Origin of the sequence: Actinophytocola sp. NPDC049390 (genome assembly GCF_044466355.1) — a bacterium.
In the GTDB taxonomy this organism is placed as follows: Bacteria; Actinomycetota; Actinomycetes; order Mycobacteriales; family Pseudonocardiaceae; genus Actinophytocola.
On the sequence record NZ_JBITMQ010000024.1, the window covers coordinates 1 to 54,467 of the forward strand.

Here is a 54,467-nt window from a genome sequence, read left to right on the forward strand (position 1 = left end):
CCAGTCGCACCCGCGGACGAGCAGGACGGTGTCCTCGTCCTCGTCCAGCGCACTCGCTCGCCTCGATGTCTCATGAGACACCGCGTTCTGGGGAATGGCGGGTTCACCGAGCTCTCCCTGCATGGGGAATGGCGCATCGACGCAGCCACCTACGTTGGAGCGGTCCGCAGGTACGCCACCGAGATCGGCAACCTCGACTGCGCCGCACTCCGCGACCGCATGACCGAAGACCACGTTCTTGCCCGCACCGGCCTGAGCCTGCGCGCCCAGCAACACCTCACCGTCATCGACTACCTCCGCCTGCGCGACCTGGACCCGGAGTTGCCGTTCATACCGGTCCTGCAAGGACAGTCGATCACCGACTACCACCGATGCGCGGACATGTACGAAGAACGCGGCGTCGACCTTGCCGCTGTGCCGCTGGTGGGCGTGGGAAGTGTGTGCCGACTCCAGCACACCCTCGAAGTCGAGCAGATCGTCCGCTCCCTGGCCGCCTGCGGCTACATGCTGCACGCTTTCGGCGCGAAGGTGCTGGGGCTGGGACGCTATGCCGACTCGATCTCGTCGAGTGACTCGGCCGCCTGGAGTTACCGGGGCAGATTCGTCCCCGGCTGTAACACCACTCACCGCAGCGAGTCCAACTGCCTGCGCTTCGCGTTGGCGTGGCGCGCCAACCTACTCAATTCACCCCGCACCGAGATGCCCGACCACGATGCACCAGGAAAGATCTCCGGCTGGCCGTCCTCATGTCACAGCGAATTCCCGCCGCGTATCGCGAAGGACATCCAGTTCCACTACGGCTGGTCGACACCACGCCCGAAATCGCCAGCAGACGTCCACAGAACCGCGCGGCGGCTGTCCAGCAGGTCCAGAGCGACAAACGTACCAGGCACCTCCGGCCGCCGACCGGCGAAGCGAAGCGAATTCCTTTCTCTCAATGGAAGTAGAGGTTCACCCGTTCGGGTGCCGGACAGAACGGTGATCGCATGGCGACGTGACGTGTCCCGTGAACCATGACGCGGTGACGCCTATACCTGCTTCGGTCGTGTGCCCGAGATGCCGCATACCCAGCGCATGACGTGGTGTGCTGGGTCGGAGGCGGGTGGGTACATCAGCGGGCAGCCGCCGTCGATGACGGTGATGTTGTGGGTGCGGCCGTACTCGGTGGCGGCCGGCGACACGCTGCCGGGGCCGAAGGAGCGGTGTAGCCACACGTGCTGGATGCCGAGGGCGACGCATTCCTTGACGGCGTGCTCGGCCAGTTCGGCTCGGGTGGCGACGACGACCGCCTCCACGCCGTCGGGGATGGAGCTGATGTCCGGGTAGCACGGGTCGCCGTCGATCTCGGTGGCGTTGGGGTTGACCGCGAACACCTCGTAGCCGCGGTCCTTCAGTCTCTTGTGGACGACGTTGGCGCCGTGCCCGGACGGGTTTCTCGACACGCCGGTGACGGCGATACGTTTGCAGGCGAGGAACTCCGCCGCCGCGTCCGCGATCTTGCGCATGGTTGCTCCTCCGGTTTCCGTGCGTGTGTTGTCGAGGTCACTGTGCGCGTGGTCGGGCGACGGCACAGTGGCCGGTGGGCCCTGGTTGGGGGGACTTCCGTCCCTGTCGGGCGGCTGCGTGCGCCGGGAGGCTGGAGTCATGCTCGGTACCGACACCCAGGCGCTGACGACCCCGTACTGCCTGCCCGCCGCTGATGTCCTGGCTCGGCTCGACGTGGCCTCGGACACCGGTCTGACCGCGCAGGAGGTCGAGCGGCGGGTCCGTCGTTACGGGCCGAACGTCGTGCCCGTCCAGCGTGGCGCGGGTGTGCTGCGCATGCTGGCCGCCCAGTTCCACAACCCTTTGATCTACGTGCTGCTCGCGGCCGGGGTCATCACGCTGGCGTTCGGTGATCTCGTCGAGGCCGGGGTGATCGCGGGTGTCGTGGTGCTCAACGCGGTCATCGGGTTCGTGCAGGAGTCCCGGGCGCGGCAGGCGCTCGAGGCCCTGGCGCGGATGGTGCCCGCTGAGACGGTCGTCGTGCGCGATGGCGTGACGAGTCGGGTACCTGCCAGTGCGTTGGTGCCCGGCGACGTCGTGGTGCTCACCGCGGGGGACCGGGTGCCCGCGGATCTGCGGTTGATCGAGGTGCGGACCTTCGAGGTGGACGAGTCCGTGCTGACCGGGGAGTCGGTGCCGGTGGTCAAGGCTGCCGGCGTCCTGCCCGCCGATACCGGTGTCGCCGATCGGGTGAACATGGCGCACGCGGGGACGGTCGTGAGTCGGGGGTCCGCGCGGGCGGTGGTGGTCGCGACGGGTACCGGCACCGAGCTGGGTGCGATCCAGCGCATGGTCGCGGACACCGCGCCGGTCGCGACGCCGTTGACCCGCAAGCTCGCCGTGTTCGCGCGGAGGCTGAGCGTCGTGATCGTCGGAGTGGCCGTGGTGACGTTCGTGGTGGCACTCCTGCGTGGCATGCCGGTGGCCGACGCGTTCACCGCGGTGGTGGCCCTGGCTGTCGGCGCGATACCGGAGGGACTGCCCGCCGCGGTGTCGATCGTGCTGGCGATCGGTGTGGTGCGGATGGCTCGGCGCAAGGCCGTGGTGCGGCACCTGCCCGCCGTGGAGACCCTCGGCGGGACCACGGTGATCTGCACCGACAAGACCGGCACGCTCACGCAGAACCGGATGACCGTGACGACGGTGTGGCCTGCCGATGGCGCGGGTCGGATGGAGTGCCTGGTCGCCGGGGTCTTGTGCAACGACGCCACCCTTCGGCGCGGCGACGACGGGTGGACGGCGGACGGTGACCCGACCGAGACCGCGCTCGTCACCGCCGCGGTGTCGGCGGGGCTCGACCCCGGTGAACTGCACGAGCGGTTCCCGAGGACCGACGTGCTGCCGTTCGACCCGGCCCGGCGGCTCATGGCCACCACGCATCGGACACCAAACGGCGGCTGTGTCGGCTATCTGAAGGGCGCGGTCGAGGAGATCCTCGCGCGCTGTGCGGACGTCGACGCCGAGGCCGTTCTCGCCCGGCAGGCCGAGCTGGCCGCGCGTGGGCTGCGGGTGCTGGCGTTCGCCAGATTCCACCCGTCCGGCGCGGTCGCGTCGCAGGTGGACAGTCCACACGCGACCTTCATCGGTCTCCAGGCGATGCACGACCCGCCCCGCGAGCAGGCGGTGTGCGCGGTCGCCGCGTGCCGCGCCGCGGGAATCACGGTCAAGATGATCACCGGTGACCACGCGGACACCGCGCGGGCGATCGCCGAGGCGACCGGTCTGGTCGACTCCACCGCGGACGCGACCGTGGTGACCGGTGCGGAGCTCGCCGGCCTGGACCGGCTCGACGACGCCGCGGACGCGGACGTGTTCGCCCGGGTATCGCCGGAGCAGAAGCTCGACCTGGTGCGGGTGCTGCAGGCACGTGGGCACGTCGTGGCGATGACGGGGGACGGCGTGAACGACGCCCCGGCGTTGCGACGGGCGGACATCGGGATCGCGATGGGCGCGGGTGGGACGGATGCGGCACGAGGCGCGGCGGACATGGTGCTGCTGGACGACGACTTCGCCACGATCGAGGCGGCGGTGGAGGAGGGGCGCGGTGTCTTCGACAACCTGCGCCGGTTCATCGCGTGGACCGTTCCGACGAACATCGGCGAAGGGATGGTGATCCTCGCCGCGGTGCTGTTCGGCGCGACGCTGCCGATCGTGCCCGTCCAGATCCTGTGGATCAACATGACCACCGCGGTCTTCCTCGGCCTGACCATGGCGTTCGAGCCCAAGGCCGCCGGCATCATGACACGCGCACCGCGACCCCCGGAACGACCACTGCTCACCCGCACGCTCGTGCGGCAGATCATGCTCGTGAGTGCGGTGCTCGTGGTCGCCGCGTTCCTCGCGTTCCACTGGGAGATCAGCGCTGGCGGGACGGTCGAACAGGCCAGGACCACGGCCGTGAACGTGTTCGTCTGCGTGCAGATCGCCTACCTGTTCAGCTGCCGTGCGCTCGACCGGACGCTGTTCGGCGCCCGCCTCGGACGCAACCGGCTGCTCTGGGTCGGTATCGGCGTCACCCTCGTGCTGCAACTGGCCATCACGTACGTGCCGGTCATGAACACCTTGTTCGGCACCGCGCCCACCGGCCCGCTCGCCTGGTTGTGGGCGGTGGCCGCGGCCGCCGTCGCGTTCGTCGTCGTCGAAGCCGACAAGTTGCTGTGGCGACGGCGTTCGACCGTTCATTGAGTACCCGACGAAGGAAAGGAACAGTCATGCGCGCGCGTGACATCATGACGGCACCGGTGGTGTCGGTGCGGCCAGGAACGTCGGTCAAGGAGGCTGCGGCGCTCCTCGCGACCAACGGCTTCACGGCTCTACCCGTGGTGGCCGATGACGACCGGCTGGTCGGCATCGTCACCGAGGCCGACCTGATGCGGGACCGCGTCCCCCGAGACCCCAGGGCGTACTGCCACCCGCTCGAACAGCTCCCCACCACCACGACGACCACGGTCGCCGAGGTGATGACGACGGCGGTCACCGCGATGGGTCCTGGGACCGACGTCGCGGTGCTCACCAAGGCGCTCCTCGATGCCCACCAGCGCAGCATGCCGATCGTCGACGGGTCGAGGCTCGTCGGCATCGTCACCCGCCGCGACATCGTCGGGGTCATCGCCCGTGACGACCGCACCATCGCCGATGAGGTCCGGCACCGGCTGGAGATCTACGGCGGCGACCGGCGCTGGCGCGTCGAGGTGCACGACGGCATGGTCGACATCGGCGACGAGTTCGATGACTCGACCGACCGGCACGTCGCGACGGTGCTCGCGGAGTCGGTCCCCGGCGTGGTCCGGGCGACCGCCTTCGCCGCGCGGGACGAGGACGAGCGATGAGTGCGCCGGTCGTGGCCGGGGTCGACGGCTCCGAGGCCGCCCTGCTGGCGGTCGGCTGGGCAGCTGCCGCCGCACGCCGCCGTGGTGCCCGTCTGCGTCTCGTGCACGTCCAGGAGATCCCGGCCGGGTACCCGCCCGGGTTCGTCGACTCGCGCGTGCTGCGGGAGGCGCTGGCCGTACAGGGGAGGGATTGGCTCGCGCAGGCACGGGTGTCGGCCGAGACGGCCGCGCCCGGTCTGGAGGTCGAGACCGCGGAGGCCACGACGGGCGTGGTGCCTGCGCTGGTGAAGGAGTCCCGCGCCGCGGCTCTCGTAGTGCTCGGTACCCGAGGTCTTGGCGGTTTCACCGGCTTGTTGATCGGCTCGACGGCGGTCGAGGTAGCGGCGCGGGCGGGGTGTCCGGTGGTGGTCGTCCGCGGCGCCGAGCGGCAGGGACCGGTGGTGGTCGGGGTCGACGGGACACCCGCGAGCGCGGCGGCGATCGAGTTCGCGTTCGCCGAGGCGGACGCGCGCGGCACGGGCCTTGTCGCCATCCACACCTGGACCGACCTGCTGGTGGAGACCGCGTTCGCGGGCGGAGCGGCCGCACTGGACTTCAGCCCGCTCGCGCAGCGGGCGGAGGAGGTGCTCGGTGAACGGCTCGCCGGGTGGCGGGAGAAGTACCCCGACGTGCCGGTCACCAGGTACGTGGGCCGTGAGCGGGCGAGCCGTGCGCTCCTGCGGCACGCGAAGGACGCGGGCCTGGTCGTCGTCGGTAGCCGAGGTCGCGGCGGATTCCGCGGGCTCCTGCTCGGGTCGACCAGCCAGGCACTGCTGCGGCACGCACCGTGCCCGGTCGCTGTCGTGGGCGCCACACACCACACCGACTCGCGCTGAGATCGCATGTCGGGTTGGCTACGCTGAGTGCGTTGAGGTCAGTCCGTAGATGGAGGGCGTGAGAGCGGGGCCGCGATGGCGTACGACAGGAGGCAGCACTCGTCGCTTGGCGTGTCTCTCGCCGGGTTGCGGCTCGACGAGCTGCTGAACGAACTGCAGGACCGGCTGGCGGAGATCGGCAAGACCCGTGACCGCCTTCAGGGCCTTCTCGACGCGGTCGTCGCGGTGGGTGCGGGCCTGGAGCTGGCGGGCACGCTGCAGCGGATCATCGAGACCGCCGTCGAGCTCGTGGACGCCAGGTACGGCGCGCTGGGCGTGCTCGGTGACGAGGGCCTGTCGGAGTTCGTCTACGTCGGTATCGACCCGGAGACCCGCGCGGAGATGGGGCACCTGCCGGAGGGAAAGGGCCTGCTCGGGCACCTGATCGAGCACCCGGTCGCCATCCGGCTCCCCGATCTCGCTGAGCACCCCTCGTCGGTCGGTTTCCCGCCGAACCATCCGCCGATGCGCAGCTTTCTCGGCACCCCGGTCCGAGTGCGTGACGAGGTGTTCGGCAACCTGTACCTGACCGAGAAGAAGGGCGAGGCCGAGTTCAACGACGACGACGTCGTGGTGCTCGAGGCGCTCGCCGCCGCGGCCGGTGTCGCCGTGGAGAACGCACGTCTGTTCGAGCAGGCCCGGCTCCGCGAGCGGTGGCAGCAGGCCTCCGGCGAGGTGAACGCGCTGCTGCTGGGCGGCGGCACGGCCGAGGAGGCGCTGCGCCTGATCACCGGACGCACCCGGGAGCTGTCCGGGTCGGACAGCGCGCTGATCCTGCTCGCCGACGAAACCGGCGACCACCTCACCGTCGCCGCGGGCGCCGGTGCCCGGGGCGAGGAGATCGTCGCCAGGCGCATACCGGCCACGAACCCGGCGATCGCCACCGTCATCGACGACCGGGTGCCCACGGTCTACACGGACTTCGCCGAGGTCCTCGGCGCCGACACCGACATGTTCGGCGAGTTCGGCCCCGCCGACGCGGTGCCGTTCGTGTCGCCCGGCGGCATCACCGGCCTGCTGCTCGCGCTGCGCAACAAGGGCGGGCGGCAGTTCGGTGGTGAGCAGCTGCCGATGCTGGCCTCGTTCGCGGCGCAGGCCGCGCTCGCGCTCGAACTGGCCGACAAGCAGCGTCAGCAGCGGATGCTGGATCTGCTCGCCGACCGTGACCGGATCGCGGGTGACCTGCACGACCACGTGATCCAGCGGCTGTTCGCGGCGGGCATGAGCCTGCAGGCCATCGTCGGGCGCATCGGCGACACTGAGGCCCGTAACCGGGTCAGCCGCGTGGTGGGCGAGCTCGACGAGACGATGCGTGAGATCCGGACGTCGATCTTCGACCTGCACACGGCGGGAGAGCAGAGCCCGGCCAGTCTTCGGCGCAAGATGCTGGACCTGGTCGCCGAGGCGAGCGCGAACACCGACATGTCACCCGCCGTCCGGATTTCGGGGGCCGTCGACACGCTCGTCCCTCCGCTGGTGGCGGAGCACGCGCTCGCCGTGCTGCACGAGGGCGTCAGCAACGCGGTCCGCCACGCCCATGCGTCCGACATCGTCGTGACCGTGGAGGCAGGGGAGGACCTCGTCGTCGCGGTCGCCGACAACGGGGTGGGCATGCCGCCGGACGTCGCCCGCAGTGGGCTGCTCAACCTGGAGCGGCGGGCCAGGAAGTGCGGCGGAGGTATCACCGTGACCGGCGCCCCCGGGCGCGGCACACGGCTGGTGTGGCGCGTGCCGTTACCATCCGTATAATCTTCTGCTACTCGGAGTGCTTCTTCTTGCGGAGTTCCGTCGCGAGCACCGCCGCTTGGGTACGTCGTTGCATGCCGAGCTTGTTGAGTACGTGGGAGACGTAGTTCTTGATCGTCTTCTCCGCGAGGAACAGCTTCTCGCCGATCTGCCGGTTGGTCAGCCCTTCACCGATGAGGTCGAACACGGCCCGTTCCTGTTCGGTGAGCGCGTTGAGCGGGTTCTGTTCCTCGCGTTCGCGGCGGATGCGGTTCATCAGCGCGGCGGTGGTCCTGGGGTCGAGCAGTGATCCGCCCGCGCCGACCGTGCGGATGGCGTCCAGCAGGTCGAGGCCCAGGACCTGCTTGAGCACGAAACCGGACGCACCGGCCATGATCGCGTCGAACAAGGCGTCATCGTCGGCGTAGGAGGTGAGCATCAGGCAGTTCAGCTCTGGCAGCTGGGACTTGAGGTCACGGCACAGCTCGATGCCGTTGCCGTCGGGCATCCGCACGTCCAGCACGGCCACGTCCGGGTTGACCTGCGGGACCCGGGCCAGCGCCTCGGCGACTCCGGACGCCTCACCGACCACCTCCAGGTCGTCGGTGGTGCCGATGAGATCGGCGATCCCCCGCCGAACGATCTCGTGGTCGTCGACCAGCATCACCCTGACCACCGCTGCCTCCTCGCTCCTCGTGCCGGACATGCCAATCGTAGTGGCCGCTGCCTGTGGTGTTCACCAGCCGGACCCCGGACGGGTCCCGTTCTGAGTGTCGTGCAGCGGCGGGCCGCCAACCGGGGTCGAAGGTCCCGGATGCGGAACCGTTGGTCCCTGATTTCTCCGGCGTACCGCGAACTGGCACCGCGACGGGGCCGAACGGGACGAAAGTCCCGGCCGGTGAAGGAAACTCGCCGCTGGTCGCGGCCTGGCCGCTCGGTGATCCTCGACATGTCACCGGCAGTCATGCCGCGGGCAGGAGCCAGCCACTGAGGAGGTTCGGGCATGACCGGGTGGACCATGGCCGAGAAGAACATGCTTGCCGTCGCCGCGGCCGCCGCGCCCTCGGTGCACAACACCCGGCCATGGACGCTCGAACTCGGCGGTGAACGGCGGGTCGCCGAGATCTACGAGCTGCTCGACCGCGCGTTGCCACGGCACGACCCGCTCGGGCGGGACCGGTTGATCTCCTGCGGCGCCGCGCTCGAGCACGTGCGGGTGGCCGCCAACGTGCTCGGCAACATGACGACGACAGAACTGTTCCCGGACGTGACCCAATCCGGCCTCGCCGGCCGGGTCACCGCGACCGGGAAAGCCGAACCGTCCGATGCCGACCTGGCCGCGCACGGCGCCATGTCGCGCAGACGCAGTCACCGCGGCCCGTTCCGGCGCACCCGTGTCAGTACCGGGCTCACGGCGCGGATCCTCGCGGCGAACCGGACCGACGGCGTCGAGTTGCGCGTCGTGGGCGATGCGGACGCCGAGGCGGTCGCGAACGTGCTGGGGCACAGTGCGCTGGTGTTGCGGAATGACGGTGCCTACCAGCGCGAGCTGAACGCGTGGACGTCGTCGGTGCGCGACCCGTTGCCCGGGGACGGCGTTTCGGCCGCGACCCGCAGGACGGCGACTCTGCCGTGGGTAGGGCTGGTCCGTGCGACCACCGCCGTGCCGGACCTGCCGACCCTTGTCGAGCGGCTGCGTGCCGAACTCCTGGTGCTCGTCCAGACACCCGACGACGGCCCCGCCGACCACATGCGGGCTGGGATGGCGGTCGAGGCGGTGTGGCTCGCCGCCGTCGGCGCGGGTCTGGCCGGGGCCGTACTCACCCAGCCGTTCCAGGTTCGTGAGTCCCGCGCCGGGCTGATCGAGGCGTTGAACCTCAACGGATTCCCCCAGATCCTGCTTCGGCTGGGATTCCCGCGACATCACAGCGAGGAGAGATGACCATGACGAACGGTGACACGGGCGAGTTCGCGGTGGTGGCCGGTGTGGACGGATCGGAGTCCGCACTGCGCGCCGTGCGCTGGGCGGCTCACGAGGCGGTTCGTCGCGGTGTTCCACTGCGGCTCGTGCACGTGTGCTACCTGGTGCCGGTCCGTCATCCCAGGCAGGTCGCACCGCCGCCGGAGTACCGGGACGCGCTTCTCGAACAGGGCCGGCACTGGCTGACCGAGGCACAGGAGGCGGCACAGCACGCGGAGCCCGGCCTGGTCGTCAGCACCGACCTGCGCGAGGGCGTCACCTCGGAGGTGTTCATCGACGAGTCCCGCACCGCGCGGCTCGTGGTGCTGGGTTCTCGAGGTCTCGGTGGGTTCGGCGCCATGCTGCTCGGCTCCGTTACCGTCGCGGTCACCGCCCATGCCCACTGCCCGGTCGTGGTGGTGCGTTCCGAGCCCGACGGAGGGACCGGTCCAGTGCTCGTCGGTGTGGACGGGTCCGAGCTGAGCCAGGCCGCCGTCGCGTTCGCTTTCGAGGCCGCGGCGGCTCGCGGGGTGCCGCTGGTCGCGTTGCACACCTGGTTCGACGTGGACGTGTCCGGTGCGTGGGCGACGTTCCCGGACACCATCGACTGGGACTACCTGCGGAAGCAGGCCGAACAGGCGCTCACCGAAGCGATGGCGCCATGGCGGGCCAAGTTCCCGGACGTCGAGGTCCGCGAGGTCGTCGAACGCGAACGGCCGGCACGCGCGCTGCTGCGGCACGGAGCCGGGGCGGCGCTGATCGTCGTCGGCTCACGCGGCCGTGGCGCGGTCGCCGGCCTGGGCCTGGGCTCGGTGAGCCAGGCCGTGCTGCACCACGCCGTATGCCCCGTCGTGGTGGCCAGAACCGAGAAGGGATGACGTGACCTCATCCGTGACCCCGGCTCCCGCAGTGGGCCGGGGTCATTCGCGTGTCCGTTGGGACAGAAGGAAGACGACGGGCAGCGGCCCGGCGGCGACGTTCATGTCGTCACAGGTGTCGTCGCTCTGGGCGGCCGGATGCGCTGTCCGATGGCGGTCGTTCGTGGCGGGGAAGGTGGGCAGGTGCCTCACCCGAGGGCACAAGGCGGCGCTGGTCGGTGCAACGCTGTCGATAGTCGAGATCGCGCAGAACCTCGGTGCGGTTCGTCAGCGGGCCAGGTGTGCCGCTTCGTGGGTGATCGCCTCGATGTCAGCGACCGTCGCGTCCAGGAGTTTGTGCGACAGGTCCGCGAGCGCCCTGGCGACCGCGAGCTCGTCACCGATCTCGGGCACGTTCGCGTCGGCGGGGTTGAGCCGCGCGAGCCCGACGCCGACGAGGCTGGTCTCGTCGCGGTTGCGCAGCCGCGCCTTCGCGCGCGTCCGCTCCTCGTACTCGTCGATGTACACGTCGATCGTCCAGCGCTTGGCCTCGGTCATCGGGTCCTCCTCGCGGCGCCCCCGTTGGCCTCATCGTCGGCCGTGGGAAGGCGACGGCGGCACCGGCGAGGTGCCCGTTTCCGGGACGACGTTCGGCGCGGGCCGGTGGGTCCTTGGTCCTCACATCGAGGGCGGTGCGGCTCTGTCCCACCAGGCCGGCGCCGGGGTTACCTGGTTGCGATGCCCGAACGAGGAGGCCACCCGTGGACGAGATGACTGTCGCGTCGGTGATGACGAAGGACGTGGTGACCGCCGTGCCCGAGACGCCGTTCCGGGACCTGGTCGCCACCATGACGGAGAAGTCGGTCAGCGCCCTGCCTGTGGTCGACAAGCAAGGCCGGCCCATCGGCGTCGTGTCCGAGGCCGACGTCCTCGCCAAGCAGGAGTTCCACGGTGGTGGCGACGAACCTCCACGTCATGACCGCGCCGCTCGCGAACGGTGGTACCGCGCGCAGGGCGGCAACGCCGCCGAGGTGATGACCACCCCGGTGCGGGCCGTGCACGCGGACGAGCCGGTGAGCTTCGCGGCCCGGCTGCTCGCGAAGGCCGGAATCCGGCGGCTGTTCGTCGTCGACTGGAACGGCAGGCTCGTCGGCGTCGTCGCACGGCGCGACCTGCTGAAGGTGTACCTGAGCGACGACGGCGAACTCCGGGCCCGGCTCGTGGAGATGCTCACCGCCGCGGGCGTTTCACCCGAGTCCGTGCACGTCGGCGTCCACGCCGGACTCGTCACGCTGGACGGCGAGGTGTCCCGGCGAGGGCTCGCCGACGCCGTCGTCCGGATGGCGCGGGCCACGCCCGGTGTGGTCGGTGTCCGCAACAACCTCCGGTACCTGGTCGACGACGTCGTCGTCGGCGGGACGAGCCCCGGGGTGTGGACCGGCTTCAGTCCATGAGTACCGAATCGAGAACTGGGAGACAGTGATGAAGGAACTCACCGTCGACACCGTCATGACCACGGAGATCGTCACCGCACGGCCGGAGACGACGTTCAAGGACGTTGTCCGGCTGATGAGCGAGCACCGCGTGAGCGGGCTTCCCGTCGTGGACACGAAGGGCAGACCGCTGGGCGTGGTGTCGGAGGCCGACACCCTCGTGAAACAGGAACAGCACGGCGGTCCGGCGACACGGCCGTGGCTGGGCCGCGCACGTCGTGCGCGCTGGCAGAAGGCGACCGGTCGCGTCGCCGCCGACCTCATGACAGCACCGCCGGTCACGGTCGGCCCCGACGCGACCGTCACGGCCGCGGCCCGGACCATGGCGCGCAGAAACATCCGCAGGCTGTGCGTGGTGGACGAGGACGGCAAGCTCGTCGGCGTAGTGTCCCGGCGTGACGTGATCGGGACCTTCCTGCGTGACGACGACGCCATCCGCGCGGACATCGAAGAGCACGTGTTCAAGAGGGGCATGTGGCTCTTCCCCGGCAGCCTCGTCGTCGCCGTCGTCGAGGGCGTGGCCACTGTGGACGGTTCGGTGGAACGCCGGACCACGGCGCTGGTCGCCGGACAGCTGATCCAAGCCGTCCCGGGTGTCGTCGCCGTCCGCAACAACGTCCGCTACGAGCTGGACGACACGGTCACCAGTCCGCTGTAGGTCGTTGCTTGGACAGTGACGGAAGTCCCGGGACGGGAGGACCTGTCGCTCTGTGAGCCCTTCGCCTGCCGGCGTTCGCTGAAGGTGTGGAAACCGGCGGAAAGGAGAACGGAATGACGAGTCTGATGCCACGTTCCTTCGTGTTCCCGGAGTTCGTCCGGATGCTGGAGGGCGGTTGGCCGTTCGGTGACCACCATGCCCTCCGGATCGAGGACTTCTACGAGGACGGGAAGTACGTGCTGCGCGCGGAGCTGCCCGGCATGGACCCGGACAAGGACATCCGGATCGCGCTGCAGGGCAACGAGATGACCGTTACGGCTGAGCGGACCGTCGAGACCCACGACAAGCGGCACAGTGAGTTCACATACGGCCAGTTCGCCAGGACGGTCCGGCTGCCGGCCGGTGCGGTCCCCGACGAGATCGCGGCGACCTACGTGAACGGCATCCTCGAGGTGACCGTGCCGGTGAAGCCGGAGGACAAGGCGAAGCAGATCGAGGTGAAGATCGGCACGTGACCGTGGAACCGGGTGGCGGGGGCGAGACCCCGCCACCCGGCGGTCTTCCCGGGAGGTTGGCATGTCCACGACACAAGCACGCGGACAGGTGCGCGAGGTCATGACGCGGGATGTGCTCGGCATCGTGCCGTCCGCGCCACTCGACACGGCCCTGCGCATGATGGTCGAGACGGGGGTGCACCACCTTCCCGTCGTCGACCGGGGGCACTGCCTCGGGGTGGTGCACGAGTCGGACCTGTTGTGGCGACTGTGGTCCACGCCAGGCGGGCGTCCGCCGATGGTCAGTACCGTGGTCAGGAACCCGGCGCTCGCCGTGCAGGTCGACGATTCCGTACGCGTCGTCGCACGTCGGATGGTCGAAGCCGGGACGGATGCCGCGCTGGTGCTCCAGGGCGGCCGATTGGTCGGGATCGTGACCGGAACCGATCTCCTGCGGCTGGTGGCCGCGGGCTGACGGGACAGAGCTGCCCACTGTGTGGACGCCCGTCGCGGTCAGCCCCGCCGGGGGCGGTCGAACCCGCGGGCGCCTTTGTGTGCCGACTTCGCACCCGGTGGGGTTGGGACTTTCGACCCCGCGAAGCGGACCGTCGTACCGATGTGCGTAGGGCGCTGGGTCGCTGCGATGAAGGCAGGAACGAAGACGAAGAGGTGACTGCCATGTCCGGCGCAGAAGAGTTTCGCGCGGCCAAGGAGTCGCGTGCCGACCTCGCCCGGCGAGTGAATCGGCCGGGTCTCGGCGACTCGGTGACACGCATGGTGAACGCCGCGGTCTACCGGGCGACCCACCTGCCGGTCCGCGCCGAGAAAACCACGACGACTCACCCCACTCCCACAGCGGAGGGCACGGTGCCGACGCCCCTCGGACCGAGCCTCGGTAACGCGCTGCGAACCGCGGGCGCGCGGATCGTGGCGTTGAAGCAGAACGCGTTGCGGACACCGGACGGTGTCGTGCGCTACGTCGACACCGGTGCGGGCCCACCGGTGCTGCTGGTGCACGGGATCTTCGGCGGTGCGGACGCCGCGTTGCGCCAGCTCGCCCCGCTCGTTCCCGACGGGTACCGGATCCTCGCGCCGTCTCGCTTCGGGTACCTCGGGTCGACGCTGCCCGCGGGGGCGAGCCCGGCCAGCCAGGCCGACGCGTTCGCGGCTCTGCTCGACCGGCTGGACATCGAGAAGACGGCGGTCATCGCCGCCTCAGCGGGTTCGACCTCCGCCCTGCAGCTCGCGATCCGCTACCCCGAACGGGTGTCCGCCCTCGTGCTGGTCTCGCCGAACGGGCCGGGGTGCCAGCACGACCGTCCGCCGATGCCGCGCGTGCTCGCGAGCGCCCTGTGGGGCTCGGAACGGTTGATGTGGCTGGCCCGGCGGCGGTTCACCACTCGCGTTCCGCGCATGATGGGTGTGCCGGAGGACAAGCGGCTCAGCGAAGCCGACCGCGTCCGCGTCGACGCGGAGTTGGACGGGATCTTTCCCGTCACCGAACGCGTCCAGGGTGCGTTGTTCGACGCGTTCGTGTCCAACCCCGACATCAACGACGGCTACGAGTTCGGCCGTGTCAGCGCCCCCACCCTCGTCGTGCATGCCCGTGACGACGCCCTCGCGCCCTGCTGGGCCGCCATCGCACTCGCGCAGTCGATCCCCGGCGCGCGGCTGCACGTTCTGGAGGACGGCGGCGGTCATCTGATGCTGGGCGAACACCCCGAGGTCGCCGTCGAGATCGGCGCACTGCTGCGGTTCACCAGGTCCGCACAGGACTGAACCAGGAGGTGACGATGTCCAAGTACGTGTACGACTTCGCCGAAGGCAACCGGTTCATGGCGGACCTCCTCGGCGGCAAGGGGGCCAATCTCGCGGAGATGAGCGTGATGGGTCTCCCGGTGCCGCCGGGGTTCACGATCACGACCGAGGCCTGCCGCGCCTACCTCGCCACCGGTGCCGCACCCGATGGCCTGGCCGCCGAGGTGGGCGAGCACCTGCACCGGCTGGAGCTGAGCCTGGGTCGCAAGCTCGGCCAGGTCGACGAGCCGCTGCTGGTGGCCGTGCGTTCCGGTGCCCGGTTCTCCATGCCGGGCATGATGGACACGGTCCTGGACATCGGGCTCACCGACGACTCGGTGGCGGGTCTCGCGGCGTGGTCCGGTGACGAGCGGCTGGCGTGGGACTCCTACCGGCGGCTGGTGCAGATGTTCGGGACGACCGTGCTCGGTGTGGACGGCGCGTACTTTGCCGCCGCGTTGCGGGACGCGAAGCAGGCCAAGGGCGTGGACGGCGACCTCGGGCTCGACGCGGCCGACCTGCGCGCGCTGACCGCGACGTTCATGGACATCGTCCGTGAGCACGCGGGCCGGGACTTCCCCCAGGACCCGCGCGAGCAACTGGACCTCGCGATCGCGTCCGTGTTCTCCTCGTGGCACACCGACCGGGCGCGGATCTACCGGCGTGCCGAGCACATCCCCGACGACCTCGGCACCGCGGTCAACGTGTGCGCGATGGTGTTCGGCAACCTCGGTGACGACTCCGGGACCGGTGTCGCGTTCACCAGGGACCCGGCCACCGGTGCGCCCGGCGTGTACGGCGACTACCTGCCGAACGCCCAGGGCGAGGACGTGGTGGCCGGTATCCGCAACACGCTGCCCCTGCACCGGCTCGCCGACCTACAGCCCAGGGCGTACGAGCAGCTGATGGACATCATGCGGACCCTCGAGGGCCACTACCACGACCTGTGCGACATCGAGTTCACGATCGAGCGCCGCAAGCTGTGGATGCTGCAGACCCGCGTCGGCAAGCGGACCGCGGCCGCCGCCTTCCGCATCGCCGACGCGCTGCGCGAGGAAGGCCTGATCGACGCCGACGAGGCGCTGCGGCGGGTGACCGGCGCACAGCTCGCGCAGCTGATGTTCCCCCGCTTCGGCGACACCGAACGCGCGCCGATCGCGACCGGGGTCGCGGCGTCGCCGGGCGCCGCGGTCGGGGAGGTCGTGTTCGACTCGGCCACCGCGGTGCGGCGTGCCGAGCAGGGCGCGGCGGTGATCCTCGTGCGCCGCGAGACCAACCCCGACGACCTCGACGGGCTGATCCACGCCCGCGGCGTGCTCACCAGCCGCGGCGGCAAGACCTCGCACGCGGCCGTCGTCGCCCGCGGGCTCGGCCGCACGTGCGTGTGCGGCGCCGAATCCCTCACCATCGACACGCAGGCACGCCGGTTCACCACCGCCGACGGCACGATCGTCGCGGAAGGCGACGTCATCTCCGTCGACGGCACCGCCGGTGCGGTGTACCTCGGCGAGCTGGACGTCGTGCCGTCACCGGTCGTCGACTACTTCGAGGGCAGGCGCCCGGCCGACCGGGACGACCTGCTGCGGGCGGTGGACCGGATCGTCCGGCACGCCGACCGCCGCGGCCGTCTCGAGGTGCGGGCCAACGCCGACACCGCGGAGGACGCGCACCGGGCACGGCTCCTCGGCGCCAAGGGCATCGGTCTGTGCCGCACCGAGCACATGTTCCTCGGCGACCGCCGCGTGCTCGTCGAGCGGCTGATCCTCGCGGCCGACGACTCCGCCAGGAAGGCCGCGCTCGCCGCGCTGCTCCCGCTGCAACGCGCGGACTTCACCCGCATCCTCGAGGAGATGGACGGGCTGCCGGTCACCATCCGGTTGCTCGACCCGCCGCTGCACGAGTTCCTGCCCGACCGCACCGAGCTGACCGCGCGGGTCGCGGTCGCCAAGGCACTGGGACAGGGCGACACGCAGGAGGACCTGCTGCGGGCGGTGGAACGGCTGCACGAGCAGAACCCGATGCTGGGCGCCCGCGGGGTGCGGCTCGGGCTTGTCATCCCCGAGCTGTACGACCTGCAGGTCCGCGCGATCGCGGAGGCCGCCGTGGCCAGGGTGCGCGCGGGCGGGACACCACGCGCGGAGATCATGATCCCGCTCGTCAGTGACGCCAGGGAGTTGGAGATCGTCGCCGAACGGGCGCGTACGGTGCTGGCTTCGGTGGGTGCCGAGACCGGTGTGGACGTTCCGCACGAGATCGGGACCATGATCGAGCTGCCGAGGGCCGCGGTCACCGCGGGCCGCATCGCGAAGACGGCGCGGTTCTTCTCGTTCGGTACCAACGACCTGACGCAGACCGTGTGGGGCTTCTCGCGCGACGACGTCGAGGGTTCGTTCTTCCCGGCGTACCTGGCGGAGGGTGTGTTCACGGCGTCGCCGTTCGAGACCATCGACCGCGAGGGAGTGGGCACACTGATCGACATCGCGGCCTACGAGGGCCGCGCGACCCGGCCGGACCTCGAACTCGGGGTCTGCGGCGAGCACGGCGGTGACCCCAAGTCGATCAGGTTCTTCCACGAGGCTGGCCTCGACTACGTGTCCTGCTCGCCGTTCCGCGTGCCGGTCGCCCGGCTGGAGGCGGGCCGCGCCGCTGTCGGGGACACCGCGGTCGACAGTCGCTGAGGGGGACGACCGATGGCTGAACAGATCGTGGTCGGAGTCGACGGCTCGACGTCCGCGGTCCACGCGGCGCGCTGGGCCGCGCTCGAGGCGTTGCGCCGGAGCGCGGTCCTGCGGCTGGTGCACATCCGACAGATGCCGCTGCTGCTGCCCGCGGAGGACATGTACGCGGAGGAACTGTCCGCGAAGGGACGCGAATGGCTCGCGTCGGCACGGGCGTCGGCGCAGGAGGAGGCACCTGGCGTCCGTGTCGTCACGGAACTGGGCAGCGGTCAGCCGGCGCGGGAACTGGTCGAGGAGACCGAGCACGCCGCGCTCGTGGTGGTCGGTTCACGCGGCCTCGGCGGCTTCCGCAGCCTGCTCCTCGGATCCGTCGCCAACGTGCTCGCCGCGCACGCCCACTGCCCGGTCGTCGTGCTGCGCGCGTCCACCCGGGGCGGCCCACCGCCGTCCGACGGCCCGGTGGTGGTGGGCGTGGACGTCGGCGGCACCGCCACGGAGGCGCTCGACTTCGCTGTCGCCGCGGCGGCCGCGCGCGGGGTGCCGGTCGTGCTGGTGCACACGTGGACGTACGAAGGTCTGCTGGCGGCAGGCCGGTTGCCCGCGAACATCGACTGGGACGGCATCGCCGCAGCACGCAGGCGATCGTTCGACGAGGAACTGGCCGCGGTGCGGGCACGGTATGCCGGGGTCGAGGTGCGCGGCGCGCTCGTCCGCGGCCGCCCGGTGGACGGCATCCTCGAACAGGCGGAGAATGCCCAGCTGGTGGTGGTCGGGACACACGGCAGGCACGGGCTGGTACCGGGCGCCGTCGGCGCCACCACTCACGCGGTCCTCCACCACGCCACCTGCCCGGTCGCCGTCGTCGGCGAGAAGCGAAAGGCGTGATGTCGGGACCGGGGCATGAGGCCGTCGGCGAGATGGTCACCGGCAGCGACGACGCGGATGACGTGGTGATGGCCAGCAACGGCCGGGACCACCCGGGCTCCACGAAGAACTCGAGGCCCCCGACCCGGTGGATGAGCACCAGCGGCGGCGCCTGCCGCGGACCGTCGTGCACCACGTGTATCCCCTGCGCACGCTCAACCCCGTTCTCACTCATGCGAGGATGGTGCACGGTCGCCGACCACCAGTCTTGGACAAATATCGTCGTGCGACTGACGTCGCGGGACTGTCACCGCGTGTTTGGCAGCAAGGCTGTCCACTGACCTCGCCAGGTCGAGACTGGGGTGCGAAGCGGTCGGCGTGGCCCGCGGTCATCGCGTCGTCGCGCGCCGCAGCGCCGAACGGCGTGCCGTCAACTCGTCCGCGTCGATCTCACCGCGGGCGAACCGTTCGTCGAGGATCCGGTCGGCGGTGCGGTCGACCTCGTGGCCACCGCCGCGTCCGCGTCCGAGTCCGCGGAGCACGAGGTACGCGATCGTCCCGAGTCCGCCCCAGAAGACGACCAACGTCACGATCATCATCACGACACCGAACCATCCCCAGCCCCCAGCGTGGTCGTGGTCCCAGTACGGCATCTCGACACCTCCTTCGTGGTGTGGTTCAACCGTCCCGCTGATGTGAGCTCCCCGACAGGGACGCAGGTCGCGGAGCGCGGGGACGAACGACCCCGGTGTCCACGACGCGCACGAGCTCGGCCACCGTGCGCTCGATGGCGTCGGTGACCAACGGGGCGTCGGGCATCGTGGCGAAGTCGGCTGTCACGGCGAACACGGCCTCGTCGCAGTAGGTCATCACCGCTACGCCGAGCCGCAGGCGCACCGCGATCGGCACGTACGGCAGGAGTTCGAGCACCTTCCGGCCCAGCACGTGCAGCGGCGCCCGCGGCCCCGGCACGTTCGTCGTGACCGTGACGATGGCACGCTGCGGTAACCGCGCTGCGAACCGGATCGCGAGGGAGACCGGTGCGAACGGTTCTCGGGCGGCGAGCTCGGTGAACGCCCGGCCGGCCTCTGCCTCACCGGTCGCCTTCTCCCGCACCAACCTGCGGTGCACCTCGGCCAGGGCGTCGACCGGGTCGGCGATGTCGACCGGCAGGTAGGGGAGCAGCAACGAGATACGGTTGTCGAGCTCGTCCAGGTCACCGGTCGCCCGGACCGACACCGGCACGAGCGTGCGCACCGTGTGCGGGTCCGGTCGTTCGCCGCGGCTGAGGAGTATCGCCCGGAGTCCGGCGCTGATCGCGGTCAGCACCACGTCGTTCACGGTCGTGCCGTAGGCCTTGGCGACCCGCACGACGGCGGGCAGGGGAACCCGCGCGACGTGGTAGCGGCGGGCGGTGCCGATGGATCCGGACAGGGATGACGGTGTCGTGGGCCTGATCGCTGCCGCGAGTTCGGCGGCACCGCGGATCAGTCGCATCGGGGAGCGCACCATGTCGAGGAACACGCCGGCCTGGCCGACCGCCTTCCAGGCGAGATCTCCCACCGCGTCGAGAACGAGGCCCATGGGCCCGGGCGCCGGATCCATGGCCGCGGTCGGGGCGGCTGCGGGCGTGTCGGCGAAGATCGCGTGGTAGAGCCTGGTGCCGGACACGCCGTCGGCCATGCAGTGGTGGAGCTTGGTCAGCACCGCCCACCGGTCGCCGGCGAGCCCTTCGATCACCCAGCACTCCCACAGCGGCCGGTCGCGGTCCAGCCGCTGGGCCATGATGCGTGCGACGAGCCGGTGCAGTGCCTCGTCGTCGCCGGGTGCCGGTACCGCGGTGCGGCGGAAGTGGTAGCCGACGTCGAAGTCCGGGTCGTCGGCCCACACCGGGGCGCCGAGGTCGAACGGCACCCGCAGCACCCGTTGCCTGGCGCGCCGGATTGCGGCGAACCGCGGACCGATCGCCGCCACGTACTCCTCCTGTCCGGGCGCCGGACCGCTCAGGACGGCGACCGACGCGATCGCGAGCGATGCGTGCCGGTCGCTGTCCTCAAGGGCGAGGAACGCCGCGTCGAGCGGACCGAGCCGTTCCACGTTGGACTCACTGCTCGGCGTCGGGGCCGTCCTCGGCCCGCGGTTCCGGCTGGTGCTCGATCTCGATGTGCCATTCGTTGGCCAGCGCGGCGATCGCGCCGACCGCGGTCACGACCGGCGCCGCGACGGCCACGACCACGCCCGCCGTCAACGGGATCTCGATGACGGTGTGGCCGGTCTCGTTCTTGATGATGATCCGGCGGACGTTGCCCTGGTGCACCAGTTCCTTCACCTTGTCGACGAGGGCCTGCCCGCGGACGCGTACCCGCGTGCGCCGCGTCTCCTGCTCGACGGTCATTCTCCCGCTCCTTCCGTGTTCACCTGGCCATCGTGATCCTGGCCCGACCCGTCACACGAGGGACGTTCGGTCCCGCCGGCGCGGCGTTGGACCCCGCGACGCGGCACACAGCTGGTGCGTGCATACCTCCGGACAGACGGTGAGCACCGGGATGCTGCCCGCCAGTTCCAGTCCGGCGTGCGTGCGGAGCCGGGAAACGACACGTAGGTACCAGGCCAGGAACGGCGCCGAAGTCCGCGCAGTGCATCGTCGGCATGAGCAACATTTCGAAGTCTGCTGTGGGTGCGAACGGGACGAAGGCGGCGATGACGTCCTCCGCGATGCTCCTGCCTTGGTTGCGGGTGGACCGGCGACACCCCGGCAGCCGCGCCCTCGTCGCGGAACACGACCACCTCGGCGGCGCCGGCGCGCAACGCGCGGTGGCGTTGCCGCCATGCCGCCAACACGTCTGTCACCTCCGTCACCGTCGCGGTCGCCGGGTTCCAGCCGTGGCGAGAGCACGCGGCGGTTGCGCACCGTACGTGCGCGCCAGCAGGGTCCCCGCGGTGCGGGCGTCCGCCAACGTTCCGAAGCGGTGTCCTCGTGCGGTCCGGGGCAGAACGGGCACCGGGCGGTGCCCGTGGCTCCTTCCCTCGGGACACCAGGAAATCCACGTCACGTCGCCACCGGACGGGAAGGGGGGTTCTCATGGCAGGGACTATCGACGGCAGCTGACACCGAAGTGCGTTGGGCCCGCCGCCCCGGGGACCTCCGTCCCTGCCATGAGCACGCGGTCCGCTGGAACATGGCATGCGGAAGGGTCATCCGGGAGGACCGGGAGATGCCATGAACAGGACCGCGCGGCTGCTGCGGCTGCTGCTACCGGGTACGAACCCGTTGGCCCGAGGCAGTGACCGCCTGCAGGGCGCCCTCCTGACCGTCGTGTTCGTGCTGGCGACGGTGCTGGTGCCGGTCATGCTCACGTTCGGCTCGCTCACCTACAGCGGTCTCGTCGACGACGCCGAGCGGCGCTCCCGGGACTGGACGCGGGCCACGGCGGTGGTCACCGAGGACGTGCCACCCGCCGGGTACGCCGCACGAGGTGAACCGGGTTTCGCGACCACACACGCCGCGGTCGAGTGGCGGTTGCCCGACGGCACCTCCGGCACCGGCCGCGCGTCCGTCGAGCGGGGCACCCACGCCGGTGCGCGGGTCACGATCTGGCTCGACGAACAGGGAAAGCTCGTCGGTCCGCCCTCGGAGCCGGCCGACGCGGCCTTCGCCGGGGTCCTGGTCGCGGTAACCGGCTGGTTCGTCGCGGGCGGCCTGCTGGCCCTCCTCTACTACGGCGCGAAACGACTGCTCGACCGGAGCAGGGCCCGGTCGTGGGAGCAGGAGTGGACGCGTGTCGAGCCGGAGTGGCGCAACCAGCCGAGATGAAGGAGCGACCATGAGCAGGTCGGCACCGACCTGGACGTCGGGGGAGCGCGGGCTCGTCAGGCTGGTCGCGGAGCTGGCCCCCTCGGTGCACAACACGCTGCCGTGGCGGATCGTCTGCGCCGACGGCGCCCGCACCCTGTCGCTCCTGGCACGCGGCGACCGGGCGCTGCCTCAGCACGACCCCCACGGCCGGGATCGCCTGATCTCCTGTGGCGCCGCGCTGACCAACGTGCGCCTCGCGCTGTGCGCGCTCGGGTGGGTGCCGGAGATCGACCTCCTGCCCATGCCGGTGACTCCGGGTGAGGTCGCCAGGGTCGTGGTCGTCGAACGCGGCGAGCCCATCGACGAGGACGTCGTTCGCTACCTCGCCGTGTCGTACCGGCGGAGCCACCGCGCGCCGTTCCTGGAGACGCCCGTGGACGACGCGACCGTGCGCCGGCTCGCCGCGCACGGCGTGGACGGTGTCGAGATCCGCCGTCTGGGTGGCCGGTACGACGCCGCCGTGCTCGCGAAGCTGTTGTCCCACAGCGCGGCCGTGCTCCGCCTCGACACCGTCTACCAGCGTGAGCTGAACGCGTGGACTGCGAACGACGAGCATCCAGTCGCGGGTGCCGGCGTCGCGGTGCTGCCCCGGCGGGACGCCGCACTGCCGTGGGCTGGCCTGGTCCGGCGGTCCACCGCCATCCCCGATCGCGTGATCCTCACCGACCGCCTCGCGCGTGAGTGCCTGCTCCTGGTCGAGACACCGGACGACGGTCCGCTCGACCACCTCCGTGCGGGCATGGCTGTGGAGGAGATGTGGCTGACCGCGGTCGGTGCGGGTCTCGCATGCGCGGTGCTGACCCAGCCGCTCCAGGTGCCCGAGGTGCGCGCCGGTCTCGTCGAAGAGTTGTCCCTCAACGGTTTCCCCCAGGTGCTGTGCAGGCTCGGGTATCCGATCGCGTGAGCTACGTGGTGGTGGCGAGTTCGTGCTGTACGGCATCGGTGTGCCGCTGCCGCGGATGCGCGGACCGGCGGCGCGTGCCCGCGTGCCGGTGTTGGAAGAGTGAGCCCTGTCCAAGCAGCCGCCCTCCGGCCTCGCGACCGGAGGGTGGGGCCGTGAACGGCTACGGGCGGGTGATGTCGATCGTCATCGGGTCCGGGACGTGGTCGCGTGTGTCGTCGCGGCGGTAGTCCATCGACACGACGACGTCGACCACACCGTCGATGTGGCTCGTCATGTCCTCGACCAGGTCGACCTGGCTCTTCAGCTCCAGTTGACCGGTGAGAGTGGCCTCGCCGTCGTGGACGGCCACGGTGACGGTCGCCGGGTTGACCGGGATGCCCAGACCGTGTTCGAAGACGCGCTCGACGATGTCGTCTCGGATGTCCTCGTCCTTGCGCAGGAACACGGTGAGGACGTCCTTGCGGCTCACGATGCCGGCCAGCGCGCCGTCGGCGTCGACGACCGGAAGCCGTTTCACGTTGTGCTGGGTCATCAGCCGGGCGGCGCCCGCGACCGTGGCGTCGTCGGTCACCGTGATCGCCGGCGCGGTCATCAGCGTGCCGGCCGTCGTGGCGACCGCTCGCCGCATGTTCCGCCTCCTGCGCCACCAGCTCGCCAGCGAGCGCGTGAACTCGATCTCCTGCGTGCCCTGTTTGATCAGCAGGTCCGCCTCGGACACCACACCCAGCACACGACGGTCGCGGTCCACGACCGGTACCGCACTCACGTCCCGGCCTGACAACGCGCGGACGACGTCCTTGAACGGCGAGCCTTCCCGCACCGTGACGACATCGGTGCTCATCACGTTCCTGACCTTCTGGTGGCTCATCGCTACCTCCTCGACTGCCACCAGCGTGCGGCGGTGGGGCTTCCCGCGCTGCGGTCGGACGGCCCGGCGATCAGGGACTTCGGTCCTGAGCTCGCCGAGTCCGTCGCGGGACCTTCGTCGACGTTGTTGTTGCTTCCGGCCCTGATCGTGGCGGGTCCGCGCTGGAAAGCTGGTGTCAGAGATCCATGAGGGAGGCGTGATGACTGTTTCGGTGAGGACGGTCGGAAGTGTGATGACGCGGCGTCCTGTGTCCGTGCCCGCCGGCGCACCGTTCGCCACCGTGGCGGCGATCCTGGCGCGGAGGCGGATCGGTGCGGTGCCCGTGCTCGACCGGCACGGGCAGCTGATCGGAGTGGTGTCGGCGGCCGACCTGATGGGCGTCCGGGACGGCGTTGGCGTGACCGCTCGTGAGCTGATGACCGAGTCGGTGCGCACGGTGTCGGTCGACGCCACGGTGCCGGTCGCGACGCGGTTGCTGGCCGAGTCCGGTGTGCGGCGGTTGTTCGTGACCGAGCACGGCAGGCTGATGGGTGTGCTGTCGCGTCGGGATCTGCTGAGCGTGTACGTCCGTGACGACGACGATATTCGTATGGACGTCGAACACGTCGTCGCGGAGGTGCCTGGCGGGCGACCGGTGAGGGTGAGTGTCCGCGATGGGGTCGCGCTACTGCTCGGCCGTGTCGAGTGGCGCAGTACACGGGCCGCGATCGCCGAACGGGCGCGCGCGGTGCCGGGTGTGGTGGAGGTGCTGGACAGGCTGGGCTACGTCTTCGACGACGGCGCACGGCTGACCGGAGCGGCCCGATGAGCGCCGCGACCGGTGTGCGGTCGCTGCTCGCCGACGGCAGAGTCGTCGTCATCCGGACGATCGAGGTGACAGACGCGCCCGATGTGCTCGCACTCCACACGCGACTGTCCGAACACGATCGCTACCTCCGGTTCTTCGGCAGCGGCACGAGCGTCCTCGACGCCGTCACCCGCCGGATCGCGCGCGCTCCTGACGACTCGCACGCGGCGGTCGGCTCGTGGCTCGGCGGCAAGCTCGTCGGCGTGGCGCACTACGAGCGGATGCTGGGTACCGCGACCGCCGAGGTCGCACTGGTGGTGGACGGTGCGGTACAGGCACGCGGGCTCGGCACCCTGCTGCTGGAGCACCTCGGGTCCATGGCCCGGCGTCTCGGCATCACGCGGTTCGTGGCCGAGGTCCTCGCGGAGAACCAGCGGATGATCAAGGTGTTCGCCGACACCGGCCTGCCGTACCGGATTTCCTCGCTCGGGCCGGAACGAAACGTGGAGATCGGGCTCACCGAGAACGAGACCTTCGCCGCCGCGGTCGACGAGCGCGACCGGGTCGCCGACGTCGCCAGCCTCGCGAACGTGCTGCGCCCGTCCTCGATCGTGGTGGTCGGCGCCGGCAGACGACCGGGCTCGGTCGGGCACGCCGTACTGCGGAACCTGCTCGACGGCGGGTTCGCCGGCACGCTGACCGCGGTCAACCCCCACGCCGACGAGATCGCGGGTGTGCCGTGCCGGCCGTCGGTCGCCGAACTGACCGAGGTACCCGACCTGGCTGTGGTGTGCGTGCCCGCGGCGTCGGTGCCCGACGCCGTCGAGGAGTGCGGCCGGGAGGGCGTTCCCGCCGTGGTCGTGATCTCCGCCGGGTTGTCCGGCACCGATCTCGCCGCCCGCGTCGTGGCGTCGGTGCGCCGCCACGGCATGCGCTTGGTCGGGCCGAACTGCGTCGGCGTGGCCAACACGGCGGCCGACATGAACGCGACCTTCACCCGCGGCGGCGTTCCCCGGGGCGACGTCGGGATCGTGACCCAGTCCGGGGGAGTCGGCATCGCGGTCGTGGAGCTGCTGCGCCAACTCGGGCTCGGCGTCTCGACCATGGTGTCGACCGGCGACAAGTACGACATCAGCGGCAACGACATGCTGTTGTGGTGGCGGCACGACCCGCGCACCGCGGCCGCCGTGCTGTACCTGGAGTCGTTCGGCAACCCGCGCAAGTTCAGCCGCCTGGCACGCGGGCTGGCGCGGACCAAGCCGATCATCGCCGTGCGGTCCGCAGAGAGCGACGTCGCCCAGCGGGCCGCCGCCTCACACACCGCGGCCGCGGCGACCCCGGCCGTCACCAGGGACGCGCTGTTCGAGCAGGCGGGCGTGATCGCGGTCGACACGGTAAGCGAGGTCACCGACGTGCTCGCCGCACTGGCGTGGCAACCGCTGCCGGCAGGCAACCGGGTCGCGATCCTGTCCAACGCGGGCGGCGCCGGTGTGCTCGCCGCCGACGCGTGCGTCCACAACGGACTCCTCGTGCCGCGACTCGCCGAGTCCACCCGCGCCGTGCTCGCCGAGTTGCTGCCGGCACAGGCGAGTCTCGACAACCCCATCGACACGACGGCCGCGGTGGACGACACCACTTTCGCCGCGTGTCTCGAGGTGCTGCTCGCCGACGGGAGCATCGACGCGGTGCTCGCCGCGGGCGTACCGACGGCCATCGCGGACCCGGTCACGGCGGCACCCGGCATCGCGCGGGACCGCCGCAAGACGCTCCTGGTTGCCCGGCCCGGGCAGCTGGCGTCGGTGACCGGGCTCGGCGACGAGCGCGACCCGGAACCCGCCACAGCGAGCTACGCCGATCCCGCTGCGGCCGCTGCGGCACTGGGCCGGATCGCCACCTATGCCCGGTGGCGCAGGCGGGACGGCGGCCAAGTAGATGCCCCGGACGGGATCCGACTCGACGACGCGCGAGCGCTGGTGCGGGAGTTCCTCCACGCCGAGCCCCACGGCGGCTGGCTCGCGCCCGCTGCCACCATGCGGCTGCTCGCCCTGTTCGGCATCCCGGCGGTGCCGTCGATCCAGGCCGGTGACGTCGACAAGGCCGTCGCGGCGTTCGAAGAGCTGGGTGGCCCGGTGGCGGTGAAGGCGATCGCGGCCGGGGTGCTGCACAAGGCCAGAGCAGGTGGTGTGGCCCTGAACGTGGCGACCGAGGCGGACCTTCGGGCGGTGTGGACCGGTTTCCGTGACCGCTTCGGCGACGCCATGCTGGGCGTGCTGCTCCAGCCGATGGCGGAACCGGGCCGTGAACTGATCGTCGGCGTGGACTCCGACGACACGTTCGGGCCGCTGGTGGTGTTCGGACTGGGCGGCACCGACACCGACCTCATCGCGGACCGCGCCGCCCGGCTGACCCCGTTGTCCGAAGTGGATGCCGAGGAGATGGTGCACGGCCTGCGGTCCTCGGCCCTGCTGTTCGGCGGCGACCGCCCGTTGCCCACCGAGGGAGTGGTCGACGTGCTGGTCCGGACCAGCAGGCTGGCCGATGCGATTCCGGAGGTCACCGAACTGGACCTCAACCCGGTGGTCGTCCGTGCGGACGGCTGTCAGGTGCTCGACGCCCGCGTGCGGATCGCACCCCGTGAGCCCGCCGACCCGTTCCTGCGCAAGCTCCGTGCCTGATTCACTCCGCCTGGCGTGCGGTGTAACAGGTTGCCGTGACGGACAAAGAGAAGTATGCGCCTGGCGGGTGGGGCGAGAAGCCCGCGTGGTCGAACAGTTGGCGGCACGCGGTCGGTAGCGAGCGTTCGAGGCTCAGGTCGCGCGCCTGCTGGCTACAGGAAACGGCGTCTCCCCGTGCCAGAGCTGCTCGCGCCGCCTGAAGTCCAGGTGGACCGTCCTCGGTCAGTGACAAGAATTCGCCCGGGATGGACCGGTGTCCACCCCGGGCGAAGCTCCGGTGCCGGGTCAGCGCAGCCATGGGTTCTTCTCGACGGTGTCGAGTTTCGCCCACTGCTTTCCGAAGCCCCAGGTGTTGCCCGCGGCCACGATGGCCAGCCAGATCATCACGAGGGCGTAGATGACGTGGTAGTCGAGGATGGGGTTGGTGGACATGGTGGGTTCGCCGGCGTCGGTGAACCGGTCGAGCGGCCACTCCGCTGCCCACATCAGCAGCATCATGACCGTGCCCGCCACGGCGGCGATGCGCAGTCCGATGCCGAGCACCAGGGCGATGCCGATGCCGGCGAGGCCGAGCATGAACAGCCAGTCTGCCCACGCCGCGCCCGCCCAGCCGCGGAACATGGCCGCGAACGGTCCGTGGTCGATGTTGCCGAGGAAGCCCTGGGTCGGCGAGCCACCGTTGATCCAGGCGCGTTCGCTGGGCGTGGCGTAGCCGAACCCGAACAGCTTGTCGAGGAAGGCCCACAGGAACACCAGCCCCGTGGCGATCCGCACGACGGCCACGAAGGCCGCCCTGGTGCCCCGCTCGGGTGCGTTGTCGACCGGGGTCGTGGCGCGCTGCGTCGGGATGTCCTTGTGTTGGTGCGGTTGATCCTTGAGGGACATTGTCGACCTCTCTTTCGTGGAGTTCGGTATCAGTCTCAACCGGTTGGCGCGGCACGGTCTGGAGTCCAAGGTCCTTCCCGTGGCGAGCGTTGGTCCCTGGTTGCCGAACCGGGCTGTTGAGACGCTGACCAGGTGACGCAGAAGAGTCCGTTCGTCGCTGTGCGGGAGACCCACATCGGAGTGGTGTTCCTGGTCGGCGAACGCGTGTACAAGCTGAAGAAGCCGGTGGATCTGGGGTTCCTGGACTTCGGGACGCGTGCGCGCAGGCTGGCCGCCTGCCAGCGGGAGGTCGTGCTGAACCGACGGCTGGCGCCGGACGTTTACCTTGGCATCGCCACGGTGTCCGATGTGGATGAAGGGCCTGGTGAGCCATTGGTGGTGATGCGGCGGATGCCGGAGGATCGCAGACTCAGCACGCTGGCCCGCGCGGGCGTCCCGCTGACCGGGGAGATCAGCCGGCTGGCGCGCGTGCTCGCGGCGTTCCACGCGGCCGCCGAACGTGGGCGGCATGTCGACGCGGAAGGCACCGTCGCGGCCCTGTCCGCACGATGGGAGGCGAGCTTCGCGCAGGTCGACGAGGTGGGTGCCGAGGTCGTCCCGGCCGATGCACGCGCCGAGATCGTCCAGCGGGCACGGGACTTCCTCGCCGGGCGTGCCGAACTGTTCGCGTCGCGGCTGGCCCAGGGGCGGATAGTGGACGGGCACGGGGATCTGCTCGCCGACGACATCTTCGTGCTCGACGACGGACCGAGAGTGCTGGACTGCCTGGAGTTCGACGACCGCCTGCGCAGGCTCGACGGCCTCGATGACATCGCTTTCCTGGCAATGGACCTGGAACGGCTCGACAGGGCGGAACTCGGCGCACTGCTGCTGGACCGGTACGCCGAGTACAGCGGAGATCCAGCCCCGGCGTCATTGCGCGCCCACTACGTCGCCTACCGGGCGTTCGTGCGGGTGAAGGTCGCGTGCCTGCGGCACGCACAGGGGGATGTGCGGGCCGCAGGTGAAGCACGTGAGTACGCGGACATCGCACTGCGGCACCTCCGGCGCGGTGCGGTGCGGCTCGTGCTGGTCGGTGGCCTGCCTGGATCGGGCAAGACCACGATCGCCGGCCGTCTCGCCGACGAGTTGGGCGCGGTGCTGCTGTCCAGTGACCGCGTGCGCAAGGAACTCGCCGGTATCGACCCCGCGTGGCACGCGCCCGCACCCTACCGGTCCGGGATCTATTCGCCGGAGCACACAGAACGGACCTATGCCGAGCTGCTGCGGAGAGCCGGAGAGCTGCTGGCGCGTGGCGAGCAGGTGGTGCTGGACGCGTCCTGGTCGGCTGCCGCCGCACGGGACCTGGCCCGAGAACTGGCGGAGCGGACGCGCAGCACGTTCGTGCCTCTGCGCTGTATCGCTCCTGTCACTGTCACAGACGACAGGCTGCGGACACGCACCGGTTCAATGTCCGACGCGGACCCCGAGATCGCGCATGCCATGGCTGCCGACGAGGAACTCTGGCCGGAGGCACGTGACCTCAATACCTCCGGCTCCCCGGACGCGGCGGTCACCGAGGCGATGCGGATCGTCAGGACCGTCTGACCCGCATCAGGCGGTTGATACGGCACGCGCTCGGCGGATCCAGTCGTGGCACGCGTTTCCTGGGTGCCTCCGGCTGCGTCTCGACGGGTAGGTCGCGTCCCTCGGCGGCGGTCAGTCCGAGCATCTCGAGGAGTTCGGCGAGATCGGCGGCGTCCCGTGCGAGCCCGGCGACCGTGCGAGCGGCCCTGTGTCGTTGCCACGCAGACGTTGTTTCGCCTGTCATGTGTTCAGGATCGGCCAACACGTCCGGCCAGGACACGGACGAAAGTCCTTGCCAGAACAGCCTTTCGATGGATTCGATGGTGGTCGGTCGACACACACGATGGCGTCATGACGACCATGCGAAGACTGTCAGGGCTCGACGCGGAGGTCGTCGTGGACCTCGCGTTCATCGGCCGGTACTACGAACGGTTCGCCGACCACGCGGTCGACCTCGGCCGCGGTATCGGCTACCTCACGGGCCGGGACGCACTCGAAACATCGACGGGAACGAGGTGAATCGGCAATGCACATCATCGAACTGCCGGAACCGATTCTGACCACACGCGGCGAATTCGGTGAAGGGTTGACGGAGCTGCTCATCACCAAGCTGGCGGTCCTGGCCAGGCACGCGCACGAACCGGTGCTCGCGATCCGGGTCGAGTTCGACCGGCGTGCCGACCCCGCCGGGCGCCCGGTTCGCGCGCAGGCCGACGTCGACGTCAACGGCAGACACGTGCACGCGACCGCCACGGGCGGGACCGCGCGCGAGGCGGTCGACCTGCTCGTGCCCAAGCTGGTGCGGCAGATGGACGACCGGCCGCACGCACACCGCCGACGCCGCACACGCCGGCTCACGTGATACACACAAATGTGGATGCCCCTGGGCCCGCGGGCCCAGGGGCATCCACATGCGGGAGGGGTCACATCGTCCGGGCCATCAGGTGTGCGAGGTCGAGGGTCCGGTTGGCGTAGCCCCATTCGTTGTCGTACCAGCCGAACACCTTGACCACGTCACCTTCGACCTTGGTCAGCGCGGCGTCGAAAACGCACGACGCGGGGTCGCCGATGATGTCGCGGGACACGATCGGTTCCTCGGTGTGGCGCAGCACGGACTTGAGGCGCCCGTTCGCCGCGTCCGCGAACGCGCGGTTCACCTGGTCCGCGGTGACGTCCTCGGTGGCGACCCGCACGGTCAGGTCGGTCAGCGACCCGTTCTCCACGGGCACGCGCACGGCGACGCCGTCGAGGCGGCCCGCCAGCTCCGGCAGCACCTCACCGACCGCGACCGCGGCGCCCGTGCTCGTCGGGATCATGTTCACCGCGGCGGAACGGGCCCGGCGCGGGTCCTTGTGCGGACCGTCGAGCAGGTTCTGGTCGTTGGTGTAGCTGTGGATGGTGGTCATGACGCCGTTCACCACGCCGAAGGCGTTGTGCAGCACCCACAGCATCGGGGCGAGGCAGTTCGTCGTGCAGGACGCGTTCGACACGATGTCGTGGTTCGCCGGGTCGTACACGTCCTCGTTCACGCCCATGACGATGGTCGCGTCGACCTTCTTGCCCGGTGCGGTGATGATGACCTTGCGCGCGCCTGCGTTCAGGTGGGCGGCCGCCGCCTCCCGGGTGCGGAACTTGCCGGTCGACTCGAACACGAGGTCCACGCCCAGCTCGCGCCATGGCAGTGCCGCGGGGTCGCGTTCGCCCAGGACTCGGATGCTCTGGCCGTTCACCGAGAGGGTGTTCTCGACCGCGTACACAGGGACGTGCCATGGCCCGTAGGTGGAGTCGTGGCGCAGCAGGTTGGCGAGAATCTCGGCGTCGGCGATGTCGTTGATCGCGACGATCTCGATGCCGAGCTCACCGTTGTCGGCCCGGTCGACGGCCGAGCGCAGCAGATCCCGTCCGATGCGCCCGAACCCGTTGATGCCGATGCGGATGGTCATGTTCTCACCTTCTGTGTGTTACTGGCAGGTGTTCGACGGTGTCCTCGGGCCGGCGGACCGGGCTGCGTGGCAGTGGCGGCGCCGAGGTGGGCGTCCAGCCGACGCGCAGGATCAGGTGGGGGTGGGCCGCCCCGTCGAGGACCTCGTCGCGGACCGCGGCGCGGGTCGCGGGGACTTCGAACGGTTGCGACAGCGGGCACGTCGCGAGCCCCAGGTCCGTGGCGGCCAGGAGCACGGCACTCGCCGCCTCTCCCGCTCGCAGTACCGACGCCGGGTCGTCGTGGAGGGTGGCGAGGACGAGTAGTTCGCTGCCGTCGGGCTCGCCGCGACCGGTGGCCGCGTTGTCCAGCGACCCACCGGGGAACGCCCGCATCAGTGTGTCGTCGTGTCGGATCGACGTGGCTGTGCCGGCGGCGGTGAGCACGCCGTCCTTGGCGGCGAAGCTGGTTCTGCTCCACGCGGTCAGCTCGGCCTGGTAGCCGGGGTCGGCGGCCTGTGCGCGTGCGGCCGCGTCGATGGCGCGGGTGAGCTGCCAGCGAACGGCGCTGTCGATGACCGGGACCAGCAGCCCGCCTGCCTGGCCCGCGCGGCGCACCAGCAGGTCGACGTGGGCGGCGGGTACCTCCCACGAGGTGTAACGGCGTCGGTCCGTGCGGCGGCGGTGGATGGCGCGCAGGAGCGCGAAGTCGTCGTCGGTCGGCAGGTGTGGCCGCGTCTCGACGGCGGCGAGGTGGTCGGGATCGTGCTCGTTGGGGAAGCGGTGCACGATCGTCCGTCTGCCGAGCGCCGCGAACGCCACGCGCAGGTGGTGCAGCGCCGCGCCGCAGGAGAGCAGCAGGTCCCGGCCGTCCGGGTCCGTCACCCGCAGCCTGCGTGCCCGGTCGGCCATCAGGTGCACGGCGTCACCACCCACCAACCAGCGCCATGGCTGCGTGTTGTGGACCGACGGCGCACGGTTGGCGAGTTCGATCGCGGCGAGCACGGTCTGGTGGTCCGGTGCGGAGACGGCGTTCATGCCTCCACGGTCGTTGGTTCCCCTCGGCCGCGGCAGTGCACAAGTTCCTCGTCACGCGCGACGTTGGACCCGGCGGTCCGGGACCTCGGGCTCTCCCGGTGCCGCCGCGCGGCGCCGAGCATGGAGCCGAGCCCGAGTTTCGGGGAAAGGACCAGCTGTGCACGCCAAACCAGGTGACTGGCTGATCGTCGAGATCGCCGGAACCGCCCACTCCGCCCGCCGAGCGCGGATCCTCGACGTCAGCCCGCCGGACGGCGCACCGCCGTTCACGGTGCGGTGGCTGGACACCGACCGCGAGTCGCTGGTGTTCCCCGGTGCCGACGCGCACGTCATGACCCAGGAAGAACTCGACGCTCTCGACGCGCGAGTGGCGGCGCGAGCCGTGGAAGTCCAACGCCACATCCTCGGGCGGAGGCGGACGCCATGAGTACCGAACGGCCCGCCGGGCCGTCGCTGGTCCTGCGGCTCGCACGGCTGGTACGACCCGGCGGGAACCCGTTGGCGCGTGGCGTCGACCGCGCCGAAGGCACGGCGGTGATCCTGTTCATCCTGTTGGCGCTCGTGCTGGTGCCGGTCCTGCTGACCCTCGGTTCGGAGACCTACTCGAACCTCGCCGAGCGCGGCGAGCGGCAGGCGGCCACGCGACACGAGACCGTCGCGGTCCTCACCGAGAACGCGCCGGTGGCGTCTGTCGGCGCCCAGGGCGACGGCGTCCGCATGACGCCGAAGGTGGCCGCCCACTGGCAGCTACCCGACGGAACCTTCCGCACCGGGTTGGTCGACGCCGAGACCGGCATGAAGGCCGGTGCGGAGGTACCGGTCTGGCTGGACCGATCCGGCAGGGCCGTGGACCCACCGGTTTCCTCGGCGGACGCCGTGGTCGGCGGTGTGCTGGTCGCGGTGTCCGGCTGGCTCGTCGTCGCGGGACTGTGCGCACTGTTCTGCCGGGGGGTCCACCACGCGTTGGACCGGCGCCGGTACCGGGCCTGGGAGACCGAATGGGCCCGGGTGGAACCCGAGTGGGACGACCAGCACCGCTAGGTGGGACCAACTGCCCCGGTGGATAGGGAACGACGACCGCTGCCGTCACCTGTGTCGACCGGTCACGCTGAGGTTGGTCCGGGAGATTGGACCTTGAGCCAGGAGACAACCATGGACATCGTCAGGACGGTGATCGAGCAGGCGCTGTGGGCGGCGACCCGTGCGCCATCGGTGCACAACACCCAGCCGTGGCGATTCGTGGTCGCGCCCCCGTACGTGGAGCTGCACCTCGATCGAGACCGGGTGCTGCCGGTGGTGGATCCCGCCGGGCGGGAGGCGCGCATGTCGTGTGGTGCGGCGCTCTACAACCTGCGGCTCGCGATCGAGGTTGCGGGCCGTGGTGTGGTGCTCGACCTCCTGCCCGACGAGCACCGTCCGGATCTGCTCGCGGTCCTGCGGGTGAGCGGGGTCCGTGCGGTTGCCCCGAGACAGACGACGCTCATGCGGGCCGTTCCGCTCCGGAGGACCAACCGCTGGCCGTTCATCGAGAGGCCGGTGCCGTCCGAACACCGCAACGTGCTCTTCCACGCCGCCGAGGAGGAGCGGGCACACCTGATCGTGCTGGACACGCCGAAGAAGCTGGACACGTTCGCCACGCTGCTGCGTCGCGCGGAACACCTCCAGCAGGAGGACCCGGACTTCCAGCACGAGTTGCGTGTGTGGGCGGACCGGGACGTCGACCATGCCGAGGACGGCGTGCCGCGCTCGGCGGGTGGCCCGCGCCCCGCAGGCGGGTCGCTGCTCACACCGAGACAGTTCCACCCCGGCGTCGCCGTGGAGCGACCGTTCGAGCAAGAGCCGCTGGTGGTCATGCTGACCACACACGGCGACACCCACGGTGACCATGTGCGTGCCGGGCTCGCCATGCAGCACGTGCTGTTGTCGGCCACCAAGCTCGGCTTGAGCGCGTCCTTTCTCTCCCAGGCGGTGGAAGTACCCGCGGTCCGCGCCGCGCTGCGCACCCGGCTCGATGTGCGTGGATATCCGCAGGCCGTGTTGCGCGTCGGTTACGGCCACCCGGTCGGCCGCACACCCCGCAGGCCGGTCAGCGCGGTCACCACTGTCCGCGGGAAGAGTCAGTCATGACCACCACGCCTGGCCGACATGTGAGGAGGGCACCGTGATCGCGGAAGACCAGCACTTGTCCGAACACTGCGACCACCCGGTGGTGGTCGGTGTGGACGGATCGGCGTCCGCCCTGCGGGCGGTCCGCTGGGCCGCACGGGAGGCGGCGAGCCGGAGCACGCCGTTGCGGCTGGTGCACGTGTGCGACCTGACACCTGTGCAACGGCCACACCGGTTCGCGCCGCCACGGGAATACCACGCGGCTGTCCTGGCCCAGGGAAGGCACTGGCTCAACGAAGCGAGCCGCGCCGCGCGACAGGCGACCTCCAGGCTGTCGGTGATCACGGACCTGCGGGCGGGCTTGGCGGCCGAGGTGCTGGTCTCCGAGTCGCGGACGGCGCAGCTGTTGGTGCTCGGCTCCCGCGGGCTGGGTGGGTTCCGGGCCATGGTGGTCGGGTCCGTCGCGGCGGCGCTGTCCGCCCACGGCCACTGCCCGGTCGTGGTCATGCGTTCGTGCGGACATGACAGTGCGCCGCCGGAGGGCGGACCGGTCGTGGTGGGTGCCGACTGCTCCCAGGTGAGCGATGTCACGCTGGCCTTCGCGTTCGAGTGGGCGGCCGCACACGCTGTTCCGCTGGTGGCCGTGCACACGTGGCTGGACGTGAACATGGCCGGTGCGTGGACCGCGCTGCCGGACACGGTGGACTGGAACTCGGTCCAGGCCGAGGAGGAGAAGCGGCTAGATGACCGACTTTCCCCGTGGCGGGACAAGTTCCCCACCGTCGACGTCCGGGCCGTGGTGCGGAGGGACCAGCCCGCCCGCGCATTGCCCGCGCACGCCGACGGCGCGGGCCTGATCGTCGTCGGCTCCCAAGGGCGGGACGCGTTCGCCGGCGCGGCAACCAGCTCCGTGAGCCAAACCCTGTTGCACCTCGCCGAATGCCCGGTCGTGGTGGCACGAACGGATCGGACATGAGCAGCGAGTACCGCCGTGTCCTCGCGGGGGTTTCCAGGACGAACGGGCGTGGTGTCGTTCGCTGGGCGGCCGCGGAGGCGCACGCCCGGCACGCTGAGCTGCGGTTGGTCACAGCGGTGCCGATGCCGGCCGTGTCGGCGCCGTCCCGCACGAACGAAGTGGATCAGGAGCCCGGCGCCGCCGCGGTGCGGTCGCTTGCCGCGCTGCTCGACGAGGTGACGGCCGAATGGCCGGATCTGGCCGTTGCCACGGACGTGGTGTCCGGCCCGCCTGCCGCGGTTCTGCGTGGCGCCACCGAGAACGCCGATCTGCTCGTCGTCGGCGCCGACGCGGCGAGCCCCTTCGTCGAGGCCATCAGCGGGTCGGTGCCGGGCGACCTGCTGACGACATCACGTTGCCCGCTCGCGGTGGTGCCACGACACGAGTGGACCGAGCTGCCCGCGACCGCTCCAGTGGTCGTGGCACTCGACGAGTCCGCCACCGCCCAGGCCGCGCTCGCCTACGGGTACGTGGCGGCGGCCAGGAGCGGCAGGCCGTTGACGATGCTGCGGTGCGTCCCCGGCGGGCGCCTCGGAGATGGCGCCGCCCAGTCGCAGGCGCGGCTACTGATCGCCTATGGCGAGTTGTACCCGCAGGTGGTGGTGTCGGTCGACATCGTGCCGGACGACCCGCGGCACGCCCTTGTCACGGCTTCCCGACGGGCGGCACTGCTCGTCCTCGGTTCCCGTGGACGCGGCCGTCTCGCGTCCGGCCTGTTCGGCTCGGTGAGCCGAGACCTTATCCGGCGCAGCGGCTGTCCGGTCGTGATCGCCCGGACCCAGCCGACCGCTGTAACCCTTTCGCTCTGAGGAGAAGCCATGGCATCTCGAAACAAACCCATCGTCGTCGGTGTGGACGGTTCGGCCACCGCGCTGCTCGCGGTCCGGTGGGCGGCCGAGCGTGCGTGCCTGGACGGGCTTCCGTTGCGCCTCGTGCACGCCTACCACCTCCCGATCGGGTTTCCCACCGGGGTGACCGAGGAGGAGTCGATCCTGAACGTCCTGCGCGGCCAGGGCAGGCGCTGGCTGGACGAGGCGCGTGAGGTGGCGACCACGGTCGCGCCCGGTCTCGACGTGCACGCCGAACTCGCCGCGATGCCGACGACCATCGGGCTCGCACACGAATCGGACAGCGCGTCGTTCCTCGTGCTCGGCAACCGGGGACACAACGCGTTCACGGGCATGCTGGTCGGCTCGACGTCCCTCACACTCGCAGGCCATGCCCACAGCCCGGTCGTGCTGGTCCGCAACGGCTCCGACGGGTCGTCCCGCACCGGGCCGGTGGTGGTCGGTGTGGATGGCACGGAGGCAAGTGAGGAGGCCCTGGCGTTCGCGTTCGCCGAGGCGTCCGCCGCGGGTGCGACGCTCGTGGCGGTCCACGCGTATGCCGAGTCCGTCTTCGAGGAAGCTCTTGCCGCGAACAACGCGCCGCAGAACTGGACCCTCCAGCGAGAGATGGCCGAAGCGGCGCTGGCGGAGCGGCTCGCGGGCTGGCAGGAGAAGTACCCGCAGGTGCGTGTCGAACGGGACGTCGTACACGACCGGCCGAACCGGGCGCTGCGCCGCAGTGCGCAGACCGCGCGACTGCTGGTCGTCGGACGGCGGGGCCACGGCGGCTTCCGTGATCTCGTCCTCGGCTCGACGAGCCAGCACCTGCTGCACCACGCCGCCTGCCCGGTCGCCGTGGTGCGGACGGAAACGACCGGGTAGCAAGGAGGTTCGGTCATGCGTGCACGAGATGTGATGAGCAGACCGGTGGTCAGCGTCGACACCGGCGCCACGGTCCTCGAGGCGGTCACCGCCCTCACCGAACACGGCTTCGCGGCAGTGCCGGTGGTGGACGACGGCGACCGGGTCGTGGGGATCTTCAGTGAGTCCGACGGCCTGCGGGCCGAGCACCGGCGTGCGGCCCCGGTGACCGAGGCGATGACCGCCCTGGTGGAGGTGACCACACCGGACGCCGATGTCTCGGCCATCGCGGAACGCATGCTCTCCCAGCGACTGCGGTCGATGCCGGTCGTCGAGGAGGGCCTGCTGGTCGGCATGGTCGCACGCCGCGACCTGCTCCGGACCATGGTCCGCACCGACGACGTGATCACCGCCAACGTGCGTGGGCTGCTCGACAGGTACGCGGGCAGCCGGCGGCACTGGGCGGTCGGGGTGACCGACGGGCACGTGACCGTGTCGGGTGAGTTCGCCGACACGGCGGAGCGGTCACTGGTCGGCGCGCTCGTCCGCACGGTGGGTGGCGTCAAGGACGTCACGCTCAGCGCGAACATGCCGGCGACCATCGGCTGGGAAGACTGAGTGCGAGCGTGTTGCCCAAGCCGTGATCGACGGCAAGGGCAACACGCTTTGTCACGCCTGGTGTCCGTTCGCGGGGACGAGGACGACGGGCACGTCGGCGTGGCGCAGGCACTCGTTCGTGACGCGACCGAACAGGAACTCGGTGGTCCTGCCACGCGGGTTGTAGCCCAGTACGAGCATCACGGCACCGTGCGCGGCGCGCGCCAGCTCGATACCCGGGGCACCACTGCGTCGCAGTGCCGTGATCCTGGGCGCGGTCGGTCCCGCCTCGCGCACCGCGGCGACGGTGTCGTGCAGGACGCTGCCGTGCGGTGCCGGCGGCGCCATTCCGTGCGGTGCCGGGGCGTACGACGTGCCCGGGAGCAGCTGCGCGGGGTAGCGCACCTCGACCGCGACCACCGTGCGGTGCTCGGCCTCGGCACGGGCCACCGCCCAGCGAAGAGCGTTGACGCTGGCCGGGGAACCGTCCACGCCGACGACGATGCTACCCGTCATGGGGTCACCTCCCTGCTGGCGACGGCACGAAAACCTGCGCCTCGTCCGGCACGACGTGCTGCTCGTACCGCGCCGTCAGCGGCGTGAGCGCGGGGCGGTACCGGCGGAGGTGATGGTCGCAGAACACCAGTTCGCCGCCGCTCAGCAGAACCGCTCGTGTGGTGGCCTGGGCCGCGCAGCGGTCACACCGGTCGGTCGCGGTGAACAGAGCGGCCGTGCGCATCTCGGTGGTGCTCATCGCAGCCTCCCTCCGGGAATCTCCGACAACACTCTCCGGCAGGTGACGGCGGTGGTCACACTGCCGTTGGCCGTCGATGTCCGGGACCTTCGTCCTCGGTGCCCGCGGGTTCGGACGACGGACCGAACGTCCTGGGCGCGCGGGACGTTCGACGGCGGTCGCTCCACCACGTACGGCGCTAGTTTCGTTGACAGGTCAGCGATGTCGAGGGAAGGAGCGAACATGATCGTGGTCGGCGTGGACGGGTCGTCATCGGCGCTGGACGCGGTCCGCTGGGCCGCGCAGGAGGCCGGACGCCGCGAGCTGTCGTTGCGACTGGTGACCTCGTACCAGTTGACCGCGGGGGTGGCCGGGGTGCTCGACCCCGGGGTTCTCGACCTGTTGCGTGAGCAGGGACGGCGCCGGCTTGCCGAAGCGCGGGACGTGGCCGCCGAGAAGGGTGTGGCCGCGAGCGTCGCGCTGGAGTCCGCGCCCATCGTGCCGATGCTGGTCAGGGAATCGAGCGCCGCCTCGCTCCTGGTGCTCGGCACCCGGGGTCTCGGTGGGTTCACGGGGCTGTTGATCGGTTCCACCGCCGTGGCGCTGGCTGGCAGGGCGCACTGCCCGTTGGTCGTCGTCCGGGGGGACACGCCGGCGCACGGCCCGGTGGTCGTCGGCGTGGACGGCATGCCCGACTCCGAGGAAGCCGTCGCCTTCGCGTTCGCCGCGGCCGCGGCGCAGGGTGCCGATCTCGTCGCGGTCCACGTCTGGCACGACTCGCCCGCCGACGCTGTGCTGCTGGGCCACTCCGCGCCACCGGACTTGGCGCTGGCGCAGCAACGTGCCTACGAGACGCTGGCCGAGCGGTTGGCGGGCTGGCAGGAGAAGTACCCGGAGGTGCACGTCACCCGTGAGGTCGTGCGGGACCACCCGTCCCGGGCGCTGTTGCGGTACGCCGAGGGGGCGCGGCTCGTGGTGGTCGGCACCCGGGGCCGCGGCGGGTTCCGCGGTCTGGTGCTGGGCTCGACGAGCCAGCACCTCCTGCAGCACGCGCCGTGCCCGGTCGCCGTCGTGCGCACGGAGCCGGATCGGGAGTGAGCTGTGCCGGGGCCGGTGGTGGTCGGTGTCGACGGGACGGCGGACGCGTTGCGTGCCGTCCGGTGGGCGGCCGTGCGTGCGGGCCTGAGTGACGTCGGCCTGCGGCTCGTGCACGCCTCCCAGACATGCGATGGCGTCTCGCGGATCGCACGGGACGTCGCGGACGAAACCGTCGGAGGTGTGTCCGTCACAGTGGTGACCGGTGAAGGCTCCGCGGCCGGACTCCTGGTACGTGAGTCCGCGAGTGCGTCACTCGTGGTGCTGGGCAACCGGGGACACGGCGGCTTTTCCGGCTTGCTGGTCGGCGCCACCGTGGCCACTGTCGCGGCTCGAGGCCGGTGCCCCATGGTCGTCATGGGCGGGCCTGAAGAGCTCGGGAACGGCCCGGTGGTCGTCGGCGTCGACGGCACTCCGACCTGCGACGCCGCTCTCGGCTTCGCCTTCGCAGAGGCCTCGCTGCGCTGTACCGGCCTGATCGCCGCGCACGGCATGGTCTCAGCCGTAGAGGAGGACGTCGCGCGCGACCGCGATCGCGTGGCGGAACTGATCGCCGAGCAGGTCGCTGGCCACCGTTCGAGCTACCCCCACGTCAAGGTCGTTCAGGAAGTCATGGCGGACACGCCGGGCCGGGCGCTGCTCGACCAGGCCGCGTCGGCCCAGTTGGCGGTCGTCGGCAGTGGGCGGCGGATCGGGTACCGCGGCGCGCTTCTCCGCTCGACGAGCCGGTACCTCCTCCACCATGCGCCGTGCCCGGTCGCGGTCGTACGCCGGGATCACCCGATCTGACCGGAGGGTCTGCTGTGGACAAACGAGTGCCGTGGCGCGCACAGGTCGCGATCGTGGGCGTGCTGGCGGTGGTGACGCTGGCGGGCGTGGCCGTGCCGGTCCTCTGGTCGGTGGCGACGCTCGCAGGACTGGCCTACTCGGTGTCCATGGTGGTGACCGATCTGCGTGCGCACCGGTTCGGCACCGACGTGCTGGCCACGCTCAGCCTGGTCGGCACGTTCGTGGTGGGGGAACACCTCGCCGGTGCGCTGATCGCGTTGATGCTGGGGACCGGGCAGGCGCTGGAAGGCTACGCACAGCGGCGCGCGCACCGCGACCTCGACGCGCTGCTCGCGCGCGCACCCCGCACCGCGCGGGTGCGCCGCGGCGGAGCGGTGGTCGAGGTGCCGGTCGCCGAGGTCGCGGTCGGGGACATGGTGGTGGTGCGTTCGGGTGAGGTCGTGCCCGTCGACGGCAGGTTGCTCGAGGCGGGCGCTTTCGACGAGTCCGCGCTGACCGGCGAGCCGCTGCCGGTGCCGCACGCCCTGGACGACGTGGTGCACAGCGGGGTGTGCAACGCGGGCGCGGCCGTCACCATCCGTGCCGTGCGTGCCGCTGACCAGAGCGCCTACGCGGGCGTGGTTCGGCTGGCCGAGCAGGCTCTCGCGAGCGCCGCTCCGGTCGCGCGGCTGGCCGACCGGTTCGCGGTGGTCCTGGTGCCGGTCGCACTCGCTGTCGCCGGTGCCGCCTGGTGGTGGGCGGGCGACCCCGTGCGTGCGGTGGCCGTGCTGGTGACGGCGACGCCGTGCCCGCTGCTGCTCGCCGTGCCCGTCGCGATCGCGGGTGGCATGTCCGCGACGTCCCGGCGCGGTGTGGTGGTCAAGGACGGCGCCGTGCTCGAGCAGCTCGGCAGGGTGCGGACCGCGCTGCTCGACAAGACGGGCACGGTGACCGTGGGTGCGCCCGCGGTCACCGAGGTGCTGACCGCACCAGGTGTCGACACCGACCGTGCGCTCGGTCTGGCCGCTGCCGTCGAGAGCGAGTCGCCGCACGTTCTCGCGACCGCGGTGGTGGCCGCGGCGCGGCGTGCGCGGGTGCCCGTCGTCGTCGCCACCTCGGTGCGGGATGTGCCGGGTGCCGGTGCACGGGGAGTGGTCGGCGGTGTGGACGTGACCGTCGGGCGCCTCGTCATGGACGATCCGCCCGGATGGGCCCGCTCGGCGCTGCGCCGCGCACAGCTCGACGCGGCGGGCGTGGTGTGGGTGTCGGCCGACGGGGAACCGGTCGCTGCCATGCTGGTGCGGGACGAGTTGCGGCCGGAGGCCGCCCGCACGCTCAGCCGCCTGCGCGCCGCGGGCGTCGACCGGCTCGTGCTGGTGACCGGCGATCGCCGCGAGGTCGCCGAGGACGTCGCCGGTGTGCTCGGTCTCGACGAGGTGGTCGCGGACGCCCGGCCGGAAACCAAGGTCGAACAGGTGCGGTTCGAGCAGCGCCGGGCGCCGACGATGGCGGTCGGTGACGGCGTCAACGACGCACCCGCGCTCGCCGCGGCGGACGTCGGGGTGGCGGTCGCCGCACGGGGTGCCACGGCGACCGCGCAGGTTGCGGACGCGGTGCTCACCGACGAGGGCATCGACCGCCTCGCCGACGTCGTGGAGACCGCGCGGCGCGCTCACGGGATCGCGCTGCAGAGTGCCGGACTGGGCATCGGCCTGGCGGTCGTCGCCATGGTCGCGGCCGCGTTCGGTTTCCTGGCACCCGCGGCGGGCGCTCTGGTGCAGGAGCTGATCGACGTGCTGGCGGTCGGCAACGCGCTCCGCGCGCTGCGGGGCAACGCCCGCGCGGACGTGCCGGTAACCGCGCGCAGGCTCATCACCCGGTTCCGCGCCGAGCACGCCGACCTCACGGACGCCCGCGCCGTCGTGCGCGGCGCGGCCGACGCCTTGTCCACCGGGCTCACCGCTGCGGCGGACGCGCGGGTCCGTGCGGCGCACCGGGTGCTCGTGGACCGGATCCTGCCCCACGAGCGCGCGGAGGAGCACGAGCTCTACCCGGCGGTGGCACCGATGGTCGGCGGGCGGGACGGCGTCGCGCCCATGAGCCGCGGCCACGCGGAGATCGAGCGGCTCACCGCACGGCTCGGCCGCCACCTCACCGGCAGGCTGTCGGCGGATCAGGTGGACGACCTGCGCGCGACGCTGTACGGCCTCGACGCCGTGCTGACCCTCCACTTCGCACAGGAGGAACAGGACTACTTCGCGCTCGCCGAACGCGAACGAGCGGACAGAGGAGGAAGCCATGGCACGCAAGCACTGGCGTGAGCTCACAGCCGGTCAACGGTGGGCCTTCATCGCGATGAGCACCGTCGAGGTCGGTCTGGCGGCCTTCGCGTGGAACGACCTGGCACACCGGCCCCAGGAAGCCGTCAACGGCCGCAAACCGCTGTGGGCGCTGGCCATCGCCGTGAACTTCATGGGCCCGATCGCGTACCTGCGCTACGGGCGCCGGAAGACGGTCGACTGACCGGACGGACTGGCGGCGGGGTCGTCCACCTCCCACGGCCCCGTCGATACCAGGGGCGCCGACATCGCGCGATCGTCACCTGACGTGTTCGTGGAACGCCGCGACCGCGGTCGGCAGGGTCGGAAAGATCCGGTCCTCGCCGATGCGCTCGACGAGCCCGGCGGCCGCCAGTTCGGCGCGGAGATCCTGCTTGACCCTGGCCATCGCGAAGGCGATGCCGCGCCGCGCGAGGTCCGCCCGCAGGTCCTCGATCGCGTCGGCCGCGGTGATGTCGATCTCGACGTTGGCCTCCGCGTTGAGCAGGAACCACACGGCCGGGGTGGGGGACGCCTCGACGGCGGCCAGTGCCCGGCGGCGGAAGTCGTCGGCGTTGGCGAAGCACAGCGGGGCGTCGTAGCGGTACACGACGAGCCCCGGAATGCGGGTGGCCCGCGGGTAGTCGTCGACGTCGTGCATGCCCGCCATGCCGGGCACCTCGCCGAGGATGCCGTCGTGCGGACGCGCGATCCGGCGCAGCAGGTCCAGTATGGACAGCCCGATGGCGACCAGCACCCCGTTCAGCACGCCGAGCAGCAGCACGCCGGCGGTCGTGGCCAGGGCCAGTGCCAGTTCGCTGCGCCGGAACGTGCCGATTCGGCGGAACTCGGCGACCTCGACGAGCCGGGTCGCCGCGTAGATGACGAGGGCTCCGAGCGCCGCCGAGGGGAACGCGGCGAGGATCGGACGGCCGAACAAGAGCACGAGCACGACCACACCGACCGCGACGAGCGAGTGGATCTGCGAGCGGCTGCCGATGCTGTCACCGATGGCGGTGCGGCTCGCGCTGCTGCTCACCGGGAACCCCTGCAGTACCCCTGCCGTGACGTTGGCGGTGCCGAGCGCGAGCAGTTCGGTGTTGGCGTCGGTCCGGTAGTCGTTCCGGATGGCGAAGGACCGCGCGGTGAGGACGTTGTCCGAGTACCCGACCACCGCGACCCCGACCGCGGGCAGCAGCAGTGCCAGGACGTCCGTTCCGGACACGGCGGGCAGGCCGGGGGCCGGGACACCGGCCGGGATCGCGCCGATCACGTGGACACCGTTGTCCCGCAGGGAGAACAGCGCCGTCGCGGCCGCGGCGAGCAGCACGGCGAGCAGCGGGACCGGCAGCTTCGGCAGAAGTGCCCCGCCTGCGGCCAGGAAGGTCAGCACCCCGGCGGCGAGCAGCACCGTGGGGAGGTGGACGTGGCCTAGCCGCCGGACGAAGGCGCCGAGGTCGGCGACGACGGAGCCGCCGTCGAGCGGCACACCGGTGACCTTGCCGAGCTGGCCCACGATCATGAGGACCGCCACCCCGGCCATGTAGCCGACGAGGACGGGCCGCGACAGGAGGTCGGCGAGGAACCCGAGCCGCGCGGCCGCGCCCAGCACACACAGCACACCGACGAGCAGCGCGAGCGCCGCGGCCAGGGCCGCGTACCGCGCGGGGTCACCCGCGGCCAGTGGCGCGATCGTCACGGCGGTCATCAGCGCGGTCGTCGACTCCGGTCCCACCGACAGCTGCCGCGACGACCCGAACACCGAGTAGACCAGCAGGGAACCGACGATGGTCCACAGCCCGACGGCGGGCGCCAGCCCCGCGACGTCCGCGTACGCCATCACCTGCGGGACCAGGTACGCGGCGACGGTGACACCGGCGAGCACATCCGGTCGCAGCCAGCCACGCCGGTAACCGCGGAGCAGCAGCACTCCGCGCGGGAAGCCGCCCACCGTCAGGGAGCGTGGCGGGTACCGGGCAGGTACCCGACGGTGTCGCTCGTGGCCCTGCGGTGGCTTTCCGGTGGCGGCGGAGCGGCGATGGGGGCCCAACCGACGCGCAGGATGAGGTGCGGGAACGCGGCTCGGTCGAGGACCCGCGCACGGATCAGGCTCCTGGTGTGCGCGACCTCGAGCGCCTGCGAGAGCGGGCAGGTCGCCAGGCCGAGATCAGTAGCGGTGAGGAGCGCGGCACTCATGGCCTCGCCGGCACGAAGCACCGAGACGAGGTCGTCGCCGGTGGCGGCGAGGACCAACAGGTCACCCGCGTCGTTCTCGCCACGGCCGGTCTCGGCGTAGGGCAGCGTGCCGACGGGGAACGCGCGCATCGTGGTGTCGCCGTGGACCTGCTGGTCCGGCGGGGTGCTCGTGGTGAGGACGCCGTCGCGCGAGAGCCGGCCCCGGCCGGTCCACGCGGCGAGCTCTTCGCCGTAGGCGGGGTCGTGCGCCTGGGCGTCCGCCGCCGCGTCGATCGCCCGGGTGAGCTGCCTGCGGGTGAGCCTGCCGGTGACCGGGACCAGCAGCGCGCCCGCCTTCCCGGCCCGGCGCACCATGAGGTCGAGGTGCCCGTCCGGCACGGGCCACGACGAGAACCGGCGGCGGTCGGTGCGCCTGCGTGAGATCGCGCCGGCCAGCGTGATGTCCTCGGTGGACGGTGCCTTCGGTGCCAGTTCGACCGCCGCCAGGTGGTCGGGGTCCCGCGGGTTCGGGAGGCGGTGCACGATCGCGCGCCAGCCGAGTGCCCCGAGCGCGACGCGCAGGTGGTGCAGCGCGGCGCCGCAGGACAACAGCAGGTCCCGCCCGTCGGGGTCGGTGGCGGTGAGGCGGCGGGTGCGGTCCGCCATGAGGTGGATGGACTCGTCGCCGAGCAGCCAGCGCCACGGCTGGGTGTTGTGCACCGACGGTGCGCGGTTGGCCAGCGTGATCGCGTCGAGCACGGTGTGCGTGTCCGGCGTGCGCTCGTTCATCGTGCGCCTCCTCGCTTCTCGGGCACCTGTCGTCAGGGTCGTCCTTTCTGGCGGGCGGTGGCAGTGCTCAAGTTCCCGGCCCGCCGTGACCAAAGGCCCGCGCGGCCGACCCCACGGACTCTGTGCGCCGCCGGTGCCGTGGTCGACCGTGGGGACCGGAGAGTTCCGAGGAAAGGCCGTGATCACCATGACTTCTCCGGTGCGGTTGACCGCCGGGCTCGACGACGCACCCAGTCGCTGGCTGTGGTTGGTGAAGTGGCTCCTGTTGGTGCCGCACGCGATCTTGTTGTTCTTCCTGTGGGTGGCGTTCCCGGTGATCACCTTCGTCGCACTGGTCGCGATCCTGTTCACCGGGCGGTATCCGAGGGCGTTGTTCGACTTCAACCTCGGGGTGATGCGCTGGACGTGGCGGGTGTGGTGCTACGGGTACGGCGCGCTCGCCACCGACCGGTACCCGCCGTTCAGCCTGGGGCCGGAGCCGGACTACCCGGCGACGCTGGACATCGCGTACCCGGAGCGGCTCTCGCGCGGGCTGGCGCTCGTGAAGTGGTGGCTGCTCGCGATACCCCACTACCTCGTCGTCGCGTTCTTCGTCGGTGGCGGCGGATACGTGCTGTGGCAGTGGGGCGATGGCTGGGTCGGGTTCGACGGTGGGCTCGTGGCGCTGTTGACCCTGTTCGCCGGGGTGGCGCTGCTGTTCACCGGCCGCTACCCGCGCGGCATCTTCGACATCGTCATCGGGATGAACCGCTGGGTGCTGCGCGTCGCCGCCTACGCCGCACTGATGACCGACGAGTACCCGCCGTTCCGGCTGGACCAGGGTGGCGAAGACCCCACGGGGGAGCCTGTGCGGGAGAAGCAGCCCGCCCAGCCCGCGCGATCAGCCGGGCGCACGGTCGGCGTGATCGCAGGGGCGCTGCTGCTGCTCGTCGGCCTCGGCGGTGCGGGTGCAGGCGGCGGGCTGTTGTGGCTGGAGGCGCAACGCGACTCGGCGGGCTATGTGACCACGCCGGTGGAGCGGTTCGGCGACAACGGGTACGCACTGCGGTTCGACGCATACGACCTGGCGCCGGTCGACGGGGACTGGCCGTGGGCACAGGACATCCTCGGCGACATCCGCGTCGAGGTCTCCGAAGTGGACAACCAGCCGTTGTTCGCCGGGATCGCCCGCACCGCCGACGTCGACCGCTACCTCATCGGAGTGCCGCACCGCAGGTTCCACGACTACCAGGACAACCAGTACTACCGGCCGATGGCGCTCGGCGCGCACATGCGTGGCGTGCGGCCACCGGACGAGCCGGGAAGCCTGGGCATCTGGACCGAGTCGGCGACCGGCGCCGGCACCCTCACGCTCGACTGGACACCGCGACCAGGGGACTGGTCGCTCGTGATCATGGACGTCGGTGCGCGGCCGGACGTGCGCGCGGACGTCGCGGTCGGCGCCACCGCACCGGCACTACTGCCGATCGCCATCACCGCACTGTCCGTCGGCGCCGTCTTCCTCGTCGGCGGCGCGGTGCTCATCGCGCTGTCGGCCCGTCCGCGCAGGCCGGAGACGTCATGATCATCCACACGGAAGGACTGACCAAGCGCTACGGTCGCAGGCCGGCACTGACCGGGCTGGACCTGGATGTGCCGGCCGGTGCCCTGTTCGGGTACCTCGGCCCGAACGGCGCCGGGAAGACCACCACCATCCGGATCCTCGCCGGGCTCCTGCGCCCAACGAGCGGACGGGCCACCGTGCTCGGCGCCGACGTGGTGCGCGACCGGGAGGAGGTCCAGTCCCGGATCGGCTACCTGCCCGGCGACTTCGTCGCCTACCCGGACCTCACCGCCGGAGACTACCTGCGGTACATGCGGAACCTGCGCGGTGGGGTGGACCCGTCGAACACGGCCCGGCTCGCGAAGCGGCTCGACCTGGACCTCGGTCAGGTCGTCGGCGGGATGTCCCACGGCAACCGGCAGAAGGTCGGGATCGTGCAGGCCTTTCAGCACGACCCGGAGCTGCTGGTCCTCGACGAACCGACACAGGGGCTGGACCCGTTGGTGCAGCGGGAGTTCCTGGCGATGCTGCGTGAGGCACGGCAGGCGGGCAAGACGGTCTTCCTGTCCTCGCACGTGCTCTCCGAGGTCGAGGCGGTCGCAGACATGATCGGCATCCTGCGCGAAGGCAGACTGGCTGAGGTCGCGTTGGTCGCGGAGTTGAAGGCGAAGGCGCTGCGACGCCTGGACCTCACGTTCGAAGGCGAAGTGCCCGCGGAACGGCTTCGCACCGTACCCGGGGTGACCGAGGTCCACGCGAACGGAGCGGGCGTGCAGATGGTCGTCGAGGGGTCGACGGCAGAGCTGTTCGCGGTCGCCGCGCCGTACCGGATCACCGGCGTGGTCAGCCACGAACCGGATCTCGAGGAGATCTTCCTGACCTACTACGGAAAGGCGTGAGGGCGGTGCTCACGAACGTCTTCAGCAAGACACTGCGCGACCAGCGGCGGACGCTGGTCGGCTGGAGCATCGGCCTGGTGGTGCTGGTACTGCTTGAGTCGGCGCTGTGGCCCACCGTCCGCGACATGGGCAACCTGGCCGAGTTCGTCGCGGGCTACCCGGAGCCGATGAAGGAGATGTTCAAGCTCGACGAGTTCGGCACCGGGACCGGCTTCCTCAACGGCGAGCTGTACAGCCTCATGTTGCCGATCCTGTTCCTGGTGTACGGGATCGGCAGGGGAGCGCGGTCGGTCGCGGGCGAGGAGGAGGCGGGCACGCTCGAGGTCCTGCTGATGACCCGGGTGTCGCCCGCGAGCCTGGTGCTGCACCGCGCGGCCGCGCTCGCGACCGCGATGATCGCACTCGGTGCGGTGCTGTTCCTCGCCGTCGCGGTGTGCTCGCCGCTGTTCGACCTGGACGTTCCGCTGGGTCAGGCGGCCGCGGGCTCGGTGGCGATGGTGCTGCTGGGCGTGGAGTTCGGCTGGCTCGCCCTCGCGGCCGGCGCGGTCACCGGCAGGCACGTGACGGCGACCGCGGTCGCGTCGGCCGTGGCGATCGCCGCCTACGTCCTGTACGCGGCGGGCGGACTGGTCACCGAACTCGAGGCGTGGCAGGGCGTCTCACCGTTCGACCAGGCACTGGCCGCCGGTCCGCTCGGCGGCGGGCTCACCTGGGCGTTCCTGTGGATGCCCGCCGCCGCGGTCGTGTTCGTGGCCGCGGCGGTGCCGGTGTTCGACCGCAGGGACATCGCCGTGCACTGAGCGGAGTCCTGGCTCGCGGCTCGCCGGTACGGGAGCCGCCTAGCGGACCTACGCACAGATCAGGGCGACCTGCCGGGGGCCGGCTCTCGGTCTCGACGGTCAGCGTCACAGCGGCGGCTGCGATGTCCCGAACTCGCGGGGAATTGGGTCAGGCAGGTGTCAGCATGACCCACACCGGGCCTGGGGCGAGGGGGAGATCCTGCCCGTCCGCGGTGTGGAACACGGTCGGTGACTGTGCTGTCGGTCGTGACCACGTGCCCGTGTGGCGATGACCGTCGCGCAGAACGATCGCCGGTCCGCTGCCGACGGTGTGCGCGACCGGCGAGACGGTGCCGTGTGCGTCCTCGATCGGCTCGTTGGTGGTGATCCCGACGCCCTGGAAGACGACCGTCGACGCGGTCACGCGCCCCGAGTCGGTGGACGTGAGCGGGACCCTGTTCATCGAGACGAACCACCGCGCGGTCGGTGCCGACCAGGTGAACCCGAACTCAGTCGCCCGGTATCGAACGTCGTCGGTCACCGCCGGGACGCCCCCGGCCGGCGCGGGGCCGAACCGGAGCGCTGCGACCGCGGGACCTTCCGCACTTCCGGGCAGGTCGGCGGGTCGCACGTACAGGTTGTGCGGCGCCGGCCGGTCGCCGTCCCGGTAGTACGCACCCGCCGTCTGCGCCGGTGTCGCGTTGACGAGTTCGGCGGCATGCAGCGCGGGCAGCAACTCGGGCGCGGCACCGGAGTACGCCAGTATCGGCTTGCCGTACTGGCCCAGCAGTTCGATGTCCGTGCGCCGGGCGCTGCGGACCGGACCGATCACCGATGGCAGCGTGCCGGTGTACACGGCCACGAGCCGGGTCAGACCACCCTCGACCGGTTCGACGTACACGACGGAAGCGGCCCCGAGCCCGGTCTGGGGCAGCGCCGCGGGCACGTTGTCGATCTTGACAGCCAGCGCGGGCCGCGTCAGCGCTGTCGTCGACTTCGTGGCGGACCCGGACGTGGGTGGGGCGGCGGGAGTAGTTCCACCGCCTCGCGTGACCACGACCAGTACCGCTGCCACGACCGCGACCACGGCCAGTACCGCGGCGATCTCCCACCACAGCCACTCGCGTGTTCGCCTGTCCATCACCCCGTCGCCTCCTCGGGTGGCGCACCACCCACGCGGTCACTGCCGCCGCGTGTGGCCGAGCCGTGCCACCTCACTGTCCACTTCGGTCTCGGTGACCGGCTTGCTGACGAAGGCGCTCCAGCCGTGCACCAGCAGGCCACCACCCCAGAACAGGAGAGGGAACGCGGGCCAGAAGAAGCTGTCCGCTCCGGTCGCTGTCCAGATGACGACCAGGCCCGCATTCACGACGATGAACATGATCAGGTGCGGGAAGAATCCGCGCCGTTCCTCGATCCGTTTACGTGCGACCGCACGCATGTCCTCTGGTGCGTCGGTCATGACTCGCACCTCCTTCGGCTCGACTGTCGACACTGAGCGTCGAACGCCTTCCCCGCTCTGCCCAAGAGACCTCGGTACGCAGCGGATGGGACCGAAGTCCCGCGACACGGTGCCGAAACCAATCTTGTGCTCTCGCGACGGCACACGCCGAACGGGGTCGCCGTGGTGATCGCCCAGCCGACGGCGCGACCCGTGTCCGGTGTAGACGTCGGTGTCCGGAACAGCCGCGGTGTCGCGGTTGGCCGCGATGTGGCAGGTGCCGTCGTAGGACATGACGGTCAGGTTCGCCGCGCAGCCCATGGCCGGGCCGAGTGCTGCGTGGCCGGCAACGTCGCTGGCCAGAAAGTCGACCCCCTTGAGCATGCCGCCGACGAACCCGGTTGGCAGCGGTCCAGGCCGGTGGCGACAGTGACCGTGACGGGCAGGGATCGGGAGTCGCGAGCGGACCTGGTGCGGTCGTCGACGAGCCGCATCCGGCGCGTGACATCGGCCTTCACGTGGCTGTGTCCAGATGCTCAGCGGGTCAGTACGACCTTCAGCGCGCCGGACTCTTGCGGGCTGGCGAACACGTCGTAGGCGGCCTCCATGTCGTCGAGATCGAAGCGGTGGGTGATGAACCGGCCGGGGTCGATGCGGCCCGCGGCGAGCATCCGCAGCAGCATTGGTGTGCTGGATGTGTCAACCAGTCCAGTGGTGACCGTGACGTTGCGGATCCACAGGTCTTCCAGGTGCAGGGTGGCTGGTTTGCCGTGCACGCCGACGTTGGCGACGTGCCCGCCTGGCCGGACGAGAGTTGTGCAGAGTTCGAAGGTCTCCGGTACACCGACGGCTTCGATGACGACGTCGGCACCGAGTCCGCCGGTGACGTCACGGACGATCTGGGCGGCGTCGTGCCCCGTCGCCGCGACGAGGTCCGCGCCGAACTGCTTGGCCGCGTCGAGCCGGGACTGTGCCAGGTCGACGGCGACGATGTGGCTTGGGCTGTAGAACTGCGCGGTGGTGATCGCGGCCAGTCCGATGGGACCTGCGCCGACGACGACCACGGTGTCCCCGGGCCCCACTCGCCCGTTGTGGACGCCGACCTCGTAGGAGGTGGGGAGGATGTCGGCCAGCAGGACGGCGGACTCGTCACTGACCTGCTCGGGCAGGGCATGGGTGGAGGTGTCGGCGAACGGCACCCGGACGTACTCGGCCTGTGTGCCGTCCACGAGGTGGCCGAGTATCCAGCCGCCGCCACCGAGGCACTGCCCGTACGCGGCGATGCGGCAGTACTGGCAGCGCCCGCACGCGCTGATGCAGGACACCAACACGCGGTCGCCTGATTTGACCGTGGTCACCGCGGCGCCGACCTCTTCGATCGTGCCGACCGCTTCGTGGCCGAGCACGCGGCCGGGGGTTACCTCGGGTACGTCGCCTTTGAGGATGTGCAGATCCGTGCCGCAGATCGTGACGGCGTTCACCCGGACGACCGCGTCCGTCGGCGCCTCCACCTCAGGCTTGGCCACGTCGCGCCATTCCCGCTTGCCGGGGCCGCCGTATACGAGCGCTTTCATGGTTTCCTCCTGGCGTCGTGCTGGGTGTGCCACATCCAGCCTCATCAGCCGCGCAGGGGACATCTGCGGTCGAAAGTCCCTTTCGTCAGGGGCGCAAGGCAGGGGTTGACCACTGATGGCAACGAGTGCGGAGGAGACCGATGCCCGAGAGATGACCGACATCGACGAGGTACCGGACACGGCGACGATGTCCACAGGCACGCGGCCGGACGACTTCGCGGCCGCATCATGGACGTGCTTGCGCTAGATGAACCTGGCGTTCCCGCACCACGCCTGCCACGCGGCGATCGCGGAGGCGTTCACTGGCGTGACACCGCACACGCGTGCGTGGTTCCACGTGGGCACGGTGCGGGGCGGCGGACGAAGATGGCGTAGTCGGCCGGGAATCTCGCGCAGCTCGATGCGACGCCGTTCGGATACTCATCTCAGTGCTGGAGCATGCCTGACCCGCGAGCGGCCGCGGACGGCCGGAGCGGGCACCCAGCGTCATCAGAAGGTGCCCGGGTCCGACGTCGAATGTCTGGTGCGCCTGCCAGAGCGCCGGTCGGTCACCGTGAGGTCCCAACCAACTCCTGTGATGATTTCTCCGGCCGGGCCGACGCACAGTGCGCCTCTGATCGGAGACGGGAAGTGGAGTGTGGTCAGCAGGTCCGTGCTGAGCGGATCCCAGATCCGCACTGTCTTGTCCATGCTCGCCGTGATGATGACCGGTGCTCCGTCGAGGTGGGTGCTGATCACCGCGCTTATCTCGTCCTCATGGCCGCTGAGGGTGGCGTGCAAGGCGCCGGTGGTCAGGTCCCACACCTGTACCGCCGCGTTCTCGGCGCCTGTCACCGCGATCGGCAGCCCGTCCACCGCGGTGCAGGTCAGTGCGGTCAGCCACGCGTCGCCGATGGGGACTGTGGCCAATGACGCGCCAGTGGTCAGGTCCCACACCCGCAGCTTTTCCTCGGCGGTGGTGGTGACCAGGGCCGGATGACCGCGCATGGCGGTGCAGGCCATCATTCGGACCCGCCCGTCGTGGCCGGTGAGCGTGCCGCGCAGCGTACCGGTGGTCAGGTCCCAGATGCTCACCGTCGAGCTGCCGGTGACGGCGACCGGCCGACCGTCCACGTAGGTGCATACCACGTCGTTCACCCAGTTCGCCTGCCGCGCACGGCTTTCCTGACTGCTCAGGTCGCAACGAAGCATGCCGGACAGCAGGTCCCACACCCACACGGTCGTGTCGAAACCCGCGGTCACAGCGACCGGTCGGCCGTGGACGTTGGTGCATGCCACCGCGGAAACCGGACCGATGTAGCCGGTGATGGTGCCACGCGGTGCGCCGGTGGCTAGGTCCCAGATACGTACCGTCGCGTCCTCGGCCGCGGTGATGGCGACCGCCTGGTCGTCGACCTCGCACCATGCGACGTCGATGATGTCGCCAGTGTGGCCCGTGACCGCGGGTTGGTCGGCGGCGAGTGTCCTGAGGTTCCAGGTCCGTATCGAGCCGTCCTCGCTGCCGGTGACCGCGGTGGGTTGGCCGTCGACCGTGACGCACGCGATCGCGGTCACTGGTTCCTGGTGTCCGGTGGCTGCCGCGCGGAGCGTGCCGGTGCCCAGGTCCCAGACGCGCACGGTCGCGTCGGCGCCACCACTGACGGCGACGGCACGTCCGTCCACCGTCGTGCATGCGACGGCGTACACCGTGAGGTTGCCCGCCAAGGTGGCACGCACCATGCCGGTGGCCAGATCCCACACCCGTAGGTTGCCGTCGTCACAAGCGATGACGGCAACCTGCCGTCCGTCCACGGAAACACACGCGAGTGCACCCGCTGTCCAGTCTTCCTGGCTGGTGGAGGCGATCCGGGTACCGGTGGCCACGTCCCACACCGTGATCATTCCCGTGGACCCCAGGCCGAGGACGAGTAATCGACCGTCCACCTCCGAGTGCGTCACGGCCCGCAGTGGGTGTTCCCACGGCGGAAGAGTCGCGAGGAGCGTCCTCGTGTTGACGTCGACCGCTCGGATCGTGCCGTCTTCCACGCTCATGAGAGCGACCGGTCCACCGGCCGTCGCCACGCACGTGAGCGCGGCCACCCAGGCGCCTTCAGGTGCGAGGTGATACAGCGAGGTGCTGGTCGTCAAGTCTTCG

At 70.9% G+C, this 54,467-nt stretch carries 55 protein-coding genes (1 of these 55 running past the window's edge); 36 read left to right on the forward strand and 19 right to left on the reverse strand.

The genetic code is table 11. From position 1 onward, the window contains the following. Positions 1-1,017: hypothetical protein (locus ACIBVP_RS42475; RefSeq protein WP_396112293.1), on the forward strand; the 1,017-nt coding region annotated here is incomplete at its 5' end. 11 nt (positions 1,018-1,028) lie between these two features. On the opposite strand, the gene ACIBVP_RS42480 is transcribed toward ACIBVP_RS42475, so the two are convergent. After that, positions 1,029-1,505, reverse strand: coding sequence for a CoA-binding protein (locus ACIBVP_RS42480; RefSeq protein WP_396112294.1), 477 nt, complete (start codon positions 1,503-1,505; stop codon positions 1,029-1,031). A gap of 139 nt (positions 1,506-1,644) precedes the next feature. Between ACIBVP_RS42480 and ACIBVP_RS42485 the strand changes: the two genes are divergently transcribed. From ACIBVP_RS42485 to ACIBVP_RS42500, 4 genes are all read left to right on the forward strand, one after another. Further along, complete coding sequence (locus tag ACIBVP_RS42485) at positions 1,645-4,230, forward strand: cation-translocating P-type ATPase (RefSeq protein WP_396112295.1); 2,586 nt, start codon at positions 1,645-1,647, stop codon at positions 4,228-4,230. 26 nt (positions 4,231-4,256) lie between these two features. After that, positions 4,257-4,874 (forward strand): HPP family protein, encoded by a 618-nt coding sequence (locus ACIBVP_RS42490; protein ID WP_396112296.1) that lies wholly within the window; start codon positions 4,257-4,259, stop codon positions 4,872-4,874. Beyond that, positions 4,871-5,749: a universal stress protein gene (locus ACIBVP_RS42495; RefSeq protein ID WP_396112297.1), complete on the forward strand. Its 879-nt coding sequence runs from the start codon at positions 4,871-4,873 to the stop codon at positions 5,747-5,749. The genes ACIBVP_RS42490 and ACIBVP_RS42495 overlap by 4 nt, the downstream gene beginning before the upstream one ends. A gap of 75 nt (positions 5,750-5,824) precedes the next feature. After that, positions 5,825-7,537 (forward strand): GAF domain-containing sensor histidine kinase, encoded by a 1,713-nt coding sequence (locus ACIBVP_RS42500; protein WP_396112298.1) that lies wholly within the window; start codon positions 5,825-5,827, stop codon positions 7,535-7,537. Between the two features lie 7 nt (positions 7,538-7,544). Here the strand turns inward: ACIBVP_RS42500 and ACIBVP_RS42505 are convergent, their stop codons facing one another. Next, positions 7,545-8,219 carry a response regulator gene (locus ACIBVP_RS42505; protein WP_396112299.1) on the reverse strand — a complete coding sequence of 225 codons (675 nt, stop codon included), beginning with the start codon at positions 8,217-8,219 and terminating at the stop codon, positions 7,545-7,547. A 297-nt stretch (positions 8,220-8,516) separates the two neighbouring features. Here ACIBVP_RS42505 and ACIBVP_RS42510 point away from each other — a divergent pair, with 297 nt between their 5' ends. Together ACIBVP_RS42510 and ACIBVP_RS42515 are read left to right on the forward strand one after the other, a co-directional pair. Next, positions 8,517-9,455, forward strand: a complete 939-nt coding sequence (locus tag ACIBVP_RS42510) for an Acg family FMN-binding oxidoreductase (protein WP_396112300.1) — start codon at positions 8,517-8,519, stop codon at positions 9,453-9,455. 2 nt (positions 9,456-9,457) lie between these two features. Beyond that, on the forward strand, positions 9,458-10,351 hold the full coding sequence (locus ACIBVP_RS42515; protein WP_396112301.1) for a universal stress protein: 894 nt from the start codon (positions 9,458-9,460) through the stop codon (positions 10,349-10,351). Positions 10,352-10,618: 267 nt separating this feature from the next. On the opposite strand, the gene ACIBVP_RS42520 is transcribed toward ACIBVP_RS42515, so the two are convergent. Further along, positions 10,619-10,888: a DUF1876 domain-containing protein gene (locus ACIBVP_RS42520; protein WP_396112302.1), complete on the reverse strand. Its 270-nt coding sequence runs from the start codon at positions 10,886-10,888 to the stop codon at positions 10,619-10,621. Positions 10,889-11,100: 212 nt separating this feature from the next. On the opposite strand from ACIBVP_RS42520, the gene ACIBVP_RS42525 reads away from it, so the two are divergent. The 7 genes from ACIBVP_RS42525 (at position 11,101) to ACIBVP_RS42555 (ending at position 18,335) form a co-directional block, all read left to right on the forward strand. After that, positions 11,101-11,784: a CBS domain-containing protein gene (locus ACIBVP_RS42525; RefSeq protein WP_396112364.1), complete on the forward strand. Its 684-nt coding sequence runs from the start codon at positions 11,101-11,103 to the stop codon at positions 11,782-11,784. A gap of 28 nt (positions 11,785-11,812) precedes the next feature. Next, positions 11,813-12,481 (forward strand): CBS domain-containing protein, encoded by a 669-nt coding sequence (locus tag ACIBVP_RS42530; protein ID WP_396112303.1) that lies wholly within the window; start codon positions 11,813-11,815, stop codon positions 12,479-12,481. Between the two features lie 113 nt (positions 12,482-12,594). Further along, positions 12,595-12,996: an Hsp20/alpha crystallin family protein gene (locus ACIBVP_RS42535; protein WP_396112304.1), complete on the forward strand. Its 402-nt coding sequence runs from the start codon at positions 12,595-12,597 to the stop codon at positions 12,994-12,996. A gap of 61 nt (positions 12,997-13,057) precedes the next feature. Further along, a complete protein-coding gene (locus ACIBVP_RS42540; protein WP_396112305.1) occupies positions 13,058-13,450 on the forward strand; it encodes an HPP family protein in 393 nt (130 codons plus the stop codon). Between the two features lie 203 nt (positions 13,451-13,653). Next, complete coding sequence (locus tag ACIBVP_RS42545; protein WP_396112306.1) at positions 13,654-14,754, forward strand: alpha/beta fold hydrolase; 1,101 nt, start codon at positions 13,654-13,656, stop codon at positions 14,752-14,754. A gap of 14 nt (positions 14,755-14,768) precedes the next feature. Continuing rightward, positions 14,769-17,450, forward strand: coding sequence for a pyruvate, phosphate dikinase (ppdK, locus tag ACIBVP_RS42550; RefSeq protein ID WP_396112307.1), 2,682 nt, complete (start codon positions 14,769-14,771; stop codon positions 17,448-17,450). Positions 17,451-17,462: 12 nt separating this feature from the next. Further along, a complete protein-coding gene (locus ACIBVP_RS42555; protein WP_396112308.1) occupies positions 17,463-18,335 on the forward strand; it encodes a universal stress protein in 873 nt (290 codons plus the stop codon). A 368-nt stretch (positions 18,336-18,703) separates the two neighbouring features. Here ACIBVP_RS42555 and ACIBVP_RS42560 read toward each other — a convergent pair whose 3' ends face one another. The 3 genes from ACIBVP_RS42560 to ACIBVP_RS42570 are packed head-to-tail and all read right to left on the reverse strand — an operon-like array spanning position 18,704 to position 20,709. Beyond that, positions 18,704-18,967: an SHOCT domain-containing protein gene (locus tag ACIBVP_RS42560; RefSeq protein WP_396112309.1), complete on the reverse strand. Its 264-nt coding sequence runs from the start codon at positions 18,965-18,967 to the stop codon at positions 18,704-18,706. 25 nt (positions 18,968-18,992) lie between these two features. Continuing rightward, a complete protein-coding gene (locus tag ACIBVP_RS42565; protein ID WP_396112310.1) occupies positions 18,993-20,411 on the reverse strand; it encodes a wax ester/triacylglycerol synthase family O-acyltransferase in 1,419 nt (472 codons plus the stop codon). A gap of 7 nt (positions 20,412-20,418) precedes the next feature. Continuing rightward, the gene (locus ACIBVP_RS42570; protein WP_396112311.1) at positions 20,419-20,709 is read right to left on the reverse strand and encodes a DUF4342 domain-containing protein; all 291 of its coding nucleotides are present in this window, start codon (positions 20,707-20,709) and stop codon (positions 20,419-20,421) included. A gap of 825 nt (positions 20,710-21,534) precedes the next feature. Between ACIBVP_RS42570 and ACIBVP_RS42575 the strand changes: the two genes are divergently transcribed. Beyond that, positions 21,535-22,128 carry a hypothetical protein gene (locus ACIBVP_RS42575; protein WP_396112312.1) on the forward strand — a complete coding sequence of 198 codons (594 nt, stop codon included), beginning with the start codon at positions 21,535-21,537 and terminating at the stop codon, positions 22,126-22,128. A gap of 10 nt (positions 22,129-22,138) precedes the next feature. Next, positions 22,139-23,074 carry an Acg family FMN-binding oxidoreductase gene (locus tag ACIBVP_RS42580; RefSeq protein ID WP_396112313.1) on the forward strand — a complete coding sequence of 312 codons (936 nt, stop codon included), beginning with the start codon at positions 22,139-22,141 and terminating at the stop codon, positions 23,072-23,074. Positions 23,075-23,234: 160 nt separating this feature from the next. Here the strand turns inward: ACIBVP_RS42580 and ACIBVP_RS42585 are convergent, their stop codons facing one another. Continuing rightward, positions 23,235-23,942 carry a CBS domain-containing protein gene (locus ACIBVP_RS42585; RefSeq protein ID WP_396112314.1) on the reverse strand — a complete coding sequence of 236 codons (708 nt, stop codon included), beginning with the start codon at positions 23,940-23,942 and terminating at the stop codon, positions 23,235-23,237. A gap of 232 nt (positions 23,943-24,174) precedes the next feature. On the opposite strand from ACIBVP_RS42585, the gene ACIBVP_RS42590 reads away from it, so the two are divergent. Further along, positions 24,175-24,750: a CBS domain-containing protein gene (locus tag ACIBVP_RS42590; protein WP_396112315.1), complete on the forward strand. Its 576-nt coding sequence runs from the start codon at positions 24,175-24,177 to the stop codon at positions 24,748-24,750. Then, positions 24,747-27,404 carry a GNAT family N-acetyltransferase gene (locus ACIBVP_RS42595; RefSeq protein ID WP_396112316.1) on the forward strand — a complete coding sequence of 886 codons (2,658 nt, stop codon included), beginning with the start codon at positions 24,747-24,749 and terminating at the stop codon, positions 27,402-27,404. Before ACIBVP_RS42590 ends, ACIBVP_RS42595 begins: the two co-directional genes overlap by 4 nt. A 285-nt stretch (positions 27,405-27,689) precedes the next feature. Here the strand turns inward: ACIBVP_RS42595 and ACIBVP_RS42600 are convergent, their stop codons facing one another. Further along, on the reverse strand, positions 27,690-28,289 hold the full coding sequence (locus tag ACIBVP_RS42600; RefSeq protein WP_396112317.1) for a DoxX family protein: 600 nt from the start codon (positions 28,287-28,289) through the stop codon (positions 27,690-27,692). A 132-nt stretch (positions 28,290-28,421) separates the two neighbouring features. On the opposite strand from ACIBVP_RS42600, the gene ACIBVP_RS42605 reads away from it, so the two are divergent. Beyond that, positions 28,422-29,876, forward strand: a complete 1,455-nt coding sequence (locus tag ACIBVP_RS42605) for an AAA family ATPase (protein WP_396112318.1) — start codon at positions 28,422-28,424, stop codon at positions 29,874-29,876. Here ACIBVP_RS42605 and ACIBVP_RS42610 read toward each other — a convergent pair. After that, entirely contained in the window at positions 29,863-30,099 is a 237-nt protein-coding gene (locus tag ACIBVP_RS42610) for a hypothetical protein (protein ID WP_396112319.1), read from the reverse strand. The two genes, ACIBVP_RS42605 and ACIBVP_RS42610, sit on opposite strands and share 14 nt — an antisense overlap. A 107-nt stretch (positions 30,100-30,206) precedes the next feature. On the opposite strand from ACIBVP_RS42610, the gene ACIBVP_RS42615 reads away from it, so the two are divergent. Together ACIBVP_RS42615 and ACIBVP_RS42620 are read left to right on the forward strand one after the other, a co-directional pair. Next, positions 30,207-30,374 carry a hypothetical protein gene (locus tag ACIBVP_RS42615; protein WP_396112320.1) on the forward strand — a complete coding sequence of 56 codons (168 nt, stop codon included), beginning with the start codon at positions 30,207-30,209 and terminating at the stop codon, positions 30,372-30,374. A gap of 7 nt (positions 30,375-30,381) precedes the next feature. Continuing rightward, a complete protein-coding gene (locus ACIBVP_RS42620; RefSeq protein ID WP_396112321.1) occupies positions 30,382-30,717 on the forward strand; it encodes an HPF/RaiA family ribosome-associated protein in 336 nt (111 codons plus the stop codon). A 61-nt stretch (positions 30,718-30,778) separates the two neighbouring features. On the opposite strand, the gene gap is transcribed toward ACIBVP_RS42620, so the two are convergent. Both gap and ACIBVP_RS42630 read right to left on the reverse strand, forming a co-directional pair. Then, positions 30,779-31,798 (reverse strand): type I glyceraldehyde-3-phosphate dehydrogenase, encoded by a 1,020-nt coding sequence (gap, locus tag ACIBVP_RS42625; protein ID WP_396112322.1) that lies wholly within the window; start codon positions 31,796-31,798, stop codon positions 30,779-30,781. Positions 31,799-31,802: 4 nt separating this feature from the next. Beyond that, positions 31,803-32,813, reverse strand: a complete 1,011-nt coding sequence (locus tag ACIBVP_RS42630) for an Acg family FMN-binding oxidoreductase (protein WP_396112323.1) — start codon at positions 32,811-32,813, stop codon at positions 31,803-31,805. A 157-nt stretch (positions 32,814-32,970) separates the two neighbouring features. On the opposite strand from ACIBVP_RS42630, the gene ACIBVP_RS42635 reads away from it, so the two are divergent. The 7 genes from ACIBVP_RS42635 (at position 32,971) to ACIBVP_RS42665 (ending at position 38,240) form a co-directional block, all read left to right on the forward strand. After that, positions 32,971-33,240, forward strand: coding sequence for a DUF1918 domain-containing protein (locus ACIBVP_RS42635; RefSeq protein WP_396112324.1), 270 nt, complete (start codon positions 32,971-32,973; stop codon positions 33,238-33,240). Next, positions 33,237-33,854, forward strand: coding sequence for a hypothetical protein (locus tag ACIBVP_RS42640; protein WP_396112325.1), 618 nt, complete (start codon positions 33,237-33,239; stop codon positions 33,852-33,854). The genes ACIBVP_RS42635 and ACIBVP_RS42640 overlap by 4 nt, the downstream gene beginning before the upstream one ends. 111 nt (positions 33,855-33,965) lie before the next feature. Next, positions 33,966-34,940: an Acg family FMN-binding oxidoreductase gene (locus ACIBVP_RS42645; protein ID WP_396112326.1), complete on the forward strand. Its 975-nt coding sequence runs from the start codon at positions 33,966-33,968 to the stop codon at positions 34,938-34,940. 34 nt (positions 34,941-34,974) lie between these two features. Further along, complete coding sequence (locus tag ACIBVP_RS42650) at positions 34,975-35,895, forward strand: universal stress protein (protein WP_396112327.1); 921 nt, start codon at positions 34,975-34,977, stop codon at positions 35,893-35,895. Further along, positions 35,892-36,743 carry a universal stress protein gene (locus ACIBVP_RS42655; protein WP_396112328.1) on the forward strand — a complete coding sequence of 284 codons (852 nt, stop codon included), beginning with the start codon at positions 35,892-35,894 and terminating at the stop codon, positions 36,741-36,743. Before ACIBVP_RS42650 ends, ACIBVP_RS42655 begins: the two co-directional genes overlap by 4 nt. Positions 36,744-36,752: 9 nt before the next feature. Then, complete coding sequence (locus ACIBVP_RS42660; RefSeq protein ID WP_396112329.1) at positions 36,753-37,643, forward strand: universal stress protein; 891 nt, start codon at positions 36,753-36,755, stop codon at positions 37,641-37,643. A gap of 15 nt (positions 37,644-37,658) precedes the next feature. Beyond that, positions 37,659-38,240 carry a CBS domain-containing protein gene (locus tag ACIBVP_RS42665; RefSeq protein ID WP_396112330.1) on the forward strand — a complete coding sequence of 194 codons (582 nt, stop codon included), beginning with the start codon at positions 37,659-37,661 and terminating at the stop codon, positions 38,238-38,240. Between the two features lie 51 nt (positions 38,241-38,291). Here the strand turns inward: ACIBVP_RS42665 and ACIBVP_RS42670 are convergent, their stop codons facing one another. Next, on the reverse strand, positions 38,292-38,735 hold the full coding sequence (locus tag ACIBVP_RS42670) for a universal stress protein (protein WP_396112331.1): 444 nt from the start codon (positions 38,733-38,735) through the stop codon (positions 38,292-38,294). Between the two features lie 4 nt (positions 38,736-38,739). After that, positions 38,740-38,973, reverse strand: a complete 234-nt coding sequence (locus ACIBVP_RS42675; RefSeq protein WP_396112332.1) for a hypothetical protein — start codon at positions 38,971-38,973, stop codon at positions 38,740-38,742. Positions 38,974-39,195: 222 nt separating this feature from the next. Between ACIBVP_RS42675 and ACIBVP_RS42680 the strand changes: the two genes are divergently transcribed. The 4 genes from ACIBVP_RS42680 (at position 39,196) to ACIBVP_RS42695 (ending at position 43,338) form a co-directional block, all read left to right on the forward strand. Further along, positions 39,196-40,050 carry a universal stress protein gene (locus ACIBVP_RS42680; protein ID WP_396112333.1) on the forward strand — a complete coding sequence of 285 codons (855 nt, stop codon included), beginning with the start codon at positions 39,196-39,198 and terminating at the stop codon, positions 40,048-40,050. A gap of 72 nt (positions 40,051-40,122) precedes the next feature. Beyond that, a complete protein-coding gene (locus tag ACIBVP_RS42685; protein WP_396112334.1) occupies positions 40,123-40,836 on the forward strand; it encodes a universal stress protein in 714 nt (237 codons plus the stop codon). A gap of 14 nt (positions 40,837-40,850) precedes the next feature. Then, positions 40,851-43,136: a heavy metal translocating P-type ATPase gene (locus ACIBVP_RS42690; protein ID WP_396112335.1), complete on the forward strand. Its 2,286-nt coding sequence runs from the start codon at positions 40,851-40,853 to the stop codon at positions 43,134-43,136. Continuing rightward, positions 43,114-43,338, forward strand: coding sequence for a hypothetical protein (locus ACIBVP_RS42695; protein WP_396112336.1), 225 nt, complete (start codon positions 43,114-43,116; stop codon positions 43,336-43,338). Before ACIBVP_RS42690 ends, ACIBVP_RS42695 begins: the two co-directional genes overlap by 23 nt. 75 nt (positions 43,339-43,413) lie before the next feature. Here ACIBVP_RS42695 and sulP read toward each other — a convergent pair whose 3' ends face one another. Together sulP and ACIBVP_RS42705 are read right to left on the reverse strand one after the other, a co-directional pair. Continuing rightward, positions 43,414-45,084, reverse strand: a complete 1,671-nt coding sequence (sulP, locus tag ACIBVP_RS42700; RefSeq protein ID WP_396112337.1) for a sulfate permease — start codon at positions 45,082-45,084, stop codon at positions 43,414-43,416. Positions 45,085-45,086: 2 nt separating this feature from the next. After that, positions 45,087-46,097 carry an Acg family FMN-binding oxidoreductase gene (locus tag ACIBVP_RS42705; protein ID WP_396112338.1) on the reverse strand — a complete coding sequence of 337 codons (1,011 nt, stop codon included), beginning with the start codon at positions 46,095-46,097 and terminating at the stop codon, positions 45,087-45,089. 187 nt (positions 46,098-46,284) lie between these two features. Between ACIBVP_RS42705 and ACIBVP_RS42710 the strand changes: the two genes are divergently transcribed. The 3 genes from ACIBVP_RS42710 to ACIBVP_RS42720 are packed head-to-tail and all read left to right on the forward strand — an operon-like array spanning position 46,285 to position 49,339. Then, complete coding sequence (locus ACIBVP_RS42710) at positions 46,285-47,661, forward strand: DUF4389 domain-containing protein (protein ID WP_396112365.1); 1,377 nt, start codon at positions 46,285-46,287, stop codon at positions 47,659-47,661. Further along, a complete protein-coding gene (locus ACIBVP_RS42715; RefSeq protein WP_396112339.1) occupies positions 47,658-48,539 on the forward strand; it encodes an ATP-binding cassette domain-containing protein in 882 nt (293 codons plus the stop codon). Before ACIBVP_RS42710 ends, ACIBVP_RS42715 begins: the two co-directional genes overlap by 4 nt. Next, on the forward strand, positions 48,536-49,339 hold the full coding sequence (locus ACIBVP_RS42720) for an ABC transporter permease subunit (RefSeq protein ID WP_396112340.1): 804 nt from the start codon (positions 48,536-48,538) through the stop codon (positions 49,337-49,339). The genes ACIBVP_RS42715 and ACIBVP_RS42720 overlap by 4 nt, the downstream gene beginning before the upstream one ends. 148 nt (positions 49,340-49,487) lie before the next feature. On the opposite strand, the gene ACIBVP_RS42725 is transcribed toward ACIBVP_RS42720, so the two are convergent. The 3 genes from ACIBVP_RS42725 to ACIBVP_RS42735 all read right to left on the reverse strand — a co-directional run bounded on the left by ACIBVP_RS42725 (position 49,488) and on the right by ACIBVP_RS42735 (position 52,333). After that, entirely contained in the window at positions 49,488-50,459 is a 972-nt protein-coding gene (locus ACIBVP_RS42725; RefSeq protein ID WP_396112341.1) for a DUF3048 domain-containing protein, read from the reverse strand. Between the two features lie 39 nt (positions 50,460-50,498). Then, positions 50,499-51,143, reverse strand: a complete 645-nt coding sequence (locus ACIBVP_RS42730; RefSeq protein ID WP_396112342.1) for a 2TM domain-containing protein — start codon at positions 51,141-51,143, stop codon at positions 50,499-50,501. Positions 51,144-51,295: 152 nt separating this feature from the next. Further along, the gene (locus tag ACIBVP_RS42735) at positions 51,296-52,333 is read right to left on the reverse strand and encodes a zinc-dependent alcohol dehydrogenase family protein (protein ID WP_396112343.1); all 1,038 of its coding nucleotides are present in this window, start codon (positions 52,331-52,333) and stop codon (positions 51,296-51,298) included. A gap of 115 nt (positions 52,334-52,448) precedes the next feature. On the opposite strand from ACIBVP_RS42735, the gene ACIBVP_RS42740 reads away from it, so the two are divergent. Beyond that, positions 52,449-52,580, forward strand: a complete 132-nt coding sequence (locus tag ACIBVP_RS42740; protein WP_396112344.1) for a hypothetical protein — start codon at positions 52,449-52,451, stop codon at positions 52,578-52,580. A gap of 242 nt (positions 52,581-52,822) precedes the next feature. Here the strand turns inward: ACIBVP_RS42740 and ACIBVP_RS42745 are convergent, their stop codons facing one another. Next, a protein-coding gene (locus ACIBVP_RS42745; protein ID WP_396112345.1) for a hypothetical protein crosses the window boundary here: on the reverse strand, positions 52,823-54,467 show its final stretch. Its footprint extends 2,627 nt past the window's final position; only the last 1,645 of its 4,272 coding nucleotides appear in the window; the start codon falls outside the window, past its right edge; it ends in the stop codon at positions 52,823-52,825.

What these genes read in the sequence shown, in the direction of transcription:
- ACIBVP_RS42480 (WP_396112294.1), bottom strand. Translation starts at nt 1,505, where the DNA reads ATGCGCAAGATCGCGGACGCGGCGGCGGAGTTCCTCGCCTGCAAACGT.
- ACIBVP_RS42485 (WP_396112295.1), top strand. Translation starts at nt 1,645, where the DNA reads ATGCTCGGTACCGACACCCAGGCGCTGACGACCCCGTACTGCCTGCCC.
- ACIBVP_RS42490 (WP_396112296.1), top strand. Translation starts at nt 4,257, where the DNA reads ATGCGCGCGCGTGACATCATGACGGCACCGGTGGTGTCGGTGCGGCCA.
- ACIBVP_RS42495 (WP_396112297.1), top strand. Translation starts at nt 4,871, where the DNA reads ATGAGTGCGCCGGTCGTGGCCGGGGTCGACGGCTCCGAGGCCGCCCTG.
- ACIBVP_RS42500 (WP_396112298.1), top strand. Translation starts at nt 5,825, where the DNA reads ATGGCGTACGACAGGAGGCAGCACTCGTCGCTTGGCGTGTCTCTCGCC.
- ACIBVP_RS42505 (WP_396112299.1), bottom strand. Translation starts at nt 8,219, where the DNA reads ATGTCCGGCACGAGGAGCGAGGAGGCAGCGGTGGTCAGGGTGATGCTG.
- ACIBVP_RS42510 (WP_396112300.1), top strand. Translation starts at nt 8,517, where the DNA reads ATGACCGGGTGGACCATGGCCGAGAAGAACATGCTTGCCGTCGCCGCG.
- ACIBVP_RS42515 (WP_396112301.1), top strand. Translation starts at nt 9,458, where the DNA reads ATGACGAACGGTGACACGGGCGAGTTCGCGGTGGTGGCCGGTGTGGAC.
- ACIBVP_RS42520 (WP_396112302.1), bottom strand. Translation starts at nt 10,888, where the DNA reads ATGACCGAGGCCAAGCGCTGGACGATCGACGTGTACATCGACGAGTAC.
- ACIBVP_RS42525 (WP_396112364.1), top strand. Translation starts at nt 11,101, where the DNA reads ATGACTGTCGCGTCGGTGATGACGAAGGACGTGGTGACCGCCGTGCCC.
- ACIBVP_RS42530 (WP_396112303.1), top strand. Translation starts at nt 11,813, where the DNA reads ATGAAGGAACTCACCGTCGACACCGTCATGACCACGGAGATCGTCACC.
- ACIBVP_RS42535 (WP_396112304.1), top strand. Translation starts at nt 12,595, where the DNA reads ATGACGAGTCTGATGCCACGTTCCTTCGTGTTCCCGGAGTTCGTCCGG.
- ACIBVP_RS42540 (WP_396112305.1), top strand. Translation starts at nt 13,058, where the DNA reads ATGTCCACGACACAAGCACGCGGACAGGTGCGCGAGGTCATGACGCGG.
- ACIBVP_RS42545 (WP_396112306.1), top strand. Translation starts at nt 13,654, where the DNA reads ATGTCCGGCGCAGAAGAGTTTCGCGCGGCCAAGGAGTCGCGTGCCGAC.
- ppdK (WP_396112307.1), top strand. Translation starts at nt 14,769, where the DNA reads ATGTCCAAGTACGTGTACGACTTCGCCGAAGGCAACCGGTTCATGGCG.
- ACIBVP_RS42555 (WP_396112308.1), top strand. Translation starts at nt 17,463, where the DNA reads ATGGCTGAACAGATCGTGGTCGGAGTCGACGGCTCGACGTCCGCGGTC.
- ACIBVP_RS42560 (WP_396112309.1), bottom strand. Translation starts at nt 18,967, where the DNA reads ATGCCGTACTGGGACCACGACCACGCTGGGGGCTGGGGATGGTTCGGT.
- ACIBVP_RS42570 (WP_396112311.1), bottom strand. Translation starts at nt 20,709, where the DNA reads ATGACCGTCGAGCAGGAGACGCGGCGCACGCGGGTACGCGTCCGCGGG.
- ACIBVP_RS42575 (WP_396112312.1), top strand. Translation starts at nt 21,535, where the DNA reads ATGAACAGGACCGCGCGGCTGCTGCGGCTGCTGCTACCGGGTACGAAC.
- ACIBVP_RS42580 (WP_396112313.1), top strand. Translation starts at nt 22,139, where the DNA reads ATGAGCAGGTCGGCACCGACCTGGACGTCGGGGGAGCGCGGGCTCGTC.
- ACIBVP_RS42585 (WP_396112314.1), bottom strand. Translation starts at nt 23,942, where the DNA reads ATGAGCCACCAGAAGGTCAGGAACGTGATGAGCACCGATGTCGTCACG.
- ACIBVP_RS42590 (WP_396112315.1), top strand. Translation starts at nt 24,175, where the DNA reads ATGACGCGGCGTCCTGTGTCCGTGCCCGCCGGCGCACCGTTCGCCACC.
- ACIBVP_RS42595 (WP_396112316.1), top strand. Translation starts at nt 24,747, where the DNA reads ATGAGCGCCGCGACCGGTGTGCGGTCGCTGCTCGCCGACGGCAGAGTC.
- ACIBVP_RS42600 (WP_396112317.1), bottom strand. Translation starts at nt 28,289, where the DNA reads ATGTCCCTCAAGGATCAACCGCACCAACACAAGGACATCCCGACGCAG.
- ACIBVP_RS42610 (WP_396112319.1), bottom strand. Translation starts at nt 30,099, where the DNA reads ATGACAGGCGAAACAACGTCTGCGTGGCAACGACACAGGGCCGCTCGC.
- ACIBVP_RS42615 (WP_396112320.1), top strand. Translation starts at nt 30,207, where the DNA reads ATGACGACCATGCGAAGACTGTCAGGGCTCGACGCGGAGGTCGTCGTG.
- ACIBVP_RS42620 (WP_396112321.1), top strand. Translation starts at nt 30,382, where the DNA reads ATGCACATCATCGAACTGCCGGAACCGATTCTGACCACACGCGGCGAA.
- gap (WP_396112322.1), bottom strand. Translation starts at nt 31,798, where the DNA reads ATGACCATCCGCATCGGCATCAACGGGTTCGGGCGCATCGGACGGGAT.
- ACIBVP_RS42630 (WP_396112323.1), bottom strand. Translation starts at nt 32,813, where the DNA reads ATGAACGCCGTCTCCGCACCGGACCACCAGACCGTGCTCGCCGCGATC.
- ACIBVP_RS42640 (WP_396112325.1), top strand. Translation starts at nt 33,237, where the DNA reads ATGAGTACCGAACGGCCCGCCGGGCCGTCGCTGGTCCTGCGGCTCGCA.
- ACIBVP_RS42645 (WP_396112326.1), top strand. Translation starts at nt 33,966, where the DNA reads ATGGACATCGTCAGGACGGTGATCGAGCAGGCGCTGTGGGCGGCGACC.
- ACIBVP_RS42655 (WP_396112328.1), top strand. Translation starts at nt 35,892, where the DNA reads ATGAGCAGCGAGTACCGCCGTGTCCTCGCGGGGGTTTCCAGGACGAAC.
- ACIBVP_RS42660 (WP_396112329.1), top strand. Translation starts at nt 36,753, where the DNA reads ATGGCATCTCGAAACAAACCCATCGTCGTCGGTGTGGACGGTTCGGCC.
- ACIBVP_RS42665 (WP_396112330.1), top strand. Translation starts at nt 37,659, where the DNA reads ATGCGTGCACGAGATGTGATGAGCAGACCGGTGGTCAGCGTCGACACC.
- ACIBVP_RS42670 (WP_396112331.1), bottom strand. Translation starts at nt 38,735, where the DNA reads ATGACGGGTAGCATCGTCGTCGGCGTGGACGGTTCCCCGGCCAGCGTC.
- ACIBVP_RS42675 (WP_396112332.1), bottom strand. Translation starts at nt 38,973, where the DNA reads ATGAGCACCACCGAGATGCGCACGGCCGCTCTGTTCACCGCGACCGAC.
- ACIBVP_RS42680 (WP_396112333.1), top strand. Translation starts at nt 39,196, where the DNA reads ATGATCGTGGTCGGCGTGGACGGGTCGTCATCGGCGCTGGACGCGGTC.
- ACIBVP_RS42695 (WP_396112336.1), top strand. Translation starts at nt 43,114, where the DNA reads ATGGCACGCAAGCACTGGCGTGAGCTCACAGCCGGTCAACGGTGGGCC.
- ACIBVP_RS42705 (WP_396112338.1), bottom strand. Translation starts at nt 46,097, where the DNA reads ATGAACGAGCGCACGCCGGACACGCACACCGTGCTCGACGCGATCACG.
- ACIBVP_RS42710 (WP_396112365.1), top strand. Translation starts at nt 46,285, where the DNA reads ATGACTTCTCCGGTGCGGTTGACCGCCGGGCTCGACGACGCACCCAGT.
- ACIBVP_RS42715 (WP_396112339.1), top strand. Translation starts at nt 47,658, where the DNA reads ATGATCATCCACACGGAAGGACTGACCAAGCGCTACGGTCGCAGGCCG.
- ACIBVP_RS42725 (WP_396112341.1), bottom strand. Translation starts at nt 50,459, where the DNA reads ATGGACAGGCGAACACGCGAGTGGCTGTGGTGGGAGATCGCCGCGGTA.
- ACIBVP_RS42730 (WP_396112342.1), bottom strand. Translation starts at nt 51,143, where the DNA reads ATGCTCAAGGGGGTCGACTTTCTGGCCAGCGACGTTGCCGGCCACGCA.
- ACIBVP_RS42735 (WP_396112343.1), bottom strand. Translation starts at nt 52,333, where the DNA reads ATGAAAGCGCTCGTATACGGCGGCCCCGGCAAGCGGGAATGGCGCGAC.
- ACIBVP_RS42740 (WP_396112344.1), top strand. Translation starts at nt 52,449, where the DNA reads ATGGCAACGAGTGCGGAGGAGACCGATGCCCGAGAGATGACCGACATC.